The organism is Methanosarcina sp. UBA289 (assembly GCA_002496565.1).
Taxonomy (GTDB): domain Archaea; phylum Halobacteriota; class Methanosarcinia; order Methanosarcinales; family Methanosarcinaceae; genus Methanosarcina.
Genome location: DAKJ01000004.1, coordinates 182,805 through 227,754 on the forward strand (window position 1 = coordinate 182,805; position 44,950 = coordinate 227,754).

33 protein-coding genes and 1 tRNA gene are annotated in these 44,950 nt (G+C 41.0%); 18 read left to right on the top strand and 16 right to left on the bottom strand.

The genetic code is table 11. The annotated features are described in order from the left end of the window. Positions 1-796: 796 nt before the first annotated feature. From BP549_RS01305 to BP549_RS01320, 4 genes are all read left to right on the top strand, one after another. Positions 797-3,664 carry a hypothetical protein gene (locus BP549_RS01305; RefSeq protein ID WP_292377519.1) on the top strand — a complete coding sequence of 956 codons (2,868 nt, stop codon included), beginning with the start codon at positions 797-799 and terminating at the stop codon, positions 3,662-3,664. 84 nt (positions 3,665-3,748) lie between these two features. Next, positions 3,749-4,516, top strand: coding sequence for a hypothetical protein (locus BP549_RS01310; protein ID WP_292377520.1), 768 nt, complete (start codon positions 3,749-3,751; stop codon positions 4,514-4,516). A 115-nt stretch (positions 4,517-4,631) separates the two neighbouring features. Next, a complete protein-coding gene (locus tag BP549_RS01315) occupies positions 4,632-5,399 on the top strand; it encodes a hypothetical protein (protein WP_292377521.1) in 768 nt (255 codons plus the stop codon). Next, entirely contained in the window at positions 5,396-6,520 is a 1,125-nt protein-coding gene (locus BP549_RS01320; protein ID WP_292377522.1) for a PGF-pre-PGF domain-containing protein, read from the top strand. Before BP549_RS01315 ends, BP549_RS01320 begins: the two co-directional genes overlap by 4 nt. A 303-nt stretch (positions 6,521-6,823) precedes the next feature. Here the strand turns inward: BP549_RS01320 and BP549_RS01325 are convergent. Continuing rightward, positions 6,824-6,895: transfer RNA gene (locus BP549_RS01325), tRNA-Gly, on the bottom strand. 743 nt (positions 6,896-7,638) lie between these two features. On the opposite strand from BP549_RS01325, the gene BP549_RS01330 reads away from it, so the two are divergent. From BP549_RS01330 to BP549_RS01340, 3 genes are all read left to right on the top strand, one after another. Further along, positions 7,639-8,076 (top strand): hypothetical protein, encoded by a 438-nt coding sequence (locus BP549_RS01330; protein ID WP_292377525.1) that lies wholly within the window; start codon positions 7,639-7,641, stop codon positions 8,074-8,076. 381 nt (positions 8,077-8,457) lie between these two features. Next, positions 8,458-9,789, top strand: coding sequence for a single-stranded-DNA-specific exonuclease RecJ (locus BP549_RS01335; protein ID WP_292377526.1), 1,332 nt, complete (start codon positions 8,458-8,460; stop codon positions 9,787-9,789). Positions 9,790-9,830: 41 nt separating this feature from the next. Further along, positions 9,831-10,085 (top strand): KEOPS complex subunit Pcc1, encoded by a 255-nt coding sequence (locus BP549_RS01340; protein WP_292375616.1) that lies wholly within the window; start codon positions 9,831-9,833, stop codon positions 10,083-10,085. A 187-nt stretch (positions 10,086-10,272) separates the two neighbouring features. Here BP549_RS01340 and BP549_RS01345 read toward each other — a convergent pair whose 3' ends face one another. After that, the gene (locus tag BP549_RS01345; protein ID WP_292377528.1) at positions 10,273-12,453 is read right to left on the bottom strand and encodes a lectin like domain-containing protein; all 2,181 of its coding nucleotides are present in this window, start codon (positions 12,451-12,453) and stop codon (positions 10,273-10,275) included. Positions 12,454-12,976: 523 nt separating this feature from the next. On the opposite strand from BP549_RS01345, the gene BP549_RS01350 reads away from it, so the two are divergent. From BP549_RS01350 to BP549_RS01370, 5 genes are all read left to right on the top strand, one after another. Beyond that, positions 12,977-13,252 (top strand): ferritin family protein, encoded by a 276-nt coding sequence (locus tag BP549_RS01350; RefSeq protein WP_292377561.1) that lies wholly within the window; start codon positions 12,977-12,979, stop codon positions 13,250-13,252. 41 nt (positions 13,253-13,293) lie between these two features. Continuing rightward, positions 13,294-13,749, top strand: coding sequence for a DNA polymerase ligase N-terminal domain-containing protein (locus BP549_RS01355; protein ID WP_292375612.1), 456 nt, complete (start codon positions 13,294-13,296; stop codon positions 13,747-13,749). 100 nt (positions 13,750-13,849) lie between these two features. Next, positions 13,850-14,224: an STAS-like domain-containing protein gene (locus BP549_RS01360; protein WP_292375610.1), complete on the top strand. Its 375-nt coding sequence runs from the start codon at positions 13,850-13,852 to the stop codon at positions 14,222-14,224. Next, positions 14,217-14,858: a type II toxin-antitoxin system VapC family toxin gene (locus BP549_RS01365; protein ID WP_292377529.1), complete on the top strand. Its 642-nt coding sequence runs from the start codon at positions 14,217-14,219 to the stop codon at positions 14,856-14,858. Before BP549_RS01360 ends, BP549_RS01365 begins: the two co-directional genes overlap by 8 nt. A gap of 309 nt (positions 14,859-15,167) precedes the next feature. Continuing rightward, positions 15,168-15,332, top strand: a complete 165-nt coding sequence (locus BP549_RS01370) for a type II toxin-antitoxin system HicB family antitoxin (RefSeq protein WP_292377530.1) — start codon at positions 15,168-15,170, stop codon at positions 15,330-15,332. A 99-nt stretch (positions 15,333-15,431) separates the two neighbouring features. On the opposite strand, the gene BP549_RS01375 is transcribed toward BP549_RS01370, so the two are convergent. Further along, complete coding sequence (locus tag BP549_RS01375; RefSeq protein ID WP_292377531.1) at positions 15,432-15,674, bottom strand: type II toxin-antitoxin system HicA family toxin; 243 nt, start codon at positions 15,672-15,674, stop codon at positions 15,432-15,434. Then, the gene (locus tag BP549_RS01380; protein WP_292375603.1) at positions 15,675-15,893 is read right to left on the bottom strand and encodes a type II toxin-antitoxin system HicB family antitoxin; all 219 of its coding nucleotides are present in this window, start codon (positions 15,891-15,893) and stop codon (positions 15,675-15,677) included. Positions 15,894-16,363: 470 nt separating this feature from the next. Here BP549_RS01380 and BP549_RS01385 point away from each other — a divergent pair, with 470 nt between their 5' ends. Then, positions 16,364-17,170 (top strand): HNH endonuclease, encoded by an 807-nt coding sequence (locus BP549_RS01385; protein WP_292377532.1) that lies wholly within the window; start codon positions 16,364-16,366, stop codon positions 17,168-17,170. 272 nt (positions 17,171-17,442) lie between these two features. Here BP549_RS01385 and BP549_RS01390 read toward each other — a convergent pair whose 3' ends face one another. Further along, the gene (locus BP549_RS01390; protein WP_292377563.1) at positions 17,443-17,631 is read right to left on the bottom strand and encodes a nucleotidyltransferase family protein; all 189 of its coding nucleotides are present in this window, start codon (positions 17,629-17,631) and stop codon (positions 17,443-17,445) included. A gap of 566 nt (positions 17,632-18,197) precedes the next feature. Between BP549_RS01390 and BP549_RS01395 the strand changes: the two genes are divergently transcribed. Continuing rightward, positions 18,198-19,706 carry a serine--tRNA ligase gene (locus BP549_RS01395; RefSeq protein ID WP_292377533.1) on the top strand — a complete coding sequence of 503 codons (1,509 nt, stop codon included), beginning with the start codon at positions 18,198-18,200 and terminating at the stop codon, positions 19,704-19,706. Positions 19,707-20,246: 540 nt separating this feature from the next. After that, a complete protein-coding gene (locus tag BP549_RS01400; protein WP_292375597.1) occupies positions 20,247-20,858 on the top strand; it encodes a 30S ribosomal protein S3ae in 612 nt (203 codons plus the stop codon). A gap of 183 nt (positions 20,859-21,041) precedes the next feature. On the opposite strand, the gene BP549_RS01405 is transcribed toward BP549_RS01400, so the two are convergent. Continuing rightward, positions 21,042-23,552, bottom strand: coding sequence for a DNA topoisomerase (locus BP549_RS01405; RefSeq protein ID WP_292377534.1), 2,511 nt, complete (start codon positions 23,550-23,552; stop codon positions 21,042-21,044). Between the two features lie 595 nt (positions 23,553-24,147). Here BP549_RS01405 and thiC point away from each other — a divergent pair. Beyond that, positions 24,148-25,434, top strand: coding sequence for a phosphomethylpyrimidine synthase (gene thiC / locus BP549_RS01410; protein WP_292377535.1), 1,287 nt, complete (start codon positions 24,148-24,150; stop codon positions 25,432-25,434). 1,060 nt (positions 25,435-26,494) lie between these two features. Here the strand turns inward: thiC and BP549_RS01415 are convergent. The 4 genes from BP549_RS01415 to BP549_RS01430 all read right to left on the bottom strand — a co-directional run bounded on the left by BP549_RS01415 (position 26,495) and on the right by BP549_RS01430 (position 29,213). Further along, the gene (locus tag BP549_RS01415) at positions 26,495-26,755 is read right to left on the bottom strand and encodes a hypothetical protein (protein ID WP_292377536.1); all 261 of its coding nucleotides are present in this window, start codon (positions 26,753-26,755) and stop codon (positions 26,495-26,497) included. 40 nt (positions 26,756-26,795) lie between these two features. Beyond that, on the bottom strand, positions 26,796-27,710 hold the full coding sequence (locus BP549_RS01420; protein ID WP_292377537.1) for a DUF2156 domain-containing protein: 915 nt from the start codon (positions 27,708-27,710) through the stop codon (positions 26,796-26,798). Between the two features lie 486 nt (positions 27,711-28,196). Continuing rightward, complete coding sequence (locus BP549_RS01425) at positions 28,197-28,607, bottom strand: DUF3303 domain-containing protein (RefSeq protein ID WP_292375590.1); 411 nt, start codon at positions 28,605-28,607, stop codon at positions 28,197-28,199. A 321-nt stretch (positions 28,608-28,928) separates the two neighbouring features. Continuing rightward, positions 28,929-29,213, bottom strand: coding sequence for a YkvA family protein (locus BP549_RS01430; protein WP_292375588.1), 285 nt, complete (start codon positions 29,211-29,213; stop codon positions 28,929-28,931). Between the two features lie 491 nt (positions 29,214-29,704). Here BP549_RS01430 and BP549_RS01435 point away from each other — a divergent pair, with 491 nt between their 5' ends. Continuing rightward, a complete protein-coding gene (locus tag BP549_RS01435) occupies positions 29,705-30,208 on the top strand; it encodes a hypothetical protein (protein WP_292377538.1) in 504 nt (167 codons plus the stop codon). Between the two features lie 443 nt (positions 30,209-30,651). Here BP549_RS01435 and BP549_RS01440 read toward each other — a convergent pair whose 3' ends face one another. Together BP549_RS01440 and BP549_RS01445 are read right to left on the bottom strand one after the other, a co-directional pair. Beyond that, positions 30,652-36,372, bottom strand: a complete 5,721-nt coding sequence (locus BP549_RS01440) for a tetratricopeptide repeat protein (RefSeq protein WP_292377539.1) — start codon at positions 36,370-36,372, stop codon at positions 30,652-30,654. A 434-nt stretch (positions 36,373-36,806) separates the two neighbouring features. Continuing rightward, the gene (locus BP549_RS01445; RefSeq protein ID WP_292377540.1) at positions 36,807-37,334 is read right to left on the bottom strand and encodes an O-acetyl-ADP-ribose deacetylase; all 528 of its coding nucleotides are present in this window, start codon (positions 37,332-37,334) and stop codon (positions 36,807-36,809) included. 479 nt (positions 37,335-37,813) lie between these two features. Here BP549_RS01445 and mtaA point away from each other — a divergent pair, with 479 nt between their 5' ends. Further along, entirely contained in the window at positions 37,814-38,833 is a 1,020-nt protein-coding gene (gene mtaA, locus BP549_RS01450) for a methylcobamide:CoM methyltransferase MtaA (RefSeq protein ID WP_292375574.1), read from the top strand. Positions 38,834-39,155: 322 nt separating this feature from the next. Here mtaA and BP549_RS01455 read toward each other — a convergent pair whose 3' ends face one another. The 4 genes from BP549_RS01455 to mtaC form a co-directional block, all read right to left on the bottom strand. Then, positions 39,156-40,190 (bottom strand): uroporphyrinogen decarboxylase family protein, encoded by a 1,035-nt coding sequence (locus tag BP549_RS01455; RefSeq protein ID WP_292377541.1) that lies wholly within the window; start codon positions 40,188-40,190, stop codon positions 39,156-39,158. Between the two features lie 77 nt (positions 40,191-40,267). Beyond that, on the bottom strand, positions 40,268-41,062 hold the full coding sequence (locus BP549_RS01460) for a corrinoid protein (protein WP_292377542.1): 795 nt from the start codon (positions 41,060-41,062) through the stop codon (positions 40,268-40,270). 759 nt (positions 41,063-41,821) lie between these two features. Further along, positions 41,822-43,210, bottom strand: coding sequence for a methanol--corrinoid protein co-methyltransferase MtaB (mtaB, locus tag BP549_RS01465; protein ID WP_292377544.1), 1,389 nt, complete (start codon positions 43,208-43,210; stop codon positions 41,822-41,824). Positions 43,211-43,223: 13 nt separating this feature from the next. Next, the gene (mtaC, locus tag BP549_RS01470) at positions 43,224-44,006 is read right to left on the bottom strand and encodes a methanol--corrinoid protein MtaC (RefSeq protein ID WP_292377545.1); all 783 of its coding nucleotides are present in this window, start codon (positions 44,004-44,006) and stop codon (positions 43,224-43,226) included. Positions 44,007-44,950 lie beyond the last annotated feature (944 nt).

Genomic DNA, 44,950 nt, shown 5'->3' on the forward strand with positions numbered 1-44,950 from the left:
AGAGTTTCTTAATCTCAAGATTTTAAATATCTCAAAAATCTTTTTCAAAACAAAACCTTTTACTCTTTAAATCTTCTACTTTTAGGATCTAATATCTTTTATTTTTCTACTATGCCTTAAATAGATCTAGATTTCTCAACTCCAATAATCCAAACAACTTTTATCAAAATATACCCCATTCTTTTTTAGTACAGAATAAATAAACTTATTCTATACTGTCAGAAAGATTTATATCAGTTATAGTGCAATCTTAGCTATATTATCATTCTAAGATAATATACAGAGATGTGTACTCTGCATTAAATCAAACGCTTACAGTCGGTGGAAATTTAGCTCACAACAAATCCCCACCTTTTGATAACAGGTACATATCTCACGCTCAGAGCTGTTTAGTCAGCACTGACACAAAACGGATTATCAACCTCCCTGAGCAGCAAAAACCAGTGAGGTTAATACTTGCCGCATCAGGATTAATGTTACCCCACTTCTACCAAACACGATTTCGGAGAAGCGTTGGGTTTCTTGTCAACCGAACAGATAATATCAATATCAATCTAATTATATAGAGGGGGTTGGGTTGAAAAATAGGGGTAAATTATAATCTACAGTTGTCAAACAGTGTTAATTTATTTTCCAACTGGGGCTCATAACCTTCTGATATATTCATACTGTTTGTCAGAATTATTTTGATAGCTGGGATCTGCTATATCTTCCAACTATATAATATTATTAACAAAGATTTATTCGATATCTAAACTGGAAGAATATTGGATATTTGCGGAATCTAGGTGTAAATATGAAACAAAGATTGATACTATTTAGTGCACTGCTAATTATGTCCCTTTTACTAGGGGTAGCAAGTGCAGCTGAAGAAGATACAGACATTAATGTCACATACAGTAAAACCAATGTTATACCGGGAGATGTTGTAACCATCACCGCTGATTTCAATACATCTGTTGATCACGCCAACATATCGATTACTAACGATATGAGTTCATCTAATGAGTCGATGGATTCACTGGATACTGATGATAATTCCTTTATTTTTAACTATACTGTTCCAGTGGAGATAATAAGTGACCCTATGGATGTAGACATATCTGCATTTGATGTAAACAACACTCTGCTGCTGAATGGCGAACCTGCAAAAGACATTGAAGCACTTGCGTTTAATGTTAGTGGTGACTATTTAAGCATTGATATCGCACTCAACAGAACTGGTACTTTTAGGCCAGGAGACATTGTAAATATCATAGCCAATTTCAGTAGGCCTGTAGATCATGCCAATATATCAATTGGCACTGGCTTACCCGGAGTTAGTAATGTAAAATTAGTAGGCGCTGATTCAGTGACTGATGTTCCGATGGATAAAGTAGATGGTGACACCTTTGCTTATAACTATCCGATTCCAGCGGATGCAAATGGTCCGTTGGATATAGGCGTATCTGGCTTTGACGATTTGGGTAATCTGCTAGGCGATGGATCTTTCCCTGGTGAAATTGGAGTTGGTGATCCATACATAACGGTAATTAGCCCTAACTCCGAGTTTGCCAACGAAAAATGTGTCAAATTCAATTTCACTGCATACGATTCTGGATACGGTCAAACTGGAGGTGAAGTTACTTACACATTCTATCTCGATGGTATCGCAAAGAATAACGGGGTTATAACCTCTGGCTCATATAAAAAACTTGAGTTTGAGCTGGCTGACGGTTCTCACACATGGGAAGTTAAAACCAGGGATAATTACGGAAGCGTACACACGACCGGCTCTCGTGTTTTGTACGTGGACACTAAATGTCCCAGTGTAAAACTTGTTTCCCCTCTAGATTGCTCCAAAGAGGTAATAAATGACGCAACTGAGTTCAACTTCACCTGTGAGGATGCTTTAGCTGCTCAATATACTAACCTTGGCCTGACATATACACTGTACATAGATGGACAAGTTGCTAAGCGTTACGGAGGTTACGGAAATAATATTACTGGAACTGCAAGTTCCGGGGTGCCTGTGACCGAGGAAGTTCAACTTACTGATGGTGCTCACAACTGGTCGGTTTCAGTTCAGGATGGAGCCGGAAACAGCGCTAATAGTGAAGTCAGGAAATTCTATGTAGACCTTAACGGGCTTACAGTGAACATCGATACTCCTGATGGAGGATACGTTTCTGCTAACCCGACGTTCAACTTCACTGTTACAGGAAATACAGGAGATAACGGAGGATCATGGCCACCTTTCGAGATCGGGAATGAATCAGGGATACCAGGAGCAGGACTACCTTTTACCTATAAACTTCTCGTTGACGGTAAAGAAATAGCGGCAAGTTGCAACTGCGACTGCGACTGTAAAGGAGGATATAGCGGTCACGAAGGAGAAAATGGCTGCGTGAAATGTACTGAAGGAAAGTGCGACGGGAGTTGCTTCGTCGTCGGTAAAGACATCTATTCCATAAAAGCTTCGGTACCAGATGGAATTAACAAAAACTGGACAGTAGCTGTCACCGACAGTACAACCGGCAAAACCTACCAGCCTTCTGTGAAGTATTTCTCCGTTGACAGTGTTGCCCCGGCTTGTGTAGCAAACCTGAAAGTTGAAGATACGCCGGGTGAAACTAACTGGACTGACCTGAACAATTCTCCTGGATTATACGTTAGCTGGAATGCAAGCACCGATAAAGATCTTGATTCTAAGCCTTACGGCGTCTTCATTAGCACCTCTAAGCCAAGCTGTATTGAGGATATGGAACAAGTAACCTCTACGTCCGATACGAGTTTGACCATTAAGGACTACGTCGGAAAGCCCCTTATTTATGGCAAGGACTACTGGGTAGCTGTAATTGCTCGCGATAACGCTTCCAACTACGACAAATCCTTTTCCATGTGCGGTCCGGTTCGGACATACGAAGACATGAATATCACGCTTGATGATGGATGGAACCTGAAATCCGTGCCGAAGAGACTCGCTGCTTCATACGACTGTTCGGAATCGGTCTTTGGTGAAGACAGCACAGTTCTCTACTGGGATGGCTCATGTTGGCAATTCCCTGAAACTATCGAGCCATGCAAGGGTTACTGGGTTTATACCAATGAGTCTTGCACGTACAACGTCAAACTTAAGGGAATGTCTTCTGACAGCGGTAAACCTGATGTGCCCGCTTCTCTAACTCTCTGTCCCGGATGGCACATGATAGGACACACCTCTGCATATGCTGCACCTTGGAACATGACTCTGGCTTCTCTCAGTGATAGTGGCAAGGTCTTCAATGGTCTTATCAATATAAACAGTTACAAGTTCTCCAACCTCATAACCTATGGCGGTAATGAAGGTTGGGGTGGCATAATTCCTGAGATGACAGATAGCATGAGCACTGGAGAGCTCCAGTACATGTATGGTACTGATTCTTTGCCAGTTGGAGCACTTCAGTCTGACAGCTATATGGTTCCTGGACAGGGCTACTGGATCTTCATCAAGAATGAAGGCACCTATGCATCCATCGAAAACGTGTACAACATGGATATACTCAAGAATGGTAGCGGTGGAACGGACAACGGCGGTTTTCCGGATAACTTTGATCCAAATGATCCGTCTACTTGGCCGGAAGGCTTTGATCTGAATGATCCGTCTACTTGGCCGGAGGGTTTTGATCCGTCTGCACAGGGCTAATTCCCAGAACAACTGACTTTTCAGCCTTTTCAGGCTGAATGGTTCTTTTTCTTTTTGTTGTTCACATATAATTGGAGGTCTACGATGAATAAAATATTGAAAAATGGCCTTTTAGGAATATCCATAACACTGCTGTTTTTCCTGGCCTTTTCCCAGGGATGTATGGCAACAGCGGATGTTCCTCCATCCCCCCCGATGCTTCCGATGACAGTAACAGGGATTGTTCTTATTGACGGCACGCCTGCTCCTGATGGGACTATTGTTGCAGCTTATCTTAACGGAACAGAGTTTCTCGCAAATACTTCCTCTGGAAATTACTATCTTTTGATTTCTGGGGCTGCCGCAGATAAAGGAAAACTGGTTACTTTTAAGGTAGATGGAAAGGATGCCACAAGCAGTGTTGCCTGGGAATCCGGAGTTATAGTTACTCTCGAGCTACCTGATGGTAAGGCAATCTATTCCGAAACTAATGAAGATAATTCAAATAGCAATTCAAATAGTAATTCAAATAGTAATTCAAAGAGTAGCACAGTTAGTAGCACAAATAGTAATTCAAATTTAAAAACAAGTTCAAAATCTTTGACAGATAATAAAGAACAGGGAGTTTCCGTAGAGAATTCCAAAGCCGATACTGTTGAAAGTTCAGTCCTTGAGCCGAATATGACGGCTTTGAAAAATTCAAGGGAGAATTCCGAAGATAAAGAGGCAGTAAAGTCAGAGGTGGCAGAACCATCCAAAAGTTCTCCTAAACCAGAAAGTGCTCCAGGTTTCCTTATTGCCTATGCGGTTTCAGGCATACTTCTGCTTGCTTTCGGATCCAATTTCGGGAGGGGATCTAGAAGGAATCCCTGAAGGACTTTTTGAAAAAAAGTCTGCATGATTAACGGTAAAATTTCAAGGTGACATGATGACGATCAAGGACAAACATTTAAAAGTTTTATCATGCCTGGTTATTCTACTACTGGGCATGTTATTTGTTCCGGCCGCATCTGCCAGCAGTTCTTCTTCAGATATTCCTCCTATCCCCAATGTGTTTAAAGGAAATCTGAAAGGAGATGCTGAACACGCGGGTCCCGGACTCGTAATCTCTGCATATATAGATTCAAAGCTTGTTGGCTCGAACACTCTTACAGAAGTTGGAGAGTACGAATTGGCAGTTAACGGTACCGGGCAAGATAACGGAAAAGCGATAACCTTCAAGCTAGGAGGTGTTGCATCTGAGCCTGTTTCCGTGACCTATAAACACGGAGATGTGCCAGTTAAACTTGACCTGACATTCAATGGAGACTTTATACCCCCTACTATAGAAACCTTATCTGCATTCCCTACATACATCCTTAATGATGGAAAGGATTTCTCGACTGTCAAGGCAAGGGTTGTAGATGACTCTGGAATCAAATCAGTTACTCTCGACCTTTCCCCCATATCTCAGGGCGTGGTTTCATTAAAGTCAGAGGGTGGAGATCTATATACCTATGATATAACCAGTACTGAAGCAGGTGAGTTCAAATTCCAATTCATGGCTGCGAATCCCTCAGGAAACAGTGTTGTGGATAAAGACAGAATTTCTATCACTATACTGAGAGAAAATCAACTCGCAACAACGTTTGGGGGCTCTGACGGGATCTTCTCTCCTGAGGAAATTGCGGTTCTTGTAAAGAATAATAACGTATCCAGCGGGGTTAAATATGCAGTTCTGGGCACATACTTTGCTGATGGGTGGGATCGGATATGAAACGGAATGGATTTAAATTTGTTCTTATACTGCTCCTGGCCCTGACTCTATATGCTACCCCGGCTTCTGCAGGTAGTGCACAAAGGACTTTACCTAATTCGGTAAGTCCCAATCAGGAGTTCCAGGTAGCAGTCAATGTAGCTGACTATGGTGCTGCCGGACAGGTAATTGAAAAGCTTCCTGCCGGCTTCACATTTGTTAGTTCTACCCTACCGGAAAGAGCTGTAACTAAAAATGGCAGTGAAGTTTCCTTCCTGCTCATGACTGAAAGGAGTTTTAGCTACACTCTGAAAGCTCCGGCAACAACCGGTACATACAAAATTGTAGGAATTTTAAGAGATATTAACAAAACTGAGTTCTCTGTCAGTCCTGCCGACTGTTCAATTACTGTGAGTCAATCTTCCAACGGTGGCTCAGGTGGCTCAGGCGGTTCAGGCCATTCGGGTGGCTCAGGCGGTTCAGGTGGCGGAGGCGGTGCTTCAGCCGAGCCCCAGAGCAATGTTGAAGTCAAAGAACTATCCAAGAAAACGGTCACCTCTGGAGAGCGTGTAAAATTCGAGTTCCCACAGGGTGTAACCTGCATAAGGTATGTGGAGTTTGATGCCAAAAAGAGTATGGGAAAAGTCACTACTATTGTCGAAATGCTGAAAGGCCAGTCCAAGCTGGTTTCGGGCCTGCCAGAAGGCTCTATTTATAAGAACGTGAACATCTGGGTAGGTTCAGGAGGAATCGCAAATTCCGATAACATCGCAAACGCAGTTGTCGGCTTCAGAGTCGAAAAGTCCTGGCTTGAGAAATGCGGAGCTGATGAATCGTCTGTAGCTCTCTGGAACTACAATAAAGCTTGGAGCAAACTTGAAACTAAAAAAGTTGGTGAAGACAGCACCTATGTCTTCTTCGAATCCAAAACTCCGGGTTTCGGACCATTCACAATCGTAGTACCCGGTGAGAGCATAAAAATCAAATCTCCCGATTCGACAACCTCCACTCCTAAAAACAATTCCAAATCGAATCCTGCAGATGATGCAGAAAAACCTGACAAGAGCTTTATCCCGGGTTTTGAGTCTGCAGTGACCATTGGAATCCTTGGAGCTGTGTACCAGATTATGAGAAGAAAGTAAAAAAGTACTAAATCTCAAAATAAATTTTAGTTTAAAGCAGCATTCAAAGCTGCTTATATTCCTTTTTTAACTCTGTTCTCCAGTATTCTCCTGTTTTCTCACATGCTGCTCTTTGGAAAACAGTAATTTTACCCGTTGTCATATTCTTACTTAAAAAGGGTTGTGACCACGCCGTCACGCTTATTTTGATCATATATTTGCTCTTTTGAGCGGCAGTAAAATGGTTTTCAGGGTGCCGAAAAACACAACTCTGCTGCCGAAAAAGATTCCATCCTCCCGAGACTGGACTCGGGTTGATAATAATACATCAGCCGGGATTCGAACCCGGGTTCGAGCGTTGGCAACGCCCGGTGATAACCACTACACTACTGATGTTCGAAGCTTACAGGATTCCCCTCCGTTTTATATTATATATTTTCTAGCTAATTAAGTTGACTCTAATTAAGTTGACTCTAATTAAGTTGACCCCTGATAGATTTTCGGGGAATGTGTTTTATAATATTTTATGTCTAGAGACACGTATACTTATTCTTCATTTTCTTAAAACTATCTTTTACTGAAAATTAAATTAGCTGTGGGAAAGAGTGTAAAAGAAGAAAACTTTGGTTAGCTCTAAAAAGATACATACCTTTTGCTTATATTCAATAACAGGAAGTATCCTTGAAAAAATCACCTTGTTAGTAGGTACATAAAAGTACAAACAAATTTCAATGAATTAAAAATAGGCTGTCCATCATTAGCGGTTGATGTTTTCATTATTGATTCTCTAGTGCTAGAAATGCCTTATTTTTCGTGTATCAAGCAGTTACTAACCTTACTGAATTGCAAAAAAGGTATGTTGCGCCACTAAAAATGTTTTGGAAATAACATCAACTAATTAATAGTACATGACCATTTGATTTTGGTTATTTGATTTTGGTTATATCTGAAAGTAGTTGACGTTTTCTGTTAAAATTGCATTTCTTGATTACAAACCACAAAATGGGGCACAGATGAGTGTAGATGGATTATCCACATGCATATGTGTTTATCTGCAATTTCAGTTAAAATGTAGGTTTTCTACAGAGCCATAATACTATAAGTTTTTATGTCATGAATACAAGAGGTTAAATAGTAATATGAAAGACAGCTTCAAACAAAAATCATCGATTCCTAATAAATATTTAATTTTGATTGCAGGCCTCGTTTGGATGTTTGCTGGAACAATGGTAATAGAGACTGGATTACCATATTTTATAAATCAAGGGAGATATACTTTTAGTGTTTTTTTAGCCGCTTCAGTATTTTCAGTGTTTTATTTTCTCATTTTCTCTAAATTAGTTGAAAAGCACACGACTCGAATAAGTAAAGATAATAGAAAGAAAATGTTTGTTATGGAATTTTTTGATAGAAAGTCATACCTGATTATGGTGGTAATGGTATTAGGTGGAATTACTATTCGAAAATTTAGTCTTTTGCCAGATTTTGACATAGGATTCTTTTATGTTGGGATTGGTTTGGCATTGTTCTCGTGTGGCATGAAGTTTGTATATAAATTTAAGAATTCGTCTTTGTGATTAAATAATCTTGAAGAGTTATCTATATGGCCTGTCTTAGTCTATATATGTCGATTACAAGCATTCTTACAAAACCTAAGGTAACTTGAAATTATAGTCTTAAAATTCGGTGCTTCCTATTTAATCATTTAGTATTTTTGAGACTCCTGTAGTTTTACAACTCTGTTAATTTCCATTTCTTATTATTAATTCTACACTTTTGTGCAGGTGTTCTCTTTTCCAAAACTCCATATTTCATGTAAAAACTCTTCGGTTATTGAATATGCAAAGTTTTATATTATCAAGCCAGTATAGACTGGCATCCTTCATGCTCTGGCAGCATGTGCTAATTTGATCTTTCAATTCAATCTTTTGATTTATTGAATTTTTGAGTGATGGATTTTGAGCGAGCTTGAGAAACTAATAAATCTTGCAAAAAACGCAGCCGAAAAAATCCGGAAACACAGCTTTGTACGTGTAGTCTCACATAATGATGCTGACGGGCTGACCTCAGCCGGGATAATGGCACAGGCCCTGCTGCGGGCAGGCATTTGTTTCCAGCTTTCGATAGCTGGAAGACTGGATGAAGCTGTGATTGAAGATGTGAACAAGAGCATCTCTAGGGATGAACTTGTTATTTTCTGCGATATGGGCAGCGGGCAACCTGAACTTATAGGTAAGGTGGCAGCCGATGTTATAGTGCTTGATCACCACCAGCCTGTAGGGCAATCTCCGGCAAAAGTAGTTGTAAACGCCCATCTGGTTGGAATCGATGGGGCAACTGACATCTCGGCTTCTGGCACCTGTTACCTGGTAGCTAGAGAACTATCAGCCAATAACGTTGACCTCTCAGGACTGGCCCTTGCAGGCGCAGTCGGAGACAAGCAGCTCTTTCACACGGCTAATGCCTTCATCTTGGAAGAAGCCTTAAAAGCAGGGATTGTGTCTATCCGAAAGGGACTCAAAGTGGGTGATGGAGATCTTGTAGACGTACTTTCATACAGTACCGAACCTTTCCTGGATATAACTGGTTATCCTGAAAAAGTTACAGAATTTTTGAACCAGCTAGGGCTTTCAGGAAAGATTGAAAACCTATCTGAGGAGGAAGTCTCAAGGCTTGCCAATGCTGTCGCCCTAAAACTTGTCAGGCAAGCAAGCCCGGAAGCTATTGAAGCTGTTATAGGAGAAGTTTTACTGCTAAACCAGGAGCTTGTAAGAAACGCTTACGATTTTATCTCTATTCTTAACACATGCGGAAAGCAGAAAATCTATGGGCTAGCTATTTCTCTCTGTCTCAAAGATCATGAGATTGTCAATGAAGCTCTCTCTTTTAAAAAAGAGCATGAGCAGAAGCTCACATTGGATGTCAGGGAAAATGTAGAAAGAATTCGCAAAGGTGAGAATCTATGGTACGTTATTACCGTTGATGCCCTTTCTACAGGGAGCCTTGCAAGCACGGTTGTCCGATACATTCATCCCGAACTTCCATTTATTTGCATAAATGAATCCGAAGGTATCCTTAAAGTCTCTGCAAGAGGCACTCGTGAACTTGTCTCAAAGGGCCTTGATCTTGCTTTTGCCCTGAGGGAAGCTGCAGGTGCAGTTGGTGGAAGAGGAGGCGGGCACAGTGTAGCTTCTGGGGCTGCAATCCCTCTTGGAAGTGCAGAGGAATTCCTGAGCATTGCAGATCGAATCATAGGTGACCAGCTCCAAAAGGACGGAACAAGAAATTAAAAGTGATAAAAATAAAAAGTTGGAAAAAAGATGGAATCTCTATGAAAATCACAGGTAAAATTGAATTTCCAGATCCCGACTCAAGAAGAAACGCTGTGAAAATCCTGCAAGCTCTTTCTCCAGATAACCTTAGAAGCATGGAAAGTGAAATCAGTAATGATAGAGTTGCTGTCCAGTTTCATTCTGAGAAAATAGGCTCTCTTCTTGCAACGGTTGATGATTTTCTCATGAATGTTAAAATTGGGGAAGGGATCGAAGAGGCTTTGGAAAAAGAAGATAAAGTACAGGAAAGTTAAATTTACCTACAAACTTTCTTTTTTCCCTTTATTTTTCCTTCTTTTTTCTTCTTTTTTATTTTCTTTGATTTTACCTATTTTTCTATTATTGAGTTTCTTCCTTTCTCTTTTCCTTTTTTTTCTCTTGTTTTTCCGTTTATTTTTGCTTTGTTTCTCTATTTACCTTCTATTTTTATCTCGGGAGTCATCATTCCCCTGAACCTTCCCGCCAAAGCTGTATTAGTTCTTTTAGCCTCTCATCCGTGAGTTCTGCTCCTGTTTCCGGGATTTGTAACCTATTGCAATATATATGGATAGCTTCCTGTAGCTCTTCAATGCTTATGTTTTCTCCCTCTTGAGAAGTAGGGCTATCCCAGGGGTTCCAGGTATGAACTGTCCAGTTCCAGCTCTGTATAACTTTTTCGTCTCCGATTCTGGCAATTGCTTTGACATTATAAGAGCCTGGTGAGCGGATAACCTCCGTGTATGAACTATTCTTAACGCGGAATTTGAAGCCCCTGCTTTCCTCATTCAGATACCAGCTTATATTGCAGGGATAGTTTGTACTGACACTAAACTCCTGCTTTTCTCCTTCATAGGTTATAACATTCCCTCTAGGGTTGACAGAATTAATTGAAAGGGGAGACACTTTTATATAACCATGTTTTGTCTCTGTGTCAGATCCTTTATTGTTAGTGATAGTTAGAGAAACGGTATAAATCCCATAAGACCCGTAGGTGTAGGTCGGATTCTGGGCTATTGAGTCAATTCTTCCGTCGCCGTCGAAATCCCATTTCCAGGAAAAGGCATTGCTGGAGAGGTCTGTGAACTGGACTGTAAGAGGATACACTCCTGATGTAATATTTGAAGAAAAGTCAGCTTCAGGAAGCTCATTACTTGTTGTAAAAGCTTTAATGCAAAGGTTTGCTTCCGAATTACTTGATATATCTTCCCACCTGACCCCATTAGGACTCACATAACTTTCTCCGGGATTGGCCTGGGCCTTGCTGCTATAACGGGCTATAGGCTCCTCAACTGCAAGAGGACCTAAAGCCGAGGGATTTGTGAATTTTATAACTATTGAAAATCTCTCTCCGGCATGTACTGGCACTGCCGAATTAAGTACATGTGTATGGTATCCTGGTAATGAGTATCGGCCACTTTCCTTTACAAAGTATCGCTGTCCTGAATTCACAGGCCCAGAAACGGGGTTTTTGTAGACATACAACTCATAAGCCGTATTAAGGTCTGTAGTGTAGAATCCTATGGCTTTAAGGGTTTCGTTCCTTTCCGAGGAGAAAACATTGCCTCCCCAGGCAACCAGGCTTCCTTCATATTGTTTTGATACTATCCATCCCAGAGGGTCATACTGGTAGACATGGTCGTAATTATCCTGACTTTCAGCTGTGAATGCGGCGTTTTCGTTGTATCCGAGTTTTGTGTCATAGTAGGAAATATAGCAGTACCCATCATCTCCCCAGGTATCACCCCAGCTATTTTTCACTATAAAAGCCCCGTTTCCGGGAGGAACCTGCGTAAAAGAATTCCTGTCAAAAGAATCATCCCATCCCACAATGGTTACGGCATGATTGACAGCTAGGTTCCCTGTATATCGATAAGCATAATTTCTTTGCTGATAATATCCAGGATTCCAGTACATTGTGGAGTACACAGCTCCATAGTTAAGAATTGCTTTCTTGAGAATTTCGTTACCCAGGGGTTCTGTCTTTTTAGGCAGGAAAAGTGCCTCTTGCACATGTTTCTGTACGGAAAGTCCTGTAGGTGAATAGGAAGAGGAATCACTATAAGGATCTTCGGATTCATTCACAGGTCCGCTCCAGCGGGAAAGATACGCTGTTGATATGAACGCATTGCCACCGTCTTCTGCAGTAAGATCAAAACCCTGAAAATAGCTTTTTGAGATAAGATTTTTCATATTGTTTTCAGAAAAATCATAGTTTTTTCCTTCTTTTCCCAGGATATAAGATTCAAGAGACGCAATACTTGAAAAAGCCCAGCAGCTTCCATCTTTTCCCTGGTTCTTTGCGGCTGTTACTTTTCCCTCTTTGCGCAGGTCATAAACAGCCGGAATGTCTGAACCTGAGGCTCCAAGCAAAGGTCTTCCTTCAGAGCTTGCGAGTCCCGACAGGTCTACAGGCGAGGGCTTATATCCTGTGCCTAAAAGCTGTCCGTAACTACTCACAAAAGAAAAAGTTTCAATTGATCCAGGCTGCTGGTCTTCCAGAAAGTCAGGGTTCATCGGGGCCGTTTCAATCATGGGTTCAGCCATGGATTCAGCGGAAAATGTGCAGTTCTGTACTATTTCAGGGTCTTCGGCACTTCCTGCAGCAAAACCCGGGCTTCCCGGCAGGCACAAAATCAAAACCATAAAAATAAGCAGAAAAGATTTTAATTTTTTAAGTAGGGAGAATTTTGTTCTTTTCAAGATCTTTGGCCTCGGCGAGATCGTCTCCTGGCGAGCCTGTATATGCTTTTTTGGAGCTTGCCGGGATGTAAATCTTTATCATTGGATATAATTCTTTATCATTATTTTATAACTGAATTATAGGACTATTTATGAAATTTGTCTATAAGTCTTTTTCCAACATATTATAATTTTTTACCTCGAAACCAAACTTTTTCTCCTATGAGCGATTTAAAAACACTAAATTTGGACCAAAGATTTACAAAATAAACTCTAAATTTTTTTAATACGATAAATTACTGAATATAAAAAAGGTTGTAAGTAGTACTAAAAATTTTAATTTCACTATCTTACTCCCATTTCAGTTAATTGATTTTTATAAACTATTGTGTTGAGGCTGTTTTCCAATAGAAAGAAACATTACTATTGTCCTTCCATAATTTAATAGGGGTATATTTTAGGGGTATATTTTAAGGGGGGTGAAAACCTGCTTTCGGAAGTACTTGCAGACCTTGAAAAAACCAGACCTGAAGACCTTAATAAAGAGATCCTTAGAGCTGCCATGATTGCAGAGCTGGACGCTATCAACATTTATGAGCAGATGGCAAATCTGGCAAAAAGCGAAGAAATTCGTAAAGTCCTGCTTGACATTGCCAGAAAAGAGAAAATCCATGTAGCTATGTTTGAAACCGTGCTCCTGCAAACTGACAGGGAGTTTTTGAAAATCTACTCGGATTATGCTCTGGCTAGAAGTAGAAAATAAGTTTCAAATCCGTTTGACATCATATTTCCTATTGATCCTCCATGCTTGAAGAATATGAGAGAAAGAGAAATTTTAAAAAAACACCTGAACCGTCGACCAATGATTTTGGAAAAAGCTCCAACAAACCGATTTTTGTGGTTCAGCGCCATGATGCGCGTAAGCTTCACTATGATTTCCGCTTGGAGATGGATGGAGTTCTGAAAAGCTGGGCTGTGCCAAAGGAGCCCCCAAAGGATGCAGGCACCAGAAGGCTTGCTATCGAGACTGAAGACCATCCTCTGGCATATGCTGATTTTGAAGGTGAAATCCCGGCCGGAGAGTACGGAGCCGGCAAGGTTGAGATCTGGGATAGGGGAACTTTTGAGCTTTTGAAACGTGAGGAAAGGGAAATTGTGGTAGCACTTGAAGGAGATAAACTGAAAGGGACTTATGTTTTAGTCCGGACAAAGTACGGAAAAGGGGAAAAAGGCTGGCTCTTCTTTAAAAAGGTCAACTAAAAGCCGACTAGAACTTAATATTTATGAATAAAACTTAATGTCGCAGTAGTGAAACACAGGTCAGACCCTGAGCTTTTTAAACCATTGTGAGTATAAGCATATGGGGATACTTACGGAAGAAATGGTAAAGATCAATGTTTTTGAAACTGTCGGGGAAAACTGTTGCGTTGCCGCTTGTGATGGACAAAAGGTTTACGATATTATTACGGCTGCTCTCTGCGAAAATAAGAAAGTTGAACTCTCTTTTGCAGAAGCGAGTGAGCTGACGCCTGCCTTTTTGAATTCGGCAATAGGGCAACTTTACGGATGTTTTTCCGCAGAACAAATTGAGAATAGCCTCTTATTCACGGATATCTCCGAGGAAGACGAGATTATCCTTAAGAGGGTTATAGAGCGGGCAAAAACCTATTTTGAGCATGCATACACCTGCAGAAAGGCGCTGAAAGACGTGCTTGGAGGAGAAGAGGATGCGTAAGAGCATTCACCATGCAACCGTTTTTCCAGTTAGACGCCGCCCAAGAATTCGTGCCGGAGGGCACAGGCCCATAAAACCTGTTCCTGTAAAGGTTCATTCCGTAGAGGACTACAATTTTCCCGAAGGCAGAGGCTATTTCTTTGACACCAACATCTGGCTGTACATCTACGGTCCAATTGGCTGGCCTGATCAGCGGTCGGACGCCTATTCCAGAGCCTTAAAAGAAATCAGGAACTCCGACGGCACGATCTATATTAACTGCATGATAATCTCGGAATTCATTAACACCTTCGCCAGAATAGAGTTCAAGCAGCAGACCGAGTTTACGAGGTTTAAGGAATTTCGAAATTCTCTGGCCTTCCGAGCAATTGCCCAGGATATAGCCTACAACGTGAGAAAGATCTTTAAAAGCACCCTTGCCTGCGATCCCGAACTGCAGGCAATAGACCTTCCTGAAATCATGGATATGTTCGAGCAGGGAAAATACGATTTCAATGACCTCCTCTTTGCCCAGATCTGTCGTGCAAAAAATATGGTCTTCGTAACCCATGACAAAGACTTCAGCGAACTCGGAGTCGAGATCCTGACCGCAAATGAGAGGCTGATGGATGTGGGGAGAGAAGGAAGAGAATAACCGATTTTTAGTTTCTTAATTTTCAGGCTTGACTTCAAGGTAGAGTTCAGTTGTTTCTTTTATTCTTCTGTTTAACTCGTCAAGCGTCTCTGCCTGGTTGTGTCATCCCGGAATTTCAGGTACAGAAGCTACGTAAATTCCATCTTCATCCTGCTCAATAACGACAGTGAATTCCCTCATCAGGTTCATCCTCGCATCATTCAGTAATTATTTTCCAATTTCGATTCTCCAGAGATTAAGGATTGGAGTAAGCGATGCGAATTTTGGAATTAAGAAGTGTATTAATAGCAAAATCACCAATTAATATTTGTGCGGTTTACAATTAAACTTGAAGAATCTGATGAGGGAGGCTATACCGCCCAATGCCTTGAAATTCCTGCGGCTATCAGCGAAGGAAATACTAAAGAAGAGGCGCTTGAAAACATTAGGGAAGCTATTCAGCTTGTCCTGGAAGTAACAAGAGAGCAAGCTTAGGTACTGGGAGAAATCGCTACTGTGGAGGTTTCGGTTAGCTAAGTCCTTAACTAGAAAAAAAAGATTTGGCTCTTTTTAAATTTTAACACTATTCTATCTTTAAAAAACAATCAAGCTTTTTATAAATTCGATCCACTCATCTCGTGTAATTTTTACGTCTTTGATTATTTTGTTGATCATTCCTTTTCCGATCTTATCTGTGGGATGCACAGGGACTATTGTGGTTCTTCCGTCTGGATGGCGTAAAAACAAGTGGCTACCTTTTTGCCTTATTTGCTCAAAGCCCATACTTTCAAGTGCTTTTATGACTTTTTTGCTGGGAAGAGGCACTATTTTATCCATTCAAACCTCAACTTTGACCTTCTGTATCCCGACAAAGTCAAGGTGTTCCTTTTCTCCCTCTTCGGCTTCAACTTCAAGGTAGAGTTCAATTGCTTCTTTTATTCTCCTGTTTAATTCGTCAAGCGTTTCTGCCTGGGTGTGGCATCCCGGAAGTTCAGGCACAGAAGCTACGTAAACTCCATCTTCGTCCTGTTCAATAACAACAGTAAATTCTCTCATTGATTGGCCTCGTCTTTCAGATACAAATAGTCATATTCCAATGATTTTATTTATAGCTGTGTTAACTTCCTCTTTTTCTCTTTGCAGGTCTATTTCAGGAAGAAGATTTTATAGGAAAGCTGATTTCAAAGAGATTTTCTGATATATTTCTGTAATAAATATATTTCCGGCGCGTACTGTTCCCTTCTCCCCACTACAATTTTTCCAAAATCATGAAATTCTCAAACCGGACCCCTGAATACAAAATTTTAGATAGCGACCGGGAATAAGTGAGATCTTTTAATAAAAAGCTTCAAGAGGTGGTTATAGAATTTACAGGAGCTCATGCAATCATCAAAAAACAAATTTTTTGTCAAACCATTCTCTTTTGTTATATACGATTTTAAAATATATATTTAACATAGCTTTTTTCTTGAAATATTTGGAAAAAATCAAAGAACTTATTAATTAAATAAGTTATCCTGTAATACATGCTACTTTTCAAAAATTCAGCTAAAACGATGGAAGGCGTTCTCAATAACGCAAAACATGCTACAGATGGAAAACCACATGACGTAAAGCCGGGAGATATAATATTGATTGCTCAAACTAAAAGTACGCTCCCATCTGGGCAAAAACCAATTAGATGGATAATGAATTTTGTATCCTGCGAGGAAGACATAAACAATTTAAGCGATAAAATATGGGAAAAGCACTGGCGATATATAATTAAGGGGGAAAACATAAGACCCGTTGAGCCTTTTGATATAAACGAAGTAAAAGTTACTTCTAAAAACTATGATGCAGTTCAAACTTTTGCTGTAATAGAGCCTGAAGATGAAGATAGGATATTGAATTGGATATCTGAAGCTGTAAGTACTTATGTATCTAATAAAACTGCTATATCTGAAGAATTTAGGGAAGGAAAAACTCTGGATTATGATGAACTGATACAAAAATTAGATATTAAATACAGAAATACTCCAGAATTTAAAGAAACTATTACTGGATTGATTCAAAGACCTTCCTTATTGTCTAACGCGATTAAAGGGAAATATGGCTACAAATGTATGATATGTGGATATCCGGGATTTTTGAAAAAGAACGGTGAGAAATATGCAGAAGTTCACCATATGATCGAATTAAATCAAAAAGCACCGAAAACACTTCAAAGCTGGAATCTATTAGTCATTTGTCCACTGTGTCACAGAAAGTTACACTATGCTGATGTGAAATCTGAATTTTTAGATCCCGGATGGAAAATAATAATTGATGGTCAAGAACATATTATTCAGTGAACTGCTCCAGAACTAATTTATTACGGCATATATCGTTTTCTTATCACCGGAAAACTCATTGAATTCCATTCCCTTGATAAATCCTTCAATGTCATCAATGGCATCAAGGGTATCCTACAAAAATTGAGTGAAATCTCTCTGATCTCTCTTGTAAGCCATAAAGAAATCACTTCATTGAGAACATGTTTTCCAACATTTGGCTTGAGCCCGGTTCTGGTCATTATCTTCTTCCTTATCTTTTCATTGCTGGGTAACTGCATAAGTGGTATACTTTATACCGGCACCAGTTCTTTTAACACGTCATCTTTCATCATCGGGTAGAGAGCCCTTTCTAAAACAACGTCAATTGGAACTCCAAACAAATCCTCAAGATAATACCCGAGTCCTGTAAAATGTAAAAGGGTTGCCCCCTCTTCAAATCTCACCAGGACGTCAATATCGCTTTCTTCTTTTGTAAATATAGAACCTGCTGCATTGCAGTTTGTGCTTTTTTTCTCGCTTTTTTCTCTTTCTTAAAGGCCGGTCACTGCGTGACCGTGAACGCAGCCGGGGTTCTATCTCTAGCTGCTTCTGTTCCGGCGCAAGGTTCAGATTTCAGCTTTAGAGTTATGAAACGCGGCTTTTTTGAGACAATCTCTAATCAATAGCTGATATAGGAAACTATCAACTACTGACATCGGAAACTATCAACTTATAAACACCGATTACAATAATATAATTTAAACGAATTTAATCATCTACCACGCAGCTAGCTATTTTTTGTAGATGCTAAATATTTAAATAACCGGTCAGGTTTTTATGTAGAAGCACGAATATAAGTGGTTTACAGATACCTATATCTAATTCTGTGTTTGAATTATAGTTATGTACTATCAAACTATAATTCTAATGTCCTGACACCCGATATCTTCATCCAAGTTACGGATAACGAGTTATTTATATCAGAAACAGAATTTTAGACTCTGTTTACGTCCTTATTTCAATTCACAATTACATTATTCTACATCAATTAAAAGAGGCTCAAACTTTGGAATTACAGTTCAATCTCAAAGCTTATTTTAAAACAAGTGCAGACCCCACTCCTGCAAAGGATGCTATAGCTGCGCTTTTTGAAGAGGCAAACAATACCCTTCTCACCCGAGGGGCACCTGAAGGGCAGGGAGCAAAGGTCACTGAATGGAAGCTCGGGGAGGATAGGATCGAGCTTGCGCTTGAATCCGGCAGGTATGTCAGGGTACATGATGCGATCTTCAGGCTGAGGAAACAGTTTGCCGAAGCGCTCGGAAAGAAGTATAAGATCGGGATTCGCGGAATCGAGGTTGAATCCTTCAGAATTAAGGTACCGGCTGACCACGAGCTCAGGATGCTGAAAGTACCCTATATCAAAAGTATGGAAAATATCGAAGGCGGGATTCAGCTCGAGCTTGAAGTCGGGGAAGCTGAGATGAAGAATCGGGTGCCGGACAGGATTCTCACGCTCCTTGAAGAGAAGATCGAGGCTGCTCAGTACGGAGCAAAAGCTGAGCACTGGAATCTGCTCTGGCAGAGAGAGCCAATGGAACATCCCTTCAAGGAAGACCCGACCCAGGCTATGATGAAAGAAGGCTGGCTCAAGCGAGGCGCAAGCCGCGGGCAGTGGATCCATGGGCCCCAGTCCACAAGGATCTTCCGGACCTTCGAAAAGATCGTCCTTGAAGAACTTCTCGAACCACTTGGATACAGAGAAATGATTTTCCCGAAGCTGGTTACCTGGGAAGTCTGGATGAAATCCGGGCATGCGAAGGGTGTCTACCCTGAGATATATTATGTATGTCCTCCACAGACAAGGGATCCTGAGTACTGGGAAGAGGTTGCTGATTATTACAAGGTTACCCATGAAGTGCCCACAAAACTGATCAAAGAAAAAATCGCAGAGCCAATCGGAGGCATGTGCTACGCTCAGTGCCCGCCTTTCTGGATGTACGTAACAGGCGAAACTCTTCCAAACGAGGGAATTCCTGTAAAGGTCTTTGATAGGTCCGGAACCTCCCATAGGTATGAGAGCGGTGGAATTCACGGGATTGAAAGGGTCGATGAGTTCCACAGGATCGAAATTGTCTGGATCGGAACAAAGGAAGAGGTATTAAAGTGCGCAGAAGAACTGCATGAGCGCTACATGCATATCTTCAACGACATCCTGGACATCGAGTGGAGAAAAGCAAGAGTCACCCCCTGGTTTATGGCACAGGAAGGACTACTCGGGCTTGCCGAAGAAAACACTGTCGGGACAACTGACTATGAGGCCTGCCTGCCTTACCGCGGTCCGGATGGAGAATGGCTCGAGTTCCAGAACGTAAGCATCAATGGAGACAAGTATCCCAAAGGCTTCAATGTGAAACTCCAATCCGGAGAAGAACTCTGGTCTGGTTGTTCCGGAGTCGGGCTTGAAAGATGGGCTGCGGTCTTCCTTGCTCAGAAAGGACTTGACCCTGCAAACTGGCCTGAGGAATTCAGGAAGAGGGTAGGCGAAATGCCGAAAGGCCTTCGCTTCCTTTAAACTTTTTTAAACTTTTTTCTTTAACTTTTTCCTTAAACTTTTCTTTAAAATTTTCTCTTCATGTTTTTCTTCAAACTTTTTTATTTCTCTTTTTAGCATATAGGCAGAAAGCGTTTCTGACCGATTTGTTTATATACTGATATGATATGTATAGTGAGCCATTAACTAGTTAGATGCCGCTAATTTCTGAGAACTTCTGGCGATTTTCCGGATCATATTTTTAATTATCAGGAGCCTGTAGCTGCCGGAATATAGGGGACGGGTCCAGGTTCGGAAGCCTATGAAAGCTTGGAAATTTCACCTTGAAAGGGAAACGCTAGTGCTAAAAGCACCACAAACTGCGCCGAACAGCGCAAAATCTTTGCAAAAGCGCTGAAGGTCATTCATGCTCATTGATTAAGGAGAAAGCTCATCCGAGCATCCGGAATAAGAAACTCAAAGGCTTGAGGGCCGCAGGTAAACCAGCAGCATAGGAAATGCAACAAAAATACTAAAAACAATACAAAATTATAAAAATGAAAGTTACTTCGGAGGAATCACTTGGCAAGAAAGAAAGTACAGAGAAAGCTTGACGGATGGAAATCCAAGGAATGGTATAATATTGAAGCCCCTGCTTACTTAAACAGAGCTATCGTCGGTAACACTATGGCAGGAGATCCTTCCCTGCTCGTAGGGCGCAATATTGAAACCACTGTTGGGGAACTTACCAACGATATGACCAAGAACAACACAAAGGTCATTCTCAGGATTAATAATGTCGTCGGAGAAATCGCAACCACTGACCTCATGGGCCACGAACTTACAACTGACTATATTCGCTCAATCGTGAAGAGGCAGACATCCAGAATCGATGCTAATATCGATGTTAAAACCAAAGACGGCTATATCATCCGTGTAAAGCCCACCTGCTTCACTATCAAAAGGGCTCGCTCAAGCCAGATCAAAGCCATCAGAGAAATGATGGTTGATATTGTCACAAGGCGCGCATCTGAATCCGATTTCGAGACCTTTATGCAGGAAGCAATCCTTGGCAGGCTCTCAGCAGCTATTTACAGACAGGCCAAGTTCATCTACCCGCTTCGCAGAGTCGAAATCCGGAAGACCCAGGTTGAAACCGTGCCAACACCTGCAGCAGCTCCTGCAGCAGCATAATTTCTTCCCGGTTTAATTCCAAGAGGCAGGAGAAAATCCGAAAGGATTTTCTTATCTCTTTTCTGAGTCCTATTTAGTATACGAATTTCGTGTTCTTCTTTACCGTTCTAATTGTATTTCTAAGTCTCTTTTCGACTCTTTTATGTTCTATTTTATACAGGCGGAGCAAGAAGATTGTCGTCCTTACTTACTCTTTTTCAGACCTGCAGCTGATAATTTTGAAGTTTTTTCTGCCCGTGGGGTTGCTGCTAAGTTTGTTGCCGGGCTTGCTGTTGAACTTGTTGCGGGGCGGTTTACAGAAGACTTTTCCCTGATTCTAGTTTCGGCTCCTTTGCCTGGCTTTTTCCAATATTTTCTGCCTTCCGGGCAGCGCCGGTTTACACAGAATTCTTCTTCTGGGCTTTCGCCTTCTTCTTTTAACCTGAACAGCTTCCAGCCGCAGGTTTCACAGGTTTTATCAAGCATAGTCAATTTTCCGGTTTTTGGGACTGAATGGGTGTACCCACAGCGTTTTGTACAGCCCAGAAATCGAGTGTCTTTAAAGGTGATCAGGAACATACTTCCGTCACATTCCGGACAGGGACCGACCGTTTCTGGGGGATAACATTCTTTTTCAAGGTCGCAGGTAAAGCAGGGTCCTATGCCTACAGCCCAGTTATACTTATTTCCTACTTTCAGGACAGCTGCTGCTTCCTTTTTACATTCTTTGCTCCTGAGTACGGTTAGAGCTCCGGTTTTTGGCAAAGGATATGCATTTCGGCAGTCGGGATAGCCTGTACAGCCCACAAAGCGGCCGGAATCCGTTTGTACAATCCTGAGCACGTGTCCGCAGGCCTTACAGGTTCCAATGTAATTTTTTTTGTCTTCAAGGGCAGCTTCGTCCTTTATCGTACCTGATATGCTTGAAGTTAGTTCCTTTTTATTTGCTTCAAGCTGGGCATACATTTCCCGAATTAGAGTTGTACCCTCATCAAGGGCGGCTTCAAACTCCTTTTTTCCATCTTCTACTTCCTGGATCAGAGCTTCGATCTTTGCTCTTATTTCCGGCCTTACAAGAATCGGGACGGTCAGAGAGAGCCCTTCCATAAGCGTAAAACCTGTATCTAGAATAGAGATAGTTTTTCCCTTTGTCTCAAGATACCCTCGCTTCTTATTTGTTTCAATATGGGTAGGAGCCGTTGCCTTTGTCCCGATCCCGTTTTTGTCCATAAGGGTCAAAAGTTCTGCTTCGGTCAGTTTCTTTGGGGGGCTGGTTTTGGACTTTGTATTGCTGAGCTTTTTTATGCCCACTTTCTGGCCTTCTTCTACAAACGGGAGAAGCTTATCCTTTTTATTTTCAAAGGGATAGGCTTCGAGCCAGCCTGAATCCTTAAGCACGGTTCCGGATGAGTCAAAAGGTTCCTCCTGCACAAGCAGGTGAAGGTGGGTTTTTTCGAAAATTGCTGCTGGCATAAGACTTGCTAGGAAGTGCCTTGCTATAAGGTCGTAGACTTCAGGGGCCTGAGGGATATTTACTGCAGAGCTTACCTCTCCTCTTGAAGCCGCCCTGATTGGGTGGATAGGAGGGTGATCGTGCGCATCTTTCTCCCCGTTTTTCGGGACAATTGGGGCTATAAGGATAGACTCTGCAAAAGGCTTGTACTCCTTCTGTCGTGCAAAATCAAAGAGAAGGGACTTGAAATCAAAGTCCTCAGCGTACTTGTTTGTCTCGGTCCTGGGGTAGCTGGTAAACCCTGCAAGGTAAAGCTGTTCTGCAACCTCAAGGGCAAGTTCCGGGCTTATTCCAAGGAACTTGGAAGCCCTTTTCAGGAATTCGGTAGTATTTAACGGATTAGGAGGGCTGGTTTTTGCTTCTTTTACTGTCTTTTTCGCAACTAATCCTTCCTTTGCTCCTTTCAGCCTCTTGAAGATCTCAGCGGCTTTTTCTTTATCATGAATATTTCCTGCTCTGTGAGTCCCTTCGAATTCTCCACCTTCTTTTTCTCCTTCTTTTCCGTTTTCTGCCGAGAAAATTGCCGTTATTTTCCAGAAGTCCTTTGCCTGAAAAGCCCGGATTGCCTTTTCTCTTTCATATACAAACCCACAGGTGGGCGTCTGGCAGGGACCGATAGAAAGGATGTCCTTTGTCCTTGCTCTTTCCCTTACCGAAAGCGTGACAAAACGGGTGAACGCGGCTCCCATTTTAAGATCCAGAATCTGTCTGGCTTCTGCAGCCATTGCCATATTATAGTCCGGGTTTATCAGGCTCTCAAAAGCTTTCCTTACCTCGTTTGGGGAAAGGGACGAGAAACGTGCCCTTGAAATCGGCACATTTGTTACTTCTTCTGCAAGTGTTTTGGCTTCAAATCCTATATTTTCTCCTTCTCGGTCATAGTCGCAGGCAAGAACGATCTTGTTTGCTCTTTTTGCCAGGTTTTTTACTGCAGCAGCGTAGTCAGCTCGCGTTACCAGTTTTTCAGGGTCGATTTCAAGGAGTATACCCGGGTTAACCTCGTTCCATTTGTTATACTGCTTCGGAAAATCATAATTCATAATATGTCCGGAAAGTCCCATTACCAGCCACTCTTCACCTTTCCACTTAAATTCGTATGCAGGCAGCCCTTCAACTGTTATCTTCTCAACTTCTCCCTCACCCAGGATGCTGGCAATCTGGGCGGCTGCCTTATTCTTTTCTGCAAATGCGACAACTGTCATATAAAATACCTTGATTCTGTTTTGAGATAATATTGGATTTAAAATAGTACAAATAAAGAAATATATAAAGGGATATATAAAGAAATGAATAATGATATGCGTAAGAAAATGAACAGGAAAGCTTTCCCTTATGTCTCTTTTTCTCGTCTTGTCACTACATATCGGTTTAGGTTTAACTATACCTGTTGAGTTCAATTATACTGGTAATCTGTAAAAGCCTTTTACTTTAAAAACAGTTTCCGTAGTTTTCGCTTTGTAATTTCTTAATACATGTACTAAATAATATGCATACATTATTTATATATTTGCCTACTTATAGATATTAATTGACTTCCCAAAATTGACTTCTCAAACGTGAAAAGATATATATCAGTTCACTGTTTGTTCTTGTCTGCAAGACAAATTTTGGATGTATCTTTATACTCAACTATTCGGTCAACCTTATTACGTGACGCTTAGTTGCAGTTAATAATGTTGATATTATTAGTGTTGATGTTATTATTGATGTGCTTTATCCAGTACCGTTGATCAATATCAGTATCTTTTAATTACTATCTTATTATAATTATCTCATTCACCTCAATCTGGAGTAAAAATGACACTGATGGAAGATGCGAAGAAGGGAATCATCACCCCTTCTATAGAAACTGTGGCAAAAGCTGAAGGAATAGACCCTGAAATTGTCCGATCCTGCGTGGCAAAGGGGCTGATAGCGATCCCAGTAAATGATAGGCGAGAGACCCTTCCTATTGGCATTGGCAAATATATGAGCACAAAGATCAATGCCAATGTCGGAACTTCAAGGGACTGTATAGATATCGATGCCGAAATCGAAAAAGCAAAAGCTGCGGAAGCTTTTGGTGCTCATGCTGTAATGGATCTTTCTACAGGTGGGGATCTGGATGAAATTCGTACTCGCATCCTGAAATCCGTTAACATTCCAGTCGGGACGGTTCCAATCTACCAGGCTGCAGCTTCTAGGAAAATTGTTGTGGAGATGACTTCGGATGACATGTTCAACACCGTCCGAAAACATGCCAAGCAGGGTGTGGACTTTGTTACCGTGCATGCCGGAGTCAATTTAAATTCCCTTGAGCGCCTGCGACAGAGCGACAGGATAATGAATGTTGTGAGTCGCGGGGGCTCTTTTACTCTTGCCTGGATGCTGCACAACGGTGAAGATAATCCCTTTTATGCCGAGTATGATTATCTTCTTGAGATCGCAAAAGAATATGATATGACTCTGAGCCTTGGGGACGGTATGCGTCCTGGCTGCATTGCCGATGCTTCCGACCGCCCGAAGTTCATGGAGTTCATCACACTAGGAGAACTCGTAAAACGAGCAAGGGCTGCCAATGTCCAGACTTTTGTAGAAGGGCCGGGCCATGTACCCCTAAACGAAATTGAATTGAGCGTCAGGGGCATGAAAGAGCTTTGTAACGATGCTCCTCTCTATCTTCTGGGCCCGCTCGTAACTGATATTGCGCCAGGCTTCGATCACATTACAGGCGCGATCGGAGGAGCAGTTGCAGGGATGTACGGTACGGACTTCCTCTGTATGGTAACCCCCTCGGAGCATCTTGCCCTCCCAACCCTTGAGGATATAAAAGAAGGCCTGCTCGTAACAAAAGTTGCAGCCCACACAATTGACCTTATTAAGGAAGGCCCAAGAGAACATGCCTGGGAAAAAGACCTTGCTATGGCCTATGCCCGCAGGGACCTTGACTGGGAAAAACAGTTTGAACTGGCAATCGATGGCAACAGGGCCCGCAAAATCCGGGATGCTCGAAGAACTGAAAGCGATACCTGCTCTATGTGCGGGGATCTCTGTGCCTTGAAAATCGTAAAGGAAGCTTTTGAGGAAAGAAAGAAGGAAAAATGAGGTTCTTTCAATTTTTATTTCAGTTGAATACCCCACTAGCTTGCTATGTGGATGGAAAACTTCCCCGGTAACCGTTGATGATAATATGATTTCTCAATTCCATTTTCGGTTATTAACGAGCATCCCAAAACCAATTTTATTCTCAAATCATTAATTTTTAAATTTTTTTACGAGTTGTTTTTCGTGATCTGAAACTTGATTGATTATTCGGAATACAGGATTCAGAGAAGTAATTTTGAGTTTTGGGATCAGCTCAACTTCTACTCAAACCAAATTATTTAGGGTTATTATTTCCTTTAACGGAATTTGGAGTGGTGGCGCGAACATACCCTGTTGCTTGCAGCGGGATGCGCCAACTCAACTTTGATTCTATATCCCTATCCTTGATCTGCTTGAAACAGAAAATACAAACTTGAAAATACAATTATTGGTCACAAATATTTAGCACAGGTTAGGATAAGATTTCTTTTTGAAATACCTTCAAATAAAAAAGGCAAGGGAAAATTAATTGAATTGGCTTGCAGGGATCTGGAGTTTTTGCAAGAACAACTGAATGATTAGTTTTAATTTTCCTATGCGGAACCTGTGCAAAATTTTATAATCATTTAAAATAATTTTAAAAGCATGTCAACAATAAGCTCTAGTGTCGTAACATTTTTTGGAATCCCTGTAGTCGATATTATATTTTTTATTATTTTTATATGTGTTTTATATCTAATTTATAAAAAGTTTGGAAAATAATATGTCCCCTACATTAATATTAAAGAGTTTCACCGAATTAGGAATTCCTGAAATATACACAATGATTTTTATTATCATCATCTTATACCTACTTCTTAAAAATTTAGAAAATAGAAAGTAAATCGGCACATACATAGGAAGATATCTTTTAAAGACTCTAATTAAAATCACACTAAATTCACTTGGATTTAAGCTCTAATAGATTGATCTTTTTTAATTTCAAATAGTAAATGGATTCCGTTCTTTTTAAGATTTCTTCTATTTTTGAGACATTGTATTATTTATTTTGCTGTTAATGGCGTACTTGCTCCAAGGATACCTAATAAAGTAAAAGTTGAAATTCCTTCATAACAAGCGTAGAAACTATACCAGCAGCAACTCCAGTTATACCTATAGCTAAATTGTTTCTAAGTTCTCTTTTCACTTCAGTCCATTCATGTTCATGCATAGTAATTTCATCATTTATCTCAGTAGAGATTTCCTTTATTTTGTATGGAAAATTTGAGTCATTAAGCGCTAGCAATTTCAGGTATGTGTAACCTAGCAGAACGTTTGAAATTAATCTGTTTAATGTATCCATCACCCGGCTTATATTCTGGTATGCATTAGAGTGCATACTCTCATATGATACATGGAAAGCAGGTTCGACGTTTAAGCGAATAAACCTCTACCGTGTGGTGCGGGTGATATCTCAGCTTCGCTTTTCGAAGTCCACTGATGCCGAGATCGCTTTCCCGGTTGATATATTCAACCTCGTTGGCAAGAAGCGCTGCAGTTTCCGCATTGATTACCTTATAAATTCCTTCATATTCCGGCAGTCCTTTCTCAAAATGGATTAACGCTGTATTAGCGTTGAGGCGCTCAAAAAGAGAGATAGCACCTATCTGTGAACCTACCCTTATCAAAAGGCCTCTAAGGGGCAGTTCGGTTAAGTGTTCGATTGCATAGGAGACAGCTTCTATTTCGTGGGTAAGGGTGAAATTCTCCTCGCACTTTTTGCTCTCACACCATTTTACTAGGAACTCCACTATCTCTTTCCGGTTTTCGGGAGTTATCGGCTCGATAGAGTGCCAGTATTTCTTTCGAAATTTGTTTATCTGGCTGCGGATCTTGAGATATTTCTTTCCCGGAAGCTCAGCAAGGTCGAGGGCCCGGTACACATACTCAAAATGATTTAGATCTGGAACCAGCAAAAGATCAGGATCGACTTTTTTCATCCACTTTGCAGTTTCAGGATCGATAAGTATAAGGGGCTTATTATCGTCGCCGATTTCCAGAGCCAGCCGTATTACTTCACGCATGAGCGCAGGATCACGAGGGCCTATAGGCGGGTGTAAGCGTGTCACTCCTCCGGCGGTGCACGAAAGAATCAAGTTTTCATTCACATATGCATACCGGTAATGCATAAAGTGGTTCCAGCAGACCATGCTTGTGAAAGTATTGTCGCCGTGGGTTTGTGGGTAGAGTGCGTAATGGCGCTCGAAAAAAGCCCGATCTGCGAGCGTGACAGGTTTGAAATCTGTTTGACCAAGCATTTTAAACAAGACTTTTTTGGCTTCATACTTATTTTTATTGGCAATTTTAGGCTAACAAAAATTACATGCATTGAGCTAAATCAAATAAATTCAGTTTTATCAAACTTATTGAGGTTATCTAAATCTATCGATTCGATAAATAAATGGAAAAACGTAAGAGAACGAAATAAAATTCGCAAAGTATGGAGTAAAATCCTAGTTCTGAGAAAAAGTAATTGAAAAAGTAATGTTTCCTCACTGCATAAAGCTTGTAAAAGAAACTGCGGAAGAATAGAATGGGCAGTCCTTGACTGAAACCCTGCAAGGGAATTCTATGAACATCTTGGAGGAGGCCCTGTAGATGGTGGTATGTCTACTGCATAAACGATGAAAAATTATAAAGTTACTTAAAAAATGAACTTGGGGAAAAATTCTCTGCAAGAATAATGACTGTTTTGGACCAAGTTTTTCACGTAACATCTAAGTTTTCGCGTTAAATCTAAATTTTTACGTTACATCTTCCTGCTGAACAAAAGAATGGTGTTCAAGACGTTCAATTCTCTTTTCAAGGTTCTCAATTTGCTGAATCAGTTCTTCTGAGACTTCTCCACCCTCACCCTGCCCAGCGCCTGGTCCTTTTCCTCCAGCTTTTTCGGCAAGTTTTTCGGCCAGCTGCATAAATTTGTCCAGTCTCATAACCGGAAACGTTTCAAACCTGCACAGCCCTATGAAAGGAAACACAGATGATGCATACGTTTTTTCGTCGTCAGTTTCATAAATTATAAATGTGCGGTAGCCGGTAAGGTCAGTCCATTCGTCGATTACTTTTATGCCTTTTGGGTATTCATAATTCGCATAGAATTTTGCGACTTTCAAGGAGTCTTTTGGCTCCCAGGTTATTATATCCATCAGTAACATTTCCTAATACCCCCAAACTCAAAATTCGATCCTAATTCAGTTAAATCGAAATTCTGTTACATCTAACTTGAATCGGCTTCAAAGATATATTTGGTAAAGTTAGTATTGTTTCTCTTCAAACTGGCATATACTTTTAGGAACAAATGTTACGTAAAACAGGTTCTAAAAAGGGGATTCACCTCTATTTTTTTCGGCTGAGATAATATTTAAGTTGCGTCTAGTTAAAATTTGAAAAGTTTTACAATTTTCTATCTGAGTAGGGAGTAAATTGTGTTTAAAAAGCAGAACTTTAAAAGTCACACCCGTTTTCTGGCTAAAAACTTATTTCCTTAATATCTGAACATAATGTTCCATGTATACATTTTTGGGTACTGATCTCATTGCGATATACAAAAGAATAGGAATAATTACCAGGTCATCAAGATGTCCAATTACAGGTATGAAATCCGGTATTAAGTCGATTGGTGATAATGCATAGCCTATAGCGATCCATAATAGTATTCTTGCAGTTTTTGGGGTTCGAGGATCTGCATATATAAGTTTACATAGCTCTATGTACTTTTTTGCATTATCCTTTATTTCTTTCAGTTTCCACATAACTACCATAGATACAAAATTGATTGTTTATAAATAATTATCTGTATTATTAAAAATATATATTCAGTGAACTGTGGAAACAATAGCCTAATTTTCTAATATAGTTTGATGTAATTGAAGTTCCCGGTCAGCGCTGTGAATTTGCTGTGAACCTGCTATAAATTTGAAGCCAAGTTTTGTACCTATGTACATCCTGGTTCTTTCGATGTGGAAATTTAATTTTATTCCTTATTTATATTTCTATTAATATTATAATATATGGATAATAACAGTTACGTTGCGTATGTTTGAAATTGACTTTGTTAGCAAGTTCTAATGGATGAAACGGTGAGAAAATTTACTTTTGTTAGTATCTCATCAAAAACAAACTGGAACTATTTATTGTTAAAATAAATGTGTTTGCTAACATTGGGTAGATTGAAAAACCAACATCTGTAACATTGATATGTAAAATTGATACGTAAAATTGGTGTAGTTGAAACAGATTGGGGGAATGAATAATGGGTATAAAAAAGACATTGGCTATTTTGCTGGTAGTCTGTTTTATAGTGTCAGTGACAGTTGCGGCGGTAAGCGCAAACCAGCAAGAATATAACAAAGGCTATAAAGACGGCTGCAGAGATGGCTATAAAGATGGATTTAGAGAGGGCAAAGCTGACAGCAAGAAGCCCTACAGTGCATTTATGAAGAGAGAAGCCCGGATAAGTGATTATGCCAAAGGCTATGAAAGAGGTTATAGTGATTGCTTCCCAAGAGGTTATCAAGCAGGCCTGAAAGCTGGGTCGGGAGGCGGAAAACAGAAAGAATATGACAGAGGCTACAAAGACGGTTGCAGAGATGGCTATAAAGACGGGTTTAGAGAGGGTAAAGCTGACAGCAAGAAGCCCTACAGTGCATTTATAAAGAGAGAAGCCCGGATAAGTGATTATGCCAAAGGCTATGAAAGAGGTTATAGTGACTGCTTCCCAAGAGGTTATCAAGCAGGCCTGAACATTAGAAGATAAAGCGACTTCTTTTTATTTTTTAAACTTTTTATCATTTCGGGAGTGGGTGGTGCATGAGTAGCTAGTTGATATTTTGTCTTTGAGTATTTTTGCTTAGCTGTACCTATTTTCTAAGCTTACCTGTGTACAGGAAATTGAGTGTACATAAAGCAAAAAATGAGAGCTGAATGCTAATGTGTGAATACTCTGGAAAATACCAACTGATTATTAGTGGACCGCCGACTCATCCCAAAATCAAGTTTATTCTCATTGAGTAAGATTTTCAGGAGCATTTTTCAAGATTAAAAACTTGATTACATGCTCCAAATTCTAAATCCAAAAAACGATTTTGAGTTTTGGGATAAGCTCTATGAAAAAATCTTTAAAAAGATTAACTTTCAGAAAAAAAGAGATCTGAAAAAGACTCCCTCTGTATATCAGGAGTCTTTTCTCTGGCAGAAACCTTAGTAGAGATCTTCGCTGGAATTTTCTTGGTTTTCAATACATTTTAAGGCTTCAAGTTTCCTTTTCGCGTCTGCCATGTCGGGATAGAGGCGCAGGATTTCATTGAAGGTGTTTATAGCCTCGGCGTACCTTCCGAGTTTTCCGAGGATAACTCCCCTGTAATTCATGGACTGCACATCGTGAGGTCTTATCCTGAGCAGCCTATCAAAGGCTCTAAGGGCATCCTCGTACTCTCCCATTTTTGCAAGAGAGATCCCGAGATATTTCAGGGACTGCTCGTGCCAGGGGTTAAGGGCAAGAGCTTCGCCAAAGGCCCGGCAGGCAGTTTCATAGAGTTTCTGTTTAAAGCAGACAACCCCTATATTATATATCGCCTTGATGTTTTCAGGCTCTTTTTCCAGCACAAGGTCAAAGGCTTTTAGGGCTTCCCTGTACATTTCAAGCGTGCAGAAAGCGATTCCCTTGTAGTTCAGGACATCGATGTTTTCAGGTGAAATCTCAAGGATGCGGTCAAAATAGCCAATAGCTTCCTGGGCCCGGCCGAGCTTGACAAGAGTCGTGGCTGCGTTGTACAGGGCTTCTCCATTCTTCGGATTGAAAAGGACGGCTTTTTCAAAAGCTTTCAGGGCTGCCTCTGGATTTTCGAGTTCCAGCAGGCAGAGCCCAAGGTAGTTCAGGTTTTCAGGGTCTTCGGGGGAGGCTTCCAGTAGCATTCCAAAGGTATCGGCGGCAGCTTCGTATTCTCCGAGATTGAAAAACACAAGCCCGCTGTAATAAAGAGCTTCCCTGTGTGCCGGGTTCTGCCCCAGAACTATATCAAAAGCCTCAAGGGCTTTTTCGTACTCTTGAAGTTCCATTCTGGCAATTCCGAGCCTATAACAGGCTTCAATATAATCCGGAAAATCAGGCGCGAACAGGAGCACTCTTTCGAGGTCTCGGGCAGCTTCCTCAAATTGCTGGAGATTGAAACTGGTCGCTGACCGGTTGTAGAGAGCATTTATATTCTCAGGGTTCAGGGTTAGAACGAAACTGAAAGCTTGGCTAGCTTCCTCGTACATATTTAATTTTAGAAGGGAAAGCCCCATTTGTTCCCAGGCAGCTTCCAGGGTTGGGTCTAACTCTACGGCTTTTTCAAAAGTTTCAACGGCTTGCTCATCCTGATCAATTTCCTTTAAAGCAAGTCCTGATACATACCAAATATCGGCAGCTTCGGGGTTTACCTCAAGGATTTTTTCAAATATCTCATGAGCGGCTTCATAGCATCCCAGTTTAAACTGTGAAAGCCCTATCTTCTTCCATGCATCTTCGATTTCAGTGTCATTTAATTTATCTTCTAATCCTAATTTATTTTCTAATTTGAATTTACATTTTAATCCGCGGCCTTCATTCTGTTCTTCTCTCTGAGTGCCATCCGAGCTTAACTCGTTAATTTCTTCAGAAGTTTCCGTTTGATCTCCCAGGGTAGCCTGTTCGAAGGACTCCAGGGCTTCAGCATAGTACCCATGAGAAAATAGAATGAGCCCTCTTCTGTACCAGGCTTTTTCAAAGTCAGGATAAAGGGAAAGAAGTTCTGAAAATATCTCTAGAGCTTCTTCAGGTCTGCCGAGCTCCTGAAGTGCAATCCCTTTGCCGTAAAGAGTCTCTTTTGAAGCCGGTTCGCTCGCTGTAAGCTTTCCAAGAGGCAGCAGGGCTTCTTGATACCTTCCAAGCTCTATCAGGGAGAATGCAAACTTTTCAAGGAGTTCTTCAAAACTCTTGGAGTTCTCGAAAGCCGGAATTTCTCCCATGCTTTCCTCGTAGTTTTCTTCCCCAAGCTCTCCAGTGCCTTTAATATTAAGGTTTTCAGATTCAAGTTCGAGAAGGGTGTCAACTGTAGAAACCATTTCTTCTAGCTTGCCAAGTTCGAAAAGGGCTAGGGCTTTTTTGTACAGAAGTTCTGGATTGGTTGCTCCCGCGTTAAGGATAGAGTCAAAAATTTCCACGGCCTTTTCATATTCTCCGTTTTCAAAGTAGGAAATTCCTGTATAATAAGATATTTCGGGTTGCTGACAGCCTAGATCAAGAGCGTTTTCAAAAGATTTTACTGCTTTTTCAAAGTTCCCCAGCCTGAAGAAGGCAATACCCCTACAGTAATGCAGATCTTCCTTTTTCGGGCAATATTCCAGTGCCGTTTTTAATGCTTCAACGGCCTCCGGATACTCTTCAAGCTCGAAATGAGTATAGGCTTTTTGCTCAAGGGCGTAGGTACAGTCAGGCTTCAATTTAAGGACCGAGTCAAACATCGTCGCAGCTTTCTTTACATCTCCAAGGGCTTTTAAAGCGAGCCCTTTCCTGAAGAGGACGGTTTTTCGTTCTGGATTTATTTTCAGAACCTGATCAAAGAGTTCCAGGGATTCTTCGTAAAGCTCCTGCTTGAAGCAGGCTGTACTCAGGTGTGCAAGAGATTCAGTATCGGACGGTTTTCTTTTAAGGACTTCTCTAAAACCTGAAGCGGATTCCTCATATCTTCCTGACCGTAGTAAAGCGAGGCTTTTCATGTAAAGGGCATCAAGGTTTTCAGAATCTATTTTAAGGGCTGTTTCAAAAACTCTTATAGCGTCCTCAAAGTTCCCAAGTTCAAGATAGGAATTCCCTAACTGATAACAGGCATCCTGATAAGCAGGGTCAAGCTCAAGGATTTTCTCAAAGTCTTTTATTGCCTCATCATGCTGCTTCAGCTTTGAATGGGATATGCCTTTCAAATACCATGTCTCTATAAACAGGGGATTCTCTTCAGCAAGCCTTGAGAAAACCTCAAGCGCTTTTTCGTAAGCCTCCAGCTTGATAAGCACAAGTCCTTTCCAGTAAAGCGCAGAGAACTTTTCTTCAGAGTTATCTTGTGCAGATAGGTTTTGTTCAAAGATACTTTGTTCAGATAAGTTTTGTTCAGGGCAGTATACAAAAGAGCCTGTCTCTGAACCCTCACATACTTCTTCAAAAAGAGAAAGGGCTTTATCATACTCTCCAGATTCAAAGCTGACGATCCCCAGCTCAAACTTTACTTCTTTGTCGTCGGGGTCGAGTTCCAGTATTCTGGCAAGGGTTGCAGCTCCTGCTTTAGATTTCTTTAACTGCAGAAGGCAAATCGCCTTCTTATGAAGAGCAGTAAGGTTCTCCGGATTTTTTTCAAGTACAGCTTCAAGAGTTTCCAGGGCAGCCTCGTATTGTTCGGTTTCAAACAGACAGAGGCTCCAGTACTCAAGAGCTTCCTCCCTTTCAGGATTAATATGAACGGCTGATTCAAAGGCATATGCCGCTTCCTCTAGCATGTTTATTCTATAAAGGCTAAGGCCTTTGTAGTACCAGAGAATGTCGGAATCCGGCTTTTCTTCAAGAGCGCTCTCAAAGGTTTCAAGGGCAGGGAGGTACCTTTCAAGTTGCATCTGCGCAAAGCCTTTGTAAGTTTGGGCGTCCTCGTAATCGAGATTCTTTATCTCATCACATAAGGGGTTATTTATTTCATCACAACTGAGATTTTTTATCTCACTGTGATCGGAGTTATTTATCCTGGAGTTATCTATCTCCTTATATTCTAGATTTTTTGCAATTACTTTGTCAAAGGCTGTTATAGCCTCTTCAAAACGTTCCAGTTTTATCAGGGCAAGCCCTTTTCTATACCAGGCTTCTCTGGATTCCGGCCTTTCACTGAGCACCTTATCAAAAGCCTGAAGCGCAGTCTCGTACTTTCCGATTTTCATTGCAAATTTTCCTTTCCTGCACTGGATTTCTGAATTTTCGGGATTTTTCTCAGCCAGCTTTTCAAAGGTTTCTAGGGCTTCTTCCTGCTTTCCTAGCTCGGCCTGTGCAGTCACAAGGTTGTCTAAAAGCTCGGGATAATCGGGATTAAGAGTCAGGATCTTTTCAAAGCATTCTAAGGCAGTTTCTGGCCTTCCGAGCTTTAGCAGGGCTATTCCTCTATTGTATAAGGAATCAAGATCTTCAGGACTTGTTTTAAGGGCTTCGGCAAAGGCTTCGCTGGCTTTTTCATATTCGTTGGCAGCCAGTAAAATCAGTCCTCTATTCCTCCAGGCTTCCTCAAAGTCAGGCCTGAGGTTCACAGCTTTTTCAAAAGCCTCAAGGGCTTCTTCAGTTCTTCCAAGATTCCCGAGCACTATTCCCTTATTATTCCAGCCTTTCTCGAGATACGGGTTCAGCCGCAGACCTTCTTCAAAAGCTTTGAGGGCTTCTTCGTAGCGTCCAATGGAATAGAGAGCAAATCCCTTATTCATCCAGCAGGCTTCGTTGTCGGGTTTTAGTTCTGCAACTTTATCAAGAGCTTCCAGGGCTGGCTCAAATTTTTCATTCTCAAGAAGAATTAATCCCTTCCGGAGCCAGAGCCTATAGTTTTCGGGTTCTTTTTCAAGGCTCTGTGAAAGCGATTCAAGAGCTTCTTCAATACAGCCTAATTTGACCAGTATAGTACTTCTGAGCTTTTGGGCTTCAGTAAATCCTGGATTATGTTCAAGCATGGAATCTAAAGCTTTGAGGGCTTCCTCATATTTTCCTTCTCTAGCAAGCAAACGTCCCTGCTGGTACAGGGCATCCCCATATTCAGGATCCAGTTCTACAACTCTGGAAAAAGCCTGCGCAGCCTCCCCAAAGCGCTGCAGTTTCACGAGAGCAAGAGCTCTGTTGTACCATATTTCCTTCATTTTCGGATACATTTCAAGCACAGAGTCAAAGGCTTCAAGAGCTTCTTCATATACCTCAAGTTTCATCAGAGCAAGGCATTTGTAACTCCAGGCTTCGAAATAAGTGGGATCCAGTCTAATGGCTTCTTCGAAAGCCTCTATGGCATCATTGAGCCTGAGCAATTGGATAAGAGCAAGGCCTTTCTTGAGCCAGGTTTCTTTATTTCCGGAATTAATCTTCAATATTTTAGAAAAAGTTTTTTCAGCATCCTCATAACGGGAGAGTTCGCTTAAAAGAATGCCCTTTTGATAGAGAGCCGTCTCGCTGACAGGAAATCTCTTTAAAAATGCGTCAATACATTCTAGAGCTTCTTCATTTTTCCCAAGCTTTATCAGTGAATAATATTTTTGTTTCCAGGCATCCTTCTGCCTAGGGTTTGCCTGAATCAGATAATCAAAACATTCCAGCGCGGTTTCGTGCCTTTCAATCCTTGCAAGAACCAGGCCTTTTGCGTAGCAAACGTCTGCATTTTTAGGGTTTATCTCAAGTGCGTGATCAAAACATTCTAGGGCTTCTTCGTAGCTGCCAGCTTTTCCATTTACGGTCCCCAGGGCATACCAGGCAATTTCACATTTTGGTTCAAGTTCAAGTGCTTTCTCAAAACAAAGAATCGAAGCTTCAGTTTTTTCCAGTTCGGCAAACGCTAGGCCTTTCTGGTACCAGATTTTTGGATTTTCAGGATTTATTTCAAGAGCGTTGTCATAGGCTTCAAGAGCTGCTTCAAACTTTCCGAGGGTGGCCAGAGTAATTCCTTTTTTGTACAGGGCATCGAGATTTTCTGGCTCTAAGTGCAGGACCTGATCAAGGGAGTCAAGGGCTTCTTCTGGTTTTTTGATTTTTAACAGGGCAAGTCCTCTGTTGAAAAGAGCGCCGGTGTGATCCGGGTTCTTGTCCAGAATCTTGTTGAAAACGTTAATCGATTTTTCGTACTTTTTTTGTCTGATCAGACCAAGGCCTCTTTGAAAGGCTTCATCGTGATTGATAACCAACTCCTCCGATCTTTTTTTCTAATCATATTCCTGCGCTTTTTTACTCGTATTCCTGCAGCTCAAAGATCTAAAATTTAAATGCTAGCCTTTTTTATCAGGCCTTAATAATATTTTGCTTTGTTTTCCGATTTTAGCGTTTTTGCGAGCTTTTACCTTTCACTTGTCATTAAATTACTCTTTTCCAATAAGCTAACTATTTACAATTGTTGACCGTTAAATTTAATACTTCATCCATCCAAAAACCTATTTATCATCAGCAATTTTTATCTAGGATCTAATCTCCTAACATTGTATATAAACGATCCTCAATAATTGAGCGTGGAAGAATAATTTTTAGTTTGTTTTTTAACTATTTTTTGAAGACGTCCTCAATGAACGTTGCAAGCCGGTTAAATTATAAATCTAAAATCTAAAATAAATTTCTAACATTTAAATTAAATCATAGTGATTCCTGACAATGCTTCCTGAAGATGCCGACATGTCTCTTTATTGAAACAAACAAGGAAAATCTTTTCAGGTAATTCATTTTCCTGAAGGAATTTTATCATTTCGGAAACTGCAATTCCTGCAGCCCTCTCCGAAGGAAAGTTATACGCTCCTGTACTTATAGCTGGAAAAGCGATGGTTTTTACAGCGTATTCCTTTGCAATATCAAGGCTTTTTCTGTAGCAGGAAGCCAGCAAACCATCTTCTCCTTTCTTGCCTCCCTGCCATACAGGACCGACAGTATGTATTATCCATTTTGCAGGCAGGAAATATCCCTTTGTAATTTTTGCTTCTCCTGTTGCACAGCCTTTTAAACCCTTGCATTCTTCTAGCAGTTCGGGTCCTGCGGCTCCGTGGATTGCGCCATCGACTCCTCCTCCAAGAAGAGTTGAATTTGCAGCATTTACGACTGCATCCACTTCCAGTTTTACGATATTTCCTTGAATTATTGTTATCCTGTCTGAAATATGTAACATAGTTTCTCTTTTGCTTCTGTTCTTTCATATATAATGTATAATGTGCTTACAGAGCAATATCATTATCACTATATTATTTTTATTGCCTGAGATGCTTTAGTTCTGCTATTTTATATTATTTTCTTCCTTTCTTTTTCTGCTTTATTATTTTGTTTTACTTTTTACTTTACCTGCCTACTTATCCTTTTGTTGCTTCAGTATAGTTTTTCTTTGATGTTCATATCTTCATTTTGTTCATTCCCAAACAATCATATAGCATAAAATCTAGATTATAATAGTCAATCTGGGCATGGGGATTTCCGGTTTTCCGAAGGTGGTTATTTGCCTTTGATGGAACACTGAAACTTTTGATATGCCTCAATGGGGTTACAAGACCTATGTTAATTACTGATCTGAAAGATCAGTTGAATGCTGAGAACCTCTTGAAAAATTAAAAGGTTAAAAACTTCCAAATTGAATTTAATATAGGGGAGATAATTATGGATGAAATGACACTTAAGGAGAGACTTTTAAACGCGTTGGAAGGGAAAGAAGTTGACAAAGTGCCGGTCTGTTCTGTAACCCAGACAGGAATCGTTGAATTAATGGATGAGGTGGGGGCTCCCTGGCCGGAGGCTCATTCTAACCCTGAGCAAATGGCAAAGCTTGCAATTGCAAATTATGAGCTTAGTGGGCTTGAAGCTGTAAGGGTTCCATATTGCCTTACTGTACTTGCCGAAGCCATGGGCTGTGAGGTTAATATGGGGACCAAAAATAGGCAACCCTCAGTTACTGCACATCCATACCCCAAAGATCTAGAGGGTATGGAAATGCCTGAGAATCTGCTTGATATGGGCAGGATCCGGGCTGTACTTGACGCAATCAAAATTATAAGGGAAAGAGTAGGACCAGATGTACCTATTATAGGAGGAATGGAAGGACCAATAACTCTTGCCTCCGATCTGGCAAGTGTAAAGTCCTTTATGAAATGGTCTATTAAAAAACCTGATATGTTACGGCAGGTACTGGATTTTGCAACTGATGCCACAATAGCTTATGCAAATTCAATGGTTGTTGCAGGAGCAGATGTTATCTCAGTTGCTGACCCTGTAGCATCTCCTGACCTGATGAGTCCGGATTCTTTCAAAAATGAACTCCAACCAAGGTTACAGAGATTTTCTTCAGAAGTAAACTCAGTTACAGTACTGCATATCTGTGGTGGCGTAGGTCCTATCCTTGACTATATGGCAGATTGCGGTTTCGAAGGTTTGAGTGTTGAAGAAAAAGTTGGTAGCATAAAAAAGGCTAAGGAAGTGCTTGGGGACAGAGCAAGGCTTGTGGGAAACATCTCAAGTCCCTTTGTTCTGCTTCCAGGTCCGATTGATAAGATCAAAGAAGAATCGAAAAAAGCTATTGCTGAAGGTGTGGACGTACTGGCACCTGGTTGCGGTATTGCACCTATGACTCCGCTTTCCCACATTAAAGCTATGGTCGAGGCAAGAAACGAGTACTATGCTTGAGGGGCCTGAAAAATAAAAACAGTTTTTTTAATTTTTAAACAGGTTTCTGCTTTTTACTTTTTTTAATTCTACTTTTTGAGAACCTGTTTTTCTGATCCTATTTTTGAACGTTCTCAAGTCTTGGGCCAGGTCTTGAGCTTCCTTCAGGCTATAAATCTTGAAAATAGGAAAAAGGAGAAGGGCCTCAATTAGGATATGTGAATGAAAAATTTTGGAAAAACTTGGATGAAATTTAGTAATAACCAAGGTGCTGGAAATTCAAGGCACCCAGGTCGTTCAAATAAAAATCCAAATTTTACTCCTAAATTTTTTGAGGCCAACTTTACAGGTTTTCTGCTGACCAGTCAGCTGCAGCTTTTACCCAGATCTTAAGTCTGTCAGATGTGCTAAGAGGTGGAGTCCCACATCCGAGCTTACTTGCTTTTGCTCCGCTGTCAAGGGCCTTTCTGACTTCTGCAATAATCTGTTCTTCCGTACCATCAACCATCAGGAGGGGAGTCACGTTTCCAACCACAGGAACGTCACGTGCAAGTTTTGTAGCTTCACCCATATCGACCGTTTGATCGATACTGAGGCAATTTGCTCCGGTGGCGGCCATACCTTCAATAATCGAGGTTGTATTCCCGCAGATGTGCAGTTCCCAGGGGCATCCATTCTCGTGGATGAAGTCTCCGAGCTCCTTTTCTGATGGGCCTGCTACTTTATAATAGAACTCAGGCATCAGGAGGTTTGGGGATGCCGATGCATCGGAACAATAAAAAGCGTCAGCTCCAGCTTGAGCACAGGCTTCAGCATAAATTTTGCTGATCTCAAGAGATACTGAAAGCCATTCCTGCATTTTCTCCATGTATTTTTCTTTCTGAAGGCACCTGTAACTAAGTATGGCAAGATTTTCGGCACCCATCAAGTCTCCGAGAAGGGTAATCGGAGCTTCCATGAGGGCATAAGTAGCAACATCAGGGTATCTTTCCTTTGCAAGTTTAATTGAATCTATTGTGGTCCTGACAAACTTGTTTTCAAGGAAGTTATCATATTTCACGTCTTCCGGTTTTTTAAATATGCCCCTCACTGAAGGGTGAATGTCAACCCTTCCCATTTTCACATCAAGCCCAGTAGCAGCAGATTCAACAAACATACCAAAGGCTACGACGAGGTTATCAATACCTGTCTCCATAGGAGCACAGCTCGCAATGTTTACCATCATCTCTGCATTGGAGTGATAGTCAGGCCAAACCGCTCCAGTCTTTTCGATGTACTCCTTAAGCATTGCAACACCGGAGATTACCGGGATCCTATCAACAGGTTTTCTATTGAGCATTGCAAGGACCCTTTCTTTTGATGTCATCTCATTGATCAATTTTTTCAACTCCGCTATTTTTCTGATCTAACAACGATTACGTGAAGTGTTCAGTTAATTGAGATTCCTTGGAATAGTTAGTCCCATCTTTCAGACTCGGATGAAAAACCGGCAACTGCTTCTTTTAGCCAGTTTGCTGCACTTGCAGCATCGACAGGGGATACATCAGCTCCGATTTCTTTGGCATAATCTGCCTTAATCGGGGCTCCACCTACCATTACTTTAACCTTACTCCTGATGCCTTCCTCTTCAAGCAGTTTGAGAACTTTTGGCATTTCGGCCATGGTTGTGGTCATCAGGGTGCTCATGGAAATTGCTGTTGCTCTGTTCTCCTTTGCAGCCTCCACGAACTTCTGGCTCTCGACATCATTTCCAAGGTCTACGCAGTTGAAGCCGTTTGCACTGAGTAAAGTCTTTACAAGGTTCTTCCCGATGTCGTGTATGTCTCCCTCTACTGTCCCTATGATGACGGCAGGTGGCTTTTCTGTACACTCTTCGTCATTCTTTAGGTATGGAGCCAGTATATCCATTCCTGCATACATGGACCCTGAAGCGATTAACAATTGGGGCACAAAAGCTTCTCCCTTCTCATATTTTTTGCCTATTCTGTTCATGCCCTCTGCCAGCCCTTCGATAAGGGTCTTGAATGGATTCATCCCAACCTGAAGGGCAACTTTTGTCCAGCCCTGAGTTATTTCATCCTCGCCGTCCATCACGCATCTGGCAAGTTTGTTAAGGATGATAGGTGGCATATCAACGCCCGTGGCAAGGAGCTTCTGGGTAAGTTCCTTTATCGCCTCCTCATCTTCATCTTCAGCAGCCTCATCCATTTGCTCTATTAATTCTTGTACTTCCTCTGGTAAACTATCCATTTTACATACCTCAAATTGATTAAGTCGACTGGCTTGCACATTTAAAAAAATAGTGAAGTGGGAATATGGGGAAGTATCCGGATCTTCACCTTAGGGAAGTGGGAAAATAGGGAAGTGGAAAAATAGGGAAGTGTCCGGATCTCCACCTTTCCACAATTAAATATTTAAACTAAAGATATTTATAATATCCGGCAACAAAAAATAAATAGCATCGATCTTATCAATCTCGTTTTTGTTATAAATATGATTGTTAAAAAAGCACTATTGTATATTATATAATGGCATTTACAAAATAAATGAATGGGCTAAAAATCAATGAATTGTGTGTAATCTACATGTGTATTCCATTGTAACCCGTTAACATAATCAATATGGTTGATTTTGCGTTAACTCCTCATATATGTTAACGAATATTTGCCTGTGAAAGGGAGCAAACAATTACAACGTATAATGTAATTTATATAACTCTTAAGTTTCTCATTGAGCTTTCGACCTATTCTTTTGTATAGTTCTTTGATTCTGTATCCAAAAAACTCAACAAGCTCAAGAGTGAAAAGGGATATTATCCGTTATTTATGGTTATACCTCTTTCTTTTGATCGCGTCTGTGATTTTTGATCAAATCTGAAAAAAGAGCATATCCAATGTATTAAATTTGAAAGTCGGTTTATGCCAGTCAGTTTTATGCTTAGATTTTTTCAATAACTGATCTCTATATATAAAAATATTTTAAAAGAAAAATGGGAAGAACTTGCCTCAGTTAGAGGCCATAGTTCTCCGGCTTGAAGACTTTGACTTCTTGTTTATACTTTGTAAGACAGTCACTCATGAACTTCTCTTTGTCGTCAGTAAGACTCTCTAAAGCTGCTTTTGCATCTGCAAGGGCTTTAGTTTCGAACCTTGAGAGTTCAAGTTTGCCCTTTGCCCCTTCTTCAACGATCTTGATGCATTCGATAGCAGCATTCTTAGCACGGAGGTAAATATCATTCCCGTCTTTTGCAATTGCCTGCCCGACTCTGTAGGCGTTCGGGTATGCGAGTACATAGCCCTGTGCGTCTCTGTACATATCCGAAGCTACGAACATATCCCTAAGTATTTTTTCGTTACCTGAATCAAGAGCAACATTCATTAGGGCACAGTCATAAGCTAAGGTCTCACCCCAACACTGAACTGTGGTACCGCCGAATTCACCGTGATATTCAACAGATTCGTTGGACCAGAGGTCACAGCATTGCATAACAACGTTACCCATCAAATCAGAGTGGGCACAGGTTGAGGTTTTGCCTTCTTGAGTTATAGGGACACCTGCAATTGCCTTTACAATAGTGTTCTCGTAACCGCAGTCCTTTCCAGGGCCGACCGCACCGGCTTCGTACGCGACAAGTGATCTGGCGGCAGAAATTGCTCTTGCAATGATTGCGAGTGTATGGGCGAGGTTCTTGTCCAGCAGCCCGCCTGCAATGAACATTGCAGTGTTTGCCTGGGCGCAATCTGTGTCACCAGATGCTATCACGTTATTCTTTTTTGCAATTGATACAATATCTTGCCAGATCATTTCCATATCTATGCTGCCAAGAACACCTATGCCGTAAAGTACTCCGGCCATATCGTTCCTGAGAATCGCATAGTCGAATACTTCTTTTCCACCCATTGACTCAACTGCAAGCATGTCAGCCCCATTCTGGGCACACTGCTCAAAAGCTTCCAAAAAGGTGTTGTACTTGTCTCCTCCTCTGAGCTCGAGGAATTCCCTGCTCTCACGGATGTCACCAATAGTGTGGCGGAGTGCGCACTTTATGCCGTATTCATCATGGTAATCCTCCATGATAGTTTTCTGGGCGTGAGCAACAGCTGCTCCCCAATCCGGGTGATTAGACATCTGCTGAACATGTTCGGTTTCAAGCACGACAGAAGGAGCTCCAATCTGGACCATCCTTGCCATAATGTCGGTGGTGATCCTTTCGTATTCTTTTATGAGCTTTTCTTTGGATGCGCCGGCTTCAGGTCTTGGGGCGTAGTTTACTTCAGGAGTTGTGTAACCGGCACCGATTTCAAGTCCCAGCCCGGCTTTAACTGGCGTGACAGCTCTTCCGAAAACCATCTCATCCGCGCTTGCATAAGCCATTTTAGTACATCTTTTTACTGCCATTTATTCCATCTCCTCAGTGTCTATGGAATTTCTCCCTCAGTTTTACGATATTATCCCCATGTGCCTTTACGAAATCGGCTATCTTCGCGGCATCGGCTGCTTCTTCACCGTACACTCCAAGCTCATACTGGGACACGAAGTCCTGGTTGACAGCACCGCCGCCGCATGCAAATGGAATCCTGTAGCCTTTCTCCAGAAGCTTATCATTAACTTCTTTGAATGCATACATGGTTGTGGTCATCAGGGCAGTACCTGTTAGCATCATGGGACTTTCTTTCTCGACAGCCGCTATTACTTCATCTACAGGTACATCTCTTCCGAGGTCCACTACATCATAACCAGCTGCTCTCAGTAGTGCGGCCACAATGTTTTTTCCGATGTCGTGCACATCACCTTCTGCAACGTGACAGACAATCTTTCCTTTGGTTTCAGGTGCTTTTCCTGCTTTCTCCTTAACGTATTCGATACCTTCCAACATGGCATCAGCAGACATCATAACGTTTGGCAGGAAAATGACTCCCTCATCGTAAAGCCTGGAAACTACTCCCATTCCAACCATTAATGCATCATTAATAAGGGAGATCGGATCCTTTCCGGAGCTGATGGCCTTTTCCAGCCCTTCAACAACATCATCTTCTTCGCCTTCAAAGATGGCTTTTGCAATCGGATAAATCATTGAATCCTTAGGGTAAAGCTCTTCTGCAGCATCTTCCGGTGTCATTTCCTTTTCCATTTTTACATTGTAACGAACCAGAATACCACTGGGATCTATATCTATCAAATGTCTAACCTCCATTTTGGCATTTGAGGAGCAAATAATCCCTAATTATTTACAGGAACCAAAGGGGCTAAATGCGAAAATTATTCCTTAATAGATCTTAATTAAATTTAGGCCTCTAAATTCCCCAATTTTTCTATAGAGGTCTCTATATGAGATCTAAACAGGTATAAAATCCCAAATTCTTCCCAATTTCTTAAAGGGACTCCTAACTCCCCTTAATTTAATTGGAATCCTATATATATAAAACTCACTGACCAAGTTTAAGGTTCTAATACTGAATTGTAAGCTATAATTTTCGCTATCTTGAGGCTTTACTATTCTAAATATCTAGTTTTAATGGGCTTTTTGCTAACTTAGGTACAGTCTAAAATACATAATTATGAATATCAAAAACCCTTACAACAGTCTATGGACAGTCTACGATTACTAGGTTTTCGGCAGATTTAGGCAGCTGCTAGGGAGTATTATACCAAGATTTCTCAATAGATCTAAAATAAATTCTAGATTTTAATAAAAATTATGTTTAACTCTCTCATTCCTTCCTTAATTTGGTTTATTGAGGAATCATTCTTCTCAAAAAGTATTTATATCAGTAATGCATCTATGAAATCCCCTGATCTGAATGGATCAGTGATCATTAAATCTATAGATTTTGCAAAGATTATATTCCGTGATAAAATCTATAGTCAAAAATCAGCTTAACAAAAGCTTTATATATAAGAAATTCCTTGTATGAATCCCTCACAAAAGCAAAATTGTGGGCATCTGACTCTCTTTCGATCACAAAAAGATCGAAATGGCAGTATCTCTATAGATTCAAATAAAGATTTGTTTTTGAATCCATTTATGAAAAACTGCCTAATGAGAAGCTTTATATACAAGAACTGTGTTGGATGAATCCTTCACACAGAGCGCTTGTGTGAAGGGGAATAACACAAAGCTTTATATACAAGAAATCC

Coding starts and splice junctions, on each gene's coding strand:
- BP549_RS01415 (WP_292377536.1), bottom strand. CDS start 26,755: ATGGATACATTAAACAGATTAATTTCAAACGTTCTGCTAGGTTACACA.
- mtaB (WP_292377544.1), bottom strand. CDS start 43,210: ATGGCAGTAAAAAGATGTACTAAAATGGCTTATGCAAGCGCGGATGAG.
- BP549_RS01345 (WP_292377528.1), bottom strand. CDS start 12,453: ATGGTTTTGATTTTGTGCCTGCCGGGAAGCCCGGGTTTTGCTGCAGGA.
- mtaC (WP_292377545.1), bottom strand. CDS start 44,006: ATGGAGGTTAGACATTTGATAGATATAGATCCCAGTGGTATTCTGGTT.
- mtaA (WP_292375574.1), top strand. CDS start 37,814: ATGGATGAAATGACACTTAAGGAGAGACTTTTAAACGCGTTGGAAGGG.
- BP549_RS01315 (WP_292377521.1), top strand. CDS start 4,632: ATGTTATTTGTTCCGGCCGCATCTGCCAGCAGTTCTTCTTCAGATATT.
- BP549_RS01460 (WP_292377542.1), bottom strand. CDS start 41,062: ATGGATAGTTTACCAGAGGAAGTACAAGAATTAATAGAGCAAATGGAT.
- BP549_RS01320 (WP_292377522.1), top strand. CDS start 5,396: ATGAAACGGAATGGATTTAAATTTGTTCTTATACTGCTCCTGGCCCTG.
- BP549_RS01425 (WP_292375590.1), bottom strand. CDS start 28,607: ATGTTACTGATGGATATAATAACCTGGGAGCCAAAAGACTCCTTGAAA.
- BP549_RS01305 (WP_292377519.1), top strand. CDS start 797: ATGAAACAAAGATTGATACTATTTAGTGCACTGCTAATTATGTCCCTT.
- BP549_RS01385 (WP_292377532.1), top strand. CDS start 16,364: ATGCTACTTTTCAAAAATTCAGCTAAAACGATGGAAGGCGTTCTCAAT.
- BP549_RS01375 (WP_292377531.1), bottom strand. CDS start 15,674: ATGGATAAAATAGTGCCTCTTCCCAGCAAAAAAGTCATAAAAGCACTT.
- BP549_RS01405 (WP_292377534.1), bottom strand. CDS start 23,552: ATGACAGTTGTCGCATTTGCAGAAAAGAATAAGGCAGCCGCCCAGATT.
- BP549_RS01340 (WP_292375616.1), top strand. CDS start 9,831: ATGAAAATCACAGGTAAAATTGAATTTCCAGATCCCGACTCAAGAAGA.
- BP549_RS01365 (WP_292377529.1), top strand. CDS start 14,217: ATGCGTAAGAGCATTCACCATGCAACCGTTTTTCCAGTTAGACGCCGC.
- BP549_RS01310 (WP_292377520.1), top strand. CDS start 3,749: ATGAATAAAATATTGAAAAATGGCCTTTTAGGAATATCCATAACACTG.
- BP549_RS01380 (WP_292375603.1), bottom strand. CDS start 15,893: ATGAGAGAATTTACTGTTGTTATTGAACAGGACGAAGATGGAGTTTAC.
- thiC (WP_292377535.1), top strand. CDS start 24,148: ATGACACTGATGGAAGATGCGAAGAAGGGAATCATCACCCCTTCTATA.
- BP549_RS01445 (WP_292377540.1), bottom strand. CDS start 37,334: ATGTTACATATTTCAGACAGGATAACAATAATTCAAGGAAATATCGTA.
- BP549_RS01420 (WP_292377537.1), bottom strand. CDS start 27,710: ATGCTTGGTCAAACAGATTTCAAACCTGTCACGCTCGCAGATCGGGCT.
- BP549_RS01430 (WP_292375588.1), bottom strand. CDS start 29,213: ATGGTAGTTATGTGGAAACTGAAAGAAATAAAGGATAATGCAAAAAAG.
- BP549_RS01360 (WP_292375610.1), top strand. CDS start 13,850: ATGGGGATACTTACGGAAGAAATGGTAAAGATCAATGTTTTTGAAACT.
- BP549_RS01330 (WP_292377525.1), top strand. CDS start 7,639: ATGAAAGACAGCTTCAAACAAAAATCATCGATTCCTAATAAATATTTA.
- BP549_RS01355 (WP_292375612.1), top strand. CDS start 13,294: ATGCTTGAAGAATATGAGAGAAAGAGAAATTTTAAAAAAACACCTGAA.
- BP549_RS01435 (WP_292377538.1), top strand. CDS start 29,705: ATGGGTATAAAAAAGACATTGGCTATTTTGCTGGTAGTCTGTTTTATA.